Here is a 57671-nt window from a genome sequence, read left to right on the forward strand (position 1 = left end):
AGGCCGGAGGCGGCGGCGACCACCGCGCCCAGCAATTCGTCGGTGTGCAGGCTGCCCTTCATGAGCGCCGCGCATTCCCCCGAGGCAGCCAGCGCCGCGCCGCGCACGGCGGCGGCGTGGCTGTGCTCCACCGCCTCGATGCGCAGCCCCGCGAGCGAGATGCCGGCCTTCTCCGCGACCGCGCGAATCTTGTGCTCGGGGCCGATCAGGATGGGATCGATCAACCCCTCGTCGCGCGCCTCGATGGCGGCCTGGAGCGCCTCGACGCTGCAGGGATGCACCACGCCCACGCGCATGGGCGGCAGGGAACGGGCGCGCTGGACGAATTCGGAATAACGCTCGCCGCCGCGCAACAGCACCTCGGGCACGGCGATGCGCGGCAAGGCGAGCTTTTCAGACGGCGCGATCACGGTCGCGGTACCGGTCAGCACATCGACGCCGGTCTGGTTCACGCAGCGCGTGTCGAGCAGCACGATGCGCTTCTCGGGCTTCTTCTCCAGCACCGTGACGGTGGCGGTGATGGTGTCGCCGGGCGCCACGGGCTTCCTGAAATGCAGGTCCTGCGCGAGATAGATGGTGCCCGGCCCCGGCAATTCGGTGCCGAGCAGGGTGGAGATCAGCCCGCCGGTCCACATGCCGTGGATCACCACATGGCCGAAGATGTCGGTGGCGGCATAGGCCTTGTCGAGATGGGCCGGATTGACGTCGCCGGAGACGGCGGCGAACAATTCGATGTCTTCATTCCTGACCACCCGCGTCAGCGAGGCGGAATCGCCGACGTTCAGCTCGTCGAACGTGCGGTTCAGCAGCAAAGGCGCGTTCATGATGGATCTCACGCTTGCAGGACATAGGTGCCGGGCGCGTCGTCGAGCGGGGGATAGCCCGCGCCCGGCGCGCCCATGGGCGGGGGAGAGACAAGGCCCTGGGACGAGCGCTGCGCCAGCCAGCCCTGCCAGGCCGGCCACCAGGAGCCCGGCTGCGCGGGCGTCGCCGCGAACCATTCGCTGGGCCCGAGGCAAGGGTCCATGGCACCCTTCTCGCGCAGGCGGAACTGGCGGTGCGGATGGCCCGGCTCGCTGACGATGCCGGCATTGTGCCCGCCGCTGGTCAGCACGAACGTCACATCGGTGTCGGTGAGATAGTGGATCTTATAGACCGAGCGCCACGGCGCGATGTGGTCGCGCTCGGTGCCCACGGTGAAGATCGGCACGCGGATGTCCTGGATCGCGATCGGATGCCCGTTCACCACATAGCGGCCCGAGGCGAGATCATTGTCCAGGAACAGCTTGCGCAGATAATCCGAATGCATCTTGTAGGGCATGCGGGTGGCGTCGGCGTTCCAGGCCATCAGATCGTTCATGGGATAGCGCTCGCCCATGAGATAATCATGCACCATGCGCGACCAGACCAGATCGTTGGACTTCAGCAGCTGGAAAGCGCCGGCCATCTGGCTGGAATCCAGATAGCCGCGATCCCACATCATGTCCTCCAGCAGGCTCACCTGGCTGTGGTCGATGAACAATTCCAGCTCGCCCGGCTCGGTGAAATCGGTCTGCGCCGCGAACAGGGTCATGGAGGCGAGGCGCGTGTCCCCGGCGTCCGCCATGGCCGCCGCCGCCACCGTGAGCAGCGTGCCGCCGAGGCAATAGCCCACCGCGTGGATCTTCTCGCCCGGCACCACCGCGCTGACGACATCGAGCGCGGCCGCGACGCCGAGATGGCGGTAATCCTCGAAGCTGAGATCGCGATCCTCGGCGGTCACATTGCGCCAGGAGACCGCGAACACCGTGTGCCCCTGCCCTACCAGATAGCGGATCAGCGAATTGTGGGGGGACAAATCGAGGATGTAATATTTCATGATCCAGGCGGGCACGATCAGCACCGGCTCGCGATACACGCCCGGCGTCGACGGGCTGTATTGGATCAGCTCCACCAGCCGGTTGCGATAGACCACCTTGCCCGGCGTCGCGGCGACATCGCGGCCCACCTTGAACGCCTCCGCGCCGAGCGGCGGCTTGTGGGCGCGCTTGCGGGCGAGGTCTTCCATCAGGTTCTTGGCGCCCGCCACATAATTCGCCCCGCCGCTGGCCACCGATTTCTGCACCACCTCGGGATTGGCGAACGGCAGGTTGGCGGGCGAGGCCATGTCGAGCAATTGACGCGCCGTGAAGGACACCACGTCGGCATGATGCGGCGCCATGCCGGGCACGTTGCACGTGGCTTCGTGCCACCATTGCTGGGTCCGCAGAAAGCCTTCGCGCCAGATGGAATAGGGCCAGCGGCTCCAGCCCGGGTTGCGGAACCGCTCGTCGCCGGTGACCGGGCCTTCGGCCTCGAACGCGGTCGGCGCGGCGGGATTGAGCATGTGGGCGGCGAATTCGCGCGCGCCGAACATGGCCTTCAATGCCAGTTCCGTGCGCTTGCCGGGGGCGGAGGCCAGATGCAGGGCCCAATCGGTATAAGCGAGCGCGAGCGCCGCCGGCGAGAGGCCGCCGGTCATCTCCGCGATGGCGGCACCGACGCGCCGGTCGAACAGGCGCAGGCCCTCGTGATCGACATCCCCGCACGCGGCCGGCAGCTGGAGCGGAATTTCATGCGCCGGAGCGGGCACGGCGGACGCAGGTGCCGGCAGCGGAGCCGGGGCGGGCGCGTTCGTGTCGCTGACAAGCTTCAGGACCGTCTCTGCCATTTTCGTGTCGCCTTTGATCTCTCAGCTGAACGATAGCATCGGACCCGCACCGCCAGGGCATCGACCCGCAGGACCGCGCCGAACGACGTCCGCGTCACACGGTCCGCGCCCTGCCGAAACGGCCGAAACGCGGCAGCGGATCCCCGGTCGGCCGATCCTTCGCAGCCGCCGCAACCTAGCCGCGGCGCGTGCACTGCAACAGCCTCGGAAACTACGTAAGCGGGCTTGACATGCCGGCTAAGTATTTGCCGATACAGGGCCGCCGCCCCGCGCGACGGTGACTTGAGGACAGCTCACAAATGGGCGAACGCCGCCAGCGCTGCCCCACGGCGGGCACCATCGCGCCAAAAATCCCGCTGCCGCTGCGGGAGAAGAGACCGGCGCGGGGAACTTGGCCGTAGTTTCCGGCTTGATACCTCTTGGCGGCATGACACATGGATGTGCAAGAATGCGGCGATACAGACTTTGAACCCGGGCGCCCCACATCCGCTCCGCCCGTCCTCCGCCGGAAACGCGCGCCCCCACGTCCGGGAGACACGGCCGGCGCACCGCCTTCCCCACGCGAGGCCCGGCTCGGCCGCGCCTCAGTTCCCAGGAGCTGTCCCATGAGTGACACCAAGTCCCAGGCGCCGAAATCCAAGAAGGCCAAAACCGAACCCAAGGCCGAAGCCAAGACCGAGGGAAAGCTCGACGCCGCAAAATCGCGCGCCGCCGCCGCCTTGCAGACCCGCGCCAATTATTCCTCCAACGCGGTGCAGGACATCGCCGGCGCGCTGAACGGCCTGCTCGCCGACGTGTTCGTGCTCTATCTGAAGACCAAGAACTTCCACTGGCACATGTCCGGCCCGCATTTCCGCGATTATCACCTGTTGCTGGACGAGCAGAGCGACCAGATCTTCGCCATGACCGATCCGATCGCCGAGCGCGTGCGCAAGATCGGCGGCACCACGATCAAGTCCATCGGCCAGATCGCCCGCCAGCAGCGGCTGCTGGACAATGACGCCGAATATGTCACTCCGCAGGACATGCTGAGCGAGCTGCGCGACGACAATGTGCAGCTCGTCGTTTCCATGCGTGAGGTGCATGACCTGTGTGACGAGAACCAGGATGTCGCCACCGCCAGCCTGCTGGAAAACTGGATCGACGAGACCGAGCGCCGCGCCTGGTTCCTGTTCGAGACCACCCGCCGCGAAGCCTGATCACGCATTGCCAAACAGGTTCGAGGGCCGGCCCCGCCCGCCCTCGAGCCGATGCGCGCCGCGCTCGATGTGTCCCTTCCCTCGCCCTTCACCCTTCCCTTGCCCGCATCACGTCTGGGGACACCTTATGAAGCCCGGCCTGCCCGCGATTCTCAGCCTGAACGGCGGCTATGTGGATACGGCCGGCTTCCTCGCGCTCCAGGGCCTGTTCACCGCCCATGTCACGGGCAACTTCGTCACCTTCGGCGCCGCCATGGTGCATGGAACCTCCGGCGCCTGGGCCAAGCTGCTGGCGCTGCCGGTGTTCTGCGTCGTGGTGATGCTGGTGCGCCTGCTGGGCTACGGGCTCGAAGCGCGCGGCCTGCCGCAGATGCGCACCCTGCTTGGCCTGAAGTTCGCCCTGCTCACGGCCGCCGCAATCATGGCCGTGACGTTTGGCCCGTTCGCCGATTCCGATGCCTGGCGCGCGATGCTCACGGGCATGACCCTGGTGTCCGCCATGGCGATCCAGAACGCCATCCACCGCATCCACCTCGCCAGCGCGCCGCCCACCACGCTGATGACCGGCACCACCACCCAGGTGATGATCGACCTCGTGGATCTGGCGCGCGGCCTGCCGCCGGACCAGGCGGCGACCGCGCGCGGGCGGCTCGGGCGCATGTCCGGCGCGGTCGCGGCCTTCGCGCTCGGCTGCGGGCTCGCGGCGCTGCTGTATGTGTTCATCGGCATGTGGTGCTTCGCGGTGCCGCCTTTGCTCGCGCTCCTCGCCGCCTTCGCCGGTGCGCAGGCCACGGGCGTGCAGGCGGCGGGCACGCAGGCGAAGGTCCGCTGATCCGCGCTTTCTGGCGCGGCGGCGCGCGGCGCACCAGACGAAAGCGCGCCCATGCACCGAGGGCGTTGTCCCGATTCCCGGAACCGGGACAACGCCCTATGCCTCTATGAGATCGGCCCGCGCGGCCGGGGAGCGATGATGGACCGGATCGATGCCATGCGGGTGTTCGTGACCGCGCTCGACGAAGGCAGCCTTGCCGGAGCCGGGCGCCGGCTCGGCCATTCGCCGGCCGCCGTCACCCGCGCCATCGCCTTCCTGGAGGCCCATGTGGGGGTCCAGCTGCTGCACCGGACCACGCGCGCGCTGCGCCTGAGCGAGGCCGGCGAGCGCTATGCCGCCGCCTGCCGGCGCATGCTGACCGATCTTGAGGAAGCCGACATGCTGGCCGCGGGCGAGCGGGCGGCACCGCGCGGCACGCTCACCCTCACCGCGCCGCTGGTGAGCGGCGCCAAGGTGCTGCGCCCCATTCTCGATGCCTATCTCGACGCCCAGCCGGCGGTGCGCGCGCGCCTGCTGCTGCTCGACCGGTCGGTGAACCTGATGGACGAGGGCGTGGACGTGGCCTTGCGCATCGCCCATCTGCCGGATTCCAGCCTGATCGCGGTCAAGATCGGCGAGGTGCGGCGGGTGCTGTGCGCGGCCCCCGCCTATCTGGCGGAGCGGCCGGCGATCCTCCTCCCGTCGGATCTTACGGACCATCGGTGCATCGCCATGACCAGCTTCGGGCACGAGGCCTGGGCCTTCGCCGGCGGCACCGGCACGGGCGGCCAGGCGGTGCAGATCGCCCCGCGCCTGATCGTCAACAGCGTCGAGGCCGCGATCGGCTCGGCGCTGGAGGGACATGGGGTCACGCGCGTCCTGTCCTATCAGGTGGCGGAGCATGTGCGCGCCGGGCGGCTGTCGATTGTGCTGGCGCCGCACGAGCCGCCGCCGCTCCCGGTCCACCTCATCATGCCCGAAGGCCGCCTCTCGGTGCCCAAGGTGCGGGCGTTCGTGGATTTCGCCGTGCCGCGCCTGAAGGCCGCGTTCGCGCACCTCGCCCTGCCGGCCTGAGCGGCCAGAGCCGGATCTGACCATAGTGAATCCGCCTCTATTCAATAAGTTAGAGGGCGATTCACCGCCCCTATGGAACCAACAAGGGGTTCCATAGGGGCGGATCGCGCTCTATCCGCGCCGCGCCAGCCGGAACAGGGCGCCCACTTCGGCGCGCTGCGGCACCTCCACAAGGGCGCTGACGGCGCGGGCATAATCGAGCACCAGCCCGGGCGTCCAGGCCATGGCCGCTGCGCGATGGCGCAGCATGCCGGCGACCCACAGCTCCACGCTGAACACCAGCCGCAGGACGAACAGGAACGAGCGCGCGCGGTCCTCGAACACCCCGTCGAGCCCCGCATCCAGCGCTTTGGCCACGACGCTGGAGCAATTGCGATTGGTGAGATTATAGGTGAGGTCCAGGCGATACTGCGCCCAGAACGCCCGCACCGCCGTGGTGTTGAGCCCCACGAGGCGCACCTCGGACGTGGACGGGCACCAGTCCGCGCTTTCCTCGACATAGCTCGGCTGGAACACGCCCGGCGCGTCGTTTTCCGCCGTCGCGCGCAGCACCCGCGAGAAATCGCTCGGCGAGCGGTCGATCTCCTGGCCCGGATAATGGCTGATATAGACATCCGGCGGCAGCTCCAGCGCCGCATGGCCGGTGGAGATGACGCCCTTCGCGTCACGCGCCGCGATGTAGCGGCTGACGCCGTGGTTGAGCGAAACCATGTGCCCGGTGGGCGTCCACACATGGACGATCACCACGTCCCGCTCCGCTTCCTCCGCCGGCTCCTCCTCGGTGGCGGCGCCGGAGCGCAGCGCCTTGCTCCAATCCATGCGCGGCCAGCCGCGGCTGAGGATGGCCGAGATCGGGGTGTCCTCCGGCAGGTGGCGGATGCGGAACGCGAGCGCGCAGATGCCGAAGCCCGAGACCATGAGCAATTGCCCGACGTCCGCCCCCACTTCCGCCTGCCACTGGGTGGGCCAGGGCACGAGCGACCATACGCCCAGCAGGAATTCCACGCCGGCCGCGAGCAGCGACATGCGCCAGCCGGCAAACCGCACGATATAGCCGCTTACCGCGCGCAGCGTCGCGTCGGTGACGAGGAAGCCGCCGACGATGAAGCCGATGATCATGTCGCTGTGCCAGGGCGAATCGATGATCAGCAGGCCAATCGCCAGGAACACCAGCCCCTTCGCCAGCCGCAGCGGCCGCGTGCCGCCGACCCGGCCGAAGAAGGTGACGACCGAGAGCATGCCGTCCAGCAGCAGGGGAATGGCGAACACGGTCGGGGGAATACGGATCTCGTCGATGAAGGCATCGGCGAAGAACAGCAGCCCCAGCACCAGCCAGAGCGCGCCCGCGAGCGCCAGAACCCACCAGCGGCGCCGCAGCAGCCGCGCGCCCAGAAGGAGAAGAAGGAGTTGAATCAAGGACCCGGGCTCCGATCACGCACGGCCGGAAATACTCAATCTGCTTTATTTCAAGCTTCGCCCGTCCTGTCGAGCGCGGTGCCGTTAAAAGATACCTCCGCACATCATTCGAACGCGATCCGCCGGATTCAGCCGGTCCCGCTTAAGCTCTTGCCGGACAGTGAATCTTTTTCGACCCGGTGCGATCTCGGCGGGGCCGCGCTATGGTGGGGCACAGTGCGTGATGCGAGGTTCGATGTTCCGTTTTCCTTCGTTCCTGCCGGGACCGCCTGCCGCCGTCGAAAGTCCATGGCGTCGCCTGCCGGGCGGGACTCGACGCATGGGGCGCGGCAGGGGCGGGAATGCCGGCCGGGATGTCGGGTCATGAAGCCCGGCCCCAATTCCGAGCGCGCGCTCATTCTGTGCCCGGATGCGCGCGAAGGCACGCTGCTCGCCCGGCTGCTGGCCGATGCCCAGATGCCGCACGCCGTGTGCGACGACCTGCCCGCGCTCGCGGGTGAGTTGACGGCCGGGGCCGGGCTCGCTTTGATCGCCGATCAGGCGCTGGTGGACACCGATCTCTCCACGCTGCGCGACTGGATCGCCGGCCAGTCGTCCTGGTCGGATTTTCCCTTCATCATCCTCACCGACCGGGCGGAAACCGACCGTAACCCGCTCACCGTCCATCTGTCGGACATCCTCGGCAACGTCTCGTTCGTGGAGCGGCCGTTCCAGCCGACCTCGCTGCTCAGCCTCGCGCGCACCGCCGTGCGCGGGCGGCGGCGGCAATATGAGGCGCGGGCGCGGATGGAGGAATTGCGCAACGGCCAGGAGCGCCTGCGCTTCGCCCAGGAAGCGGGCCGCATCGGCACGTTCGAGCTGATGGCGGAAACCGGCATGGTCAACGTCTCGGAGGCCTTCTGCCGCCTCTGGGGCCTGGACGTGCGCAGCACCTTCGCCCTGAGCGAACTCTACGAACTGGTGGTGCCGCAGGACCGCCCGCGCATCAAGACCCTCGCCAATGCCCTGCCGGGCGATGCCCTCGCCTATACCGAATATCGCATCCGCCGCCCCGATACCGGCGAGGTGCGCTGGATCGCGCGGCAGGGCGAGCCGGTGTCCGACACCGCCACCGGCGCGCACCGCTATTTCGGCGTCACCTATGACATCACCGCGCAGAAGCGCGCGGAAGCCGACCTGCGCGAAAGCCGCGACCAGCTCGCCAATGAAAGCGAAGTCCTGGAACTGCTCAATCGCACCACCAGCGCGCTCGCCGCCGAGCTCGATCCGGACAAGCTGGTAAAGCAGGTGGTGGAGGCCGGCGTCGCGCTCACGCAGGCGGCCTATGGCGCGTTTTTCTACAAGGCGCGGGGGGCGACGGACGACAGCTTCACCCTGGTGTCGCTGGCGGGCGCGGATGCCGCCGCCTTCACGGTTCTCGGGGCGCCGCGCATCACGCCCATGTTCGAACCGACCTTCCGGGGGCTGAGTGTCGTGCGCTCCGCCGATATCGCCACCGACCCGCGCTATGGCGGCAATGCTCCGCATCTCGGCCTGCCGCCCGGCCATCTGCCGGTGCGCTCCTATCTGGCGGTGCCTGTGGTCTCGCGTTCCGGCGACGGGGTCGGCGCGCTGCTGTTCGGCCATCCCGAGCCGGACATGTTCAGCGCACGCTCCGAGCGGGTGATGTCCGGCCTCGCCGCCCAGGCCGCCATCGCCATCGACAATGCCAATCTGTTCAAGAGCGTCCAGGCCGCGCGCGAAACCCTGGAGCAGCGGGTGGAGGAGCGCACCCGCGAGCGCGACCGCATGTGGCGCCTTTCGGGCGACCTGCTCAACGTGTTCGACGCCGAGGGGCGGCTGATCGCCGTCAACCGCGCCTGGACCAGCGTGCTCGGCTGGAGCGAAGCGGAACTGCTCTCCGCCCGGGTGCCGGACCTCGTCCATCCCGACGATGCCGACGCCGCGCGCGAGAAGATCGCGCTCCTGGACGGCGGCACCGCCACGCTGCGCTATGAAAACCGCTATCGCACCCGCGACGGGGGATATCGCCGCATCTCCTGGACCGCGTCCCCGGAAGCCGGCCTGTTCTATGCCATCGGCCGCGACATCACCGAGCAGCGCGACATGGAAGAGCAGCTGCGCCAATCCCAGAAGATGGAGGCCGTGGGCCAGCTCACCGGCGGCATCGCGCATGATTTCAACAATCTGCTGCAAGGCATCACCGGCTCGCTGGACATCGTGCAGCGGCGCATTGCCCAGGGCCGCATGAGCGAGCTGGAGCGCTTCATCTCCGGCGCCATGACCTCGGCCAATCGCGCCGCCGCCCTCACCCACCGCCTGCTCGCCTTCTCGCGCCGCCAGCCGCTGGACCCGAAGCCGGTGAAGGCCAATCCGCTGGTCGCCTCCATGGAAGACCTGCTGCGCCGCACCCTCGGCGAGCGGATCGCGCTCGAACTCGTGCTGGCGGGCGGGCTGTGGCAGACCCTGTGCGATCCCAACCAGCTTGAGAACGCCATTCTCAACCTGTGCATCAACGCCCGCGACGCCATGGCCGACGGCGGGCAGCTCACCATCGAGACCTGTAACGCCCATCTGGACGGCGCCTATGCCGCGAGCGTGCGCGACGTGCGGCCGGGGCAATATATCTGCATCTGCGTCACCGATACCGGCGCCGGCATGTCACCGGAGGTGATGAGCCGCGCCTTCGATCCGTTCTTCACCACCAAGCCCATCGGCCAGGGCACCGGGCTCGGCCTGTCCATGATCTATGGCTTCGCCCGCCAGTCGGAGGGCTATGCCAAGATCTATAGCGAGGCCGGCAAGGGCACGACGGTGAAGCTCTATCTCCCGCGCTATCGCGGCGTGGCGGCGGCGGAGGAAGAGGTCGGCACGCCCGCCGTCCTGCCACGCCCGGAGCAGGACGAGACCGTGCTGGTGGTGGAGGACGAACCGGTGGTGCGCGGCCTCATCATCGAGGTGCTGCACGAATTGGGCTATCACGCCCTGGAGGCGGGCGACGGGCCGGAGGGCCTGAAAATCCTGCAATCGGACGCGCGCATCGACCTGCTGGTGACCGATATCGGCCTCCCGGGTCTCAACGGCCGCCAGATCGCCGATGCCGCGCGGGTGGCGCGACCCGACCTGCGGGTGCTGTTCATGACCGGCTATGCCGAAAACGCCGCCATGGCCAACGGATTTCTCGAACCGGGCATGGAGATGATCACCAAGCCCTTCCCCCTTGACGCGCTCGCCCTGCGCCTGCGGGAGATGATGGAGCGCGCGGAGATTCACTGACCGGCTGCGCATCACGAAAAGGTGACGGGCCGCGCGGGGCGTCGAAACTGCTCCCGCAGCGGCGAATTGCGGCGCAAATACAGCGAAAAGACGGCGCGCCGCCGGTGGGAAAGCCGGATGGCGATATTTCCGCACGAGCCCCATGATGCTAGCGAGGAGGATCGCCCCCGCTCAATGAGGGGCGCGGGGAGCGGGCGGCCCGATCGTGTCACGGATGCGCACAACACAGACATGGCTGCGCCCGGGGTTCGCCCTGGCGATGGCCTATGTGTTCGTACTCCAGACCGTGCTGGCGCTGAGCCTGTCCACCGCCCACACCACCCGCGCCGCGCTCGCCGCCGATCCGACGCAGATCCTCTGCCTTGCCAGCCACGACGACGGCAGCGATTCAGGCGGCACTGCGGGGGGCGAGCACCCCACCTCCGGCAAGACCGTTCCGGTCGCATCCTGCGCCCTGTGCGCCTTTGCCGGCACCGGCTTCACCCCGCCCGCCCTGGCCGATTTCGTGCCGCTGGACCGCGCCTTCCTGCGTGTGACGAACGCCACGGAGCGGGCATTCGCCCTGCGCAGCCCGGCGCCCACCCCCCGCCTCTCCCAGGGACCACCCAGGACCGCGTGATCCGCACCGGCCGCGCGCCGATCCGCACGTTCATTCCTGGAGTTGTCCCATGTCCCGCCTGTTCCGCGCGGCCGGCGCCGCAGCGATGCTTGCCGCATCGTGCACGGCCGCCTTCGGCCAAACCATCGATCTGCCGGAAGTCACCGTAAACACAGACCAGAAGCCCGCCTCCGACGTTCCCCCCGCCAAGCAGAAGTTCCAGCTGCCCCAGACCAGCGCCAGCGTCACGGCCAAGCAGGTGGAGCAGACGATCAACATCGTCGACACCGAGGATGCGGTGAAATATCTGCCCAGCCTGTTCGTGCGTAAGCGCAACAATGGCGACACCCAGCCGGTGCTGGCGACGCGGACCTGGGGGGTGAATTCCTCCGCCCGCAGCCTCGTCTATGCCGATGATCTTCTGCTGTCGGCCCTGATCGCCAACAATAATTCCATCGGCGCGCCGCGCTGGGGGCTCGTGACGCCCGACGAGATCGAGCGGGTGGATTTCCTCTACGGCCCGTTCGCCGCCGCCTATCCCGGCAATTCCATCGGCGGCGTGCTGCTGATCACCACCAAGATGCCCGAGAAATTCGAGGCCAGCATCAAGCAGACCGAAGCCCTCCAGACCTTCTCCCGCTACGACACCAACGGCAATTATCGTACCGACCAGACCAACCTCTCCACCGGCAACAGAAACGAGAATTTCTCCTTCCTCATCACCGGCAATTACCAGAACAGCTACAGCCAGCCGCTGTCCTGGATCACCACGCCGGGCGTGCCCGCCAAGACCACCGGCCTCATCCCCCAGCTCAACAAGACCGGGCAAGTCGCCAATGTCGCCGGCGCGGGCGGGCTGCTGCACACGGAAATGACCAATCTCAACGGCAAGTTCGCCTGGGACATCACGCCCTGGCTGCAGGCGAAATACATGATCGGCCTGTGGGCGAACGACGGGGAGTCCACCGTCCAGACCTATCTGCGCACGCTCGGCGGAGTGCCCACCTTCGGCGGCATCGCGGGCTTTGCCAATTCCAACTACACCATCAACCAGCAGCATCTCGCCAATGCCTTCACGCTGAAGAGCGACACCGGCGGCCTGTTCGATTTCGACCTCGCCCTCTCGCGCTATGATTATCTCGAAGACATCCAACGCAGCCCCTATGGCGTGAGTTCAACCGGGCCGTTCTTCACCACCAACGGCAAGATCGCCCGGCTCGACGGCACCAATTGGATGAATGGCGACGCGAAATTCATCTGGCGGCCCAACGAGGCCCATGAGGTGAGCTTCGGCCTCCACGCCAACCGCTATTATCTCAACAACCCCACCTATGCCTCGACGATCTGGAATTCCGGCCCGGATGCCACGTCGAAAATGTATACCGACAGCATCGGCGCCACGACCACCGCGGCGCTGTGGGGCCAGGATGCCTGGCGCTTCGCCCCCGATTTCAAGCTGACGCTCGGCGGGCGGCTGGAGAATTGGCAGGCGACCCAGGGCTTCAATCTCGCCACCACGTCCAATTCCGCGGGCACCATCACCGGCACCACGATCCAGAACCAGCCGGAGCAGGACGCGACCCGCTTCTCGCCCAAGGCCTCGCTGAGCTGGAAGCCGAACGAATGGCAGGTCACCGCCTCGTTCGGGCAGGCCTATCGCTTCCCGACCGTGACCGAACTGTACCAGATCGTGCAGACCGGCTCGGTCTATGCGGTGCCGAACCCGAATCTCGCCCCCGAAAACGCGCTCAGCGAGGAGCTGGCCATCGAGCGCAGCTTCGACGGCGGCAAGATCCGGCTTTCGGTGTTCAACGAGCATGTGGACGACGCGCTGATCCAGCAGACCGCGTTCCTGGCCAATTATCCGGTGCCGGTGAACTATGTCACCAACGTGCAGGCGATCCGCAACACCGGCATCGAGATCGCCGCCTCGAAGAAGGACGTGTTCATCGCCGGGCTGGAGATGTTCGGCAGCGTGACCTATGTGGATTCGCGCATTCTCGCCGATCCCACCTGGGCCAGCGCGACCGGCACCAGCGTTGTCGGCAAGCACGTGCCCTATGTGCCGGACTGGCGCGCCACCATCGGCGCCACCTATACGCCGGACCAATATTGGGCCTATACCGTCGCCGCGCGCTATAGCGGCAAGCAATATTCGACGCTGGACAATACCGACATCATCCCCAACGTCTATGGCGCCTTCGATAAATTCTTCGTCGTGGACGTGAAGGCCCGCTACAAATTCAACGAGCAGGCCTCCATCAGCCTCGGCATCGACAATATCGGCAATGAATCCTACACGCTGTTCCATCCTTTCCCGCAGCGCACCTTCATCGCCGATGCGAAGATCACCTTCTGAGGCGCGCCGGGCGGGAGGTCACACTCGGGCGGAAGGTCATTTCCCTTTCCGCCCGGCGGTTTTTCCCGCCTCCAGGCGCTTGATCGCGGGGGCGAGCGGCTTTGCGGCGGTCTGATAGTCCGCCCAGGGCCGGCGCGCCTCCAGCAAGGCGGGCGCGGTGCGCACGGTGAAGCGCTTGGGATCGAGGCCCGCCTTCACCTCCTCCCACAGCAAGGGCATGGAGACGGTGGCGCCGGGCCGCGCGCGCGGCGAGAGCGGGGCCACCGCCGTCGCCATGCGGTCGTTGCGCAGATAATCGAGGAAGATGCGGCCCGTGCGCAGCTTCTTCGCCATGTTCACCAGATAGCGGTCGGGCGCGTCGCGGGCCATGCGCGCGCACACCGCGCGGGCGAACGCTTTCGCCTGCGCCCAGTCCGGCCCGCCGGATTTCGGCGCCGCGAGCGGCACCACCACATGCAGGCCCTTGCCGCCCGTGGTCTTGCAGAAAGTCCGAAGGCCGAGCGCCTCCAGCTCCGCGCGCAGGTCCAGGGCCGCCGTGACCACGGCGGAGAAATCCACCTCCGGCCCCGGATCGAGATCGAACACCAGCCGCCCCGGCACCTCGGGACGGCCGGGCGCGCAATTCCACGGGTGCAGCTCCAGCCCCGCCACCTGCGCCACCGCCGCGAGGCCCTCCACGCGGTCGATCTGGAGATAGGGCTTGCGATCGCCGGAGACGGTGACGAGGGTCAGCAGGTTCGACGTGCCTTTCATGGCGTGGCGCTGAAAGAAGGTTTCCGCGTCGATGCCATCCGGCGCGCGCACGATGGAGCAGGGCCGCCCCTGGATATGGGGCAGCATCCAGGCGCCCACGGCTTCGAAATAGCGGGCAAGATCCAGCTTGGTCACCGGAGCGCCGTCGCCCGCATCGGGCCAGAGCGCCTTTGCGGGATTGGAGAGCAGAACCCCCATCACCAGCGGCTTGCCGGACGGCACGGGCGCCGCAGAGGCTTTGGCGGCGGGCGGAGCCGGGTCCTTCGCCGTCCCGGTTTTCGCCTTGCCGGCCTTCGCCCCCGGCGCGGGAAGCGGGATCTGCGTCTCCTCCACCGGTGCCGGCAGCTCTGCTTCCACCTCGGCGGCCGGCTTGTCCTCGCGCAGCGCCTTGAATGCGGCCTGTCGCACCAGGCCGGATGTGGTCCAGCCGGCAAATTCCACCTCCGCCACCAGTTCGGGCCGGGTCCAGTGCACGCCCGCCTCCTTGCGCGGCGCGTTGGCGCCGGTGAAGGGCGACACCTTCGCCTCCACCGCCTGCAGGCGCGGCAAGAGCGTGCGCACCTTGGCGGCGCCATATCCCGTGCCGACGCGGCCGAGATAGACGAAATGATCCGCGCGATGCACGCCCACCAGCAGCGAGCGGAATTGGCCGTTTGTGGTCGACCAGCCGCCGATCACCACCTCATGGCCGGCGCGGCACTTGGCCTTGGTCCAGTCGCCGCTGCGGCCCGAGGCATAAGGCGCGTCCCGCCGCTTGGAGACGATGCCCTCCAGATCGAGCTGGCATGCGGAGCGCAGCACCGCATCGCCGCTGTTCTCCAGATGCTCCACATAGCGGATGCGCAGCCCGTCGCCATGCGCCGCCAGCAACGCCTGGAGGCGCTGCTTGCGGGCGTCCAGGGGAAGGGCGCGCAGATCCTCGCCCGCCTCGAACAGCAGGTCGAAGGCGAAATAGACCAGGTCCTTTGTGCGTCCTTCCGACAGCGCCACCTGGAGCGCGGGAAAATCCGGCGCGCCATGGGCATTCAGCGCCACCACCTCGCCGTCGATCAGCGCATCGGGAAGGGCACCCGCCGCCTGCGCGATGGCGGAAAAGCGCGCGGTCCAATCGAGCCCGGTGCGCGTGCGCAGGGCAGCTTTTCCGCCCTCCACCCGCATCTGGATGCGATAGCCGTCGAGCTTGATTTCATGCACCCACTCCTTGCCGACCGGCGGGCGCTCCAGCGACGTGCAGAGCTGGGGCGGGACGAAATCCGGCATCGCGGCGGCCCCAGCGGGCGCGCTTTTGCCGGACGCGACCTTGCCGGCGCGGGTCCGTGCCGGCGCCGCCGCGCGCTCCGATCGCACCACGGCGGACCCGGCGGCGCTGGCGCCTTTCGCCTTCGCGCGTTTCTCGGCGGCGAGCCCGGCGCGGGAGTCCCACACCGCATCGGCGGCGATCGTTCCGTCGCGCGCGGTCATGAAGGGGGTGGGCGCCGGGCCTTCGCCGGCGGCAATCTCCTCCATGGCGCGGCCCGAAGCGACCGAGCGATCCTGCTTCAGCAAGGCATCCGTGTCGCCGGGATGGGCGTCTGCGTCGCGATGCTTGATCAGCAGCCAATTGGTGCGCTTGCCGCCGGTGCGGTCGCTCTTCATGCGCACCAGAACATAGCTGCCGTGCAGCTTTTCCCCATGGAGGGTGAATTTCAAATCCCCCTTGGCCAGCGCCTCTTCGGCCGAGAGATCGCCTTCCACCTCCCAGGTGCCGCGATCCCACAGCATCACCGTGCCGCCGCCATATTGGCCCTTGGGAATGGTGCCTTCGAAATCGCCATAATCGAGCGGATGGTCCTCCACCTCCACGGCGAGGCGCTTGTCGGCGGGGTCGAGGGAGGGCCCGCGCGTGACCGCCCAGGATTTGAACACGCCGTCCAGCTCCAGGCGGAAATCATAATGCAGGCGCGTCGCGTCGTGCTTCTGCACCACGAAGCGCGGCGCGTTCGCGGGCGCCACGTCGTGCGCGCCGCTGGGCTCGGCCGTCTGCTGGAAATCCCGCTTGGCGTGATACTTGGAGAGCTTGTTCGTCTGTGCCACGCTCACCTCCGTCCGATGCAAGGGGAACTCGGCTTGAGCCTAAGGGTTCATTGCCCGAGCGCACAATTCCGCCGGAGCAACGACGATGGCCAATCCGTCCTTCTGGAAGGGCTTTCTCAAGCTCTCCCTCGTCACCTGCCCGGTGGCCATGATGCCGGCGACCACCCAGGCGGAGAAAATCCGCTTCCACACTCTCAACCGCGAAACCGGCCATCGGGTCCGCGCGCAATATGTGGACAGCGAAAGCCAGGAGCCCGTCGCCGACGACGACCAGGTGATGGGCTATGCCCGCGACGGGGAAAGCTACGTCACCTTCGAGGACGAGGAACTGGACGCGGTGGCGCTGGAGAGCACGCGCACCATCGACATCGAGACCTTCGTTGAAGACGGCTCCATCGGCTGGCTCTGGTACGACACGCCGCATTATCTGTTCCCCAACGATCCCGTGGGGGAGGAAGCCTTCGCCGTCATCCGCGACGCCATGCGCGCGACCCGGACCGCCGGCATCGCCCGCCTGGTGCTCTATCGGCGCGAACGCGCGGTGCTGGTGAAGCCGGACGGCAAGGGCATGGTGGTGTGGACCTTGCGCTATGGCAACGAGGTACGCCCGCCGGACGAGGTGTTCGCCGCGCTCGACGCCACCAAGCCCGAGGCCCCGCTGATGAAGCTGGTGCAATCCCTCATCGCCGAGCGCGCGCAGCCCTGGAGCGCGGAGCTGGTGAAGGATCCCGTTCAGGCCGAACTGAAGGCCATCATCGCCGCCAAGAAGAAGGGCCGCGCCCGCGCCAAGCCGAAGGCCTCGGCCGAGGCGCCCAGCAATGTGGTGAACATCATGGACGCCCTGAAGCGCAGCCTGAAAGCCGAGGAGGGCCGGGGCAAGCGCGGCAAGTGAAGGCGGCGGGAAGAGCGGCAAGTGCGGGGCCTGTGTGCGCACGGATCCGGCCCGAGGCCCAATCGACATTCAGGGTCCCGCACAATTGAAGCAAAGCATCGTCATGCACGGGCTCGACCCGTGCATCCACGCGGCACCGCTGGCACCGGCTTTTCAAAGCCCGCGCGGTCGGCGAGGCGTGGATGGCCGGGACACGCCCGGCCATGACCGCTGAAAGACGAGGGGCAAGAAAGGAATAAAGGAAAAGGAATAAGGGAATGGCCGCGCCCGCCCAAAGGCCTTTGCTTCAGCCGGCCTTGCGAGCCGGCCCCGCCTTTGTCGATCCTGTCTTTGTCGATCCTGTCTTTGTCGGTCCTGCCTTGGACGCCTTCGTCTTGGCCGAGGATTTGGCGCCGCCCTTGGCGGGGTCCGCTGACTTGGGCAAAGCCTTCACGCCCGCTTTGGCCCCGTCCTTCGTGCCCCCTTTGGCCCCATCCCTCGCCCCGCCGCCTCCCCCGGCGCTCGCGCGCAGGGCATCCAGCAGATTGACCACGTTGGATTTCGCCGCCGCCTTCGGCCGGGCGATCTTGCGGCCCTCCAGCTTGGCGCGCACCAGATCCACCACCGCCGCCTCATAGCGGTCCTCGAAGGCGTGCGGATCAAAGCTGCCGGCCTTGGTGGCGATGATGTGCTTGGCGAGGTCCAGCATCTCGCCCTTCACCTTAAAGGCCGGCACCTGCGAAAACGCCTCGGCGGCGGCGCGGACCTCATAATCGAAGTTGAGCGTGGTCGCGATCATGCCGGCCTCGTAGGGCCGCAGCAGCACCGTGCGCACGCGGCGGAACAGCACCGTGCGCGCCACCGCCGCCACTTTCTTCGCCTCCATCCCGGCGCGGATCAGCGCGAACACCTTCGCCGCGACATCGTCCGTCGGCGCAAGGTAATAAGGCCGGTCGAAATAGACGAGGTCGATGTCGGCGCAGGCGATGAAGGCCGAGATATCCAGCGTCTTGTCGCTGTCCGGGACGGCGGCGGCGATCTCCTCGGGCTCCAGCACGACATAATCGCCGTTGCCGGTCTCATAGCCCTTCACCTGCTGGTCGCGCGGCACCTCCTCGCCGGTCTCCTCGTCCACGAACAGGCGGTTCAGCCGGTGGCCGCTGGTGCGGCTGACGGTGTGGAACGACACGCGCTCGGACTGGGAGACGGCGGAATAAAGCCCGACCGCGCAGCTCAGCTCCGCGATTTTGAGGAAACCCTTCCAATTGGCGCGAGGTGACACGGGCAGCTCCAATGCGCAGATCGAAGGTCAACGCGCCGGCATCGCCCGCGTTCCGCGCCCACCTCGCGAAGAGCTGCATTGACCCGCGCGCCGTGCGATTTTACTCAAGGAGTATAAGAATGGCCCGCATCGAACGCGGCCGCATTTCGGGAGAAGGACGCGCCGTGCGTGTCATGCCGGGAGAGGTGACGTGCTCGCCCATAATCCTTGGCTGGTGGCCCTGTCGCTGCTGATCGCGGCCCAGGGCAGCTATGTGAGCCTGCTGCTGGCGGACCAGGTGGACCGCAGCGCGGGCGTGCGCCGGCGCCTCGCGCTCGCGGCGGCGGCGGTGACGCTGGCGGTCAGCATCTGGTCCATGCATTTCGTCGGCATGCTGGCGGCGCAATTTCCCGTCGGCGTGGATTTCCTGGTCCTGCCAACGCTGGTCTCGTTTCTCATCTGCGTGCTGATGGTCGGCGCCGGGGTGCTGATCGTGCACACCTCCCACCCGCGCCCGCTGCGCATCGCCGGCGGGGCGCTCGCCATGGGGGCGGGGGTGATCGCGATGCATTATGTGGGCATGTCGGCCATCGACATGCCGGGCCACATGCACCATGCCCCGCGTTATGTGCTGGCGGCCGGATTGGTGGCGGTGGCCGCGAGCGCGCTCGCCTTGTGGCAGATGGAGCGGCCGTTCGTCAGCGCCTCGCGCATGGCCTCGGCGGTGCTGCTGGGGCTCGCCATTTCCGGCATGCATTATACCGCCATGGCCGGCATGAGCGTGATGGCCGACCACGGCGCCCCGCTCGCCGCCGCCGTGACGCCGAGCCTGTCGCACGATCTGATGGCGATGATCGTGGCGGTGGTGTCGTTCCTCATCTCCGGCGGGTTCCTGCTCTCTCTGATGCCGGAGCGCGAACCCGCGCCGACTGACGCGGGCTCTGCCGCTACAATCCCGCGCCCAGCACCCGCGCGCCCCACGTTTGCAGGCGCCACGTTTGCCGGCCCCGCGACCGCAGGCCCTGCCACCGGCCGGCCGGCGGGGCTCGGAGCGACGGGGCTCGGCGCGGCCGATACGGGTCCGTTCGATGCCGCCCCCTTCGCTCCCCCCCTACGGACGCCGATCGAAACCCAGCCGGCCGATGCCGTTGCGGCCGAGCGCGCCGGCTTCATGGACGACGCCATCCCTGCGCCGCTCCCCGCACCCGCCGGGAACGGAGCCTCCGGGCGCTTCGCCCGCGAGATCGAGGTGGAGAAGGACGGCCACCGCCGCGCCCTGCCGGTGGGGGAGATCGTGTTCGTGCGGGCCAATGCCCGCTACACCTATATCTCCGACGGCGCCCACGAATTCTTCTGCCAGCACACCATCGGCGAGGTGGACAGCCTGCTCGATCCCGCCGTCTTCATGCGGGTGCACCGCAGCTATATCGTCGCGCTCGCCCATATCGAGGCGGTGCGGCGGGTGGGGGATGCGGGCGCGGCGGAAATCGACGCGGTCCTGCAACGCAGCATTCCTGTTGCACGTGCGCGCTTCTCCACGCTGAAGCAGCGGGTGAGCGCCGCCAAGGCCTGAAAGGGTCAGCAGCACGGCCGCACTTCATGCAGAAGCGTCAGCAGTGCTGGCGCATTTCGTGCGCCAACAGCCGCGCTTCATGACCGTGCGAAGCCGTTGATTCCTTTGCTCTTGTTGCTGCGGCGCGAGAGCAGCGAGCCTCTTTGGAACAAGACCAAGTCGATTGACCTGTCTGTCCAGAGGGGAAGACGCCATGATTCCCGGTCGCTTCGAATATCACCGGCCGAAAAGCCTGCCGGAGGCGGTCGCGCTGCTGGCGCGGCTCGGCGAGGATGCCCGCCCACTGGCCGGTGGCCACAGCCTGATCCCCATGATGAAGCTGCGCATGGCGACGCCGGAGCATCTGGTGGACCTCGCCGGCATCGCCGACCTGAAGGGCATCCGCCACGAGGGCGGGCGCGTGCTCATCGGCGCCATGACCACCCAGGCCGAGCTGATCGCCTCCCCCGACCTTTCCACCGCCCTGCCGATCCTCAAGGAAACCGCGCTGCTGATCGCCGATCCGCAGGTGCGCTATGTGGGCACGCTCGGCGGGAATGTCGCCAATGGCGATCCCGGCAACGACATGCCGGCGGTGATGATGGCGCTCGACGCCACCTATCAGCTGGCGGGAGAGAAAGGCGCGCGCGAGGTCGCCGCCCGCGCATTCTATCAGGGCGCCTATTTCACCGCCCTTGAGCCGGGCGAGATGCTCGCCGCAATCTCCATTCCCGTGCCGCCGCAAGGCCATGGCGCGGCCTATGAGAAGCTGAAGCGCAAGATCGGCGATTATGCTACCGCCGCGGCGGCCGTGGTCCTGACCAGGGCGGACGGGCGCGTCGCGACCTGCGCCATCGCGCTCACAAACGTAGGCGATACCCCGCTGCTGGCGGAAGAAGCCGCGCACATCCTCACCGGCACCAGCGCGGACGCGGCGAGCATCGCCCGCGCCATCGCCGCCGCCGAGGCCATCACCGAACCGGCGACCGACGGACGCGGCACCGCCGCCTACCGCACCAAGATGGCCGGCATCATGCTCGAACGCGCCCTGGCGCGGGCGCTCGCCCGCGCTGCCGGCTGATCCCTCAAGTCCGCGAGGAAACCAAAAATGGCGAAGGTTCACGTCTCCATGACGGTGAACGGCGATGCGGTCGAAGGGCTCGTCGAGCCGCGCACGCTGCTCATCCATTTCATCCGCGAAAATCTCCTGCTCACCGGCGCCCATATCGGCTGCGACACCTCCCATTGCGGGGCCTGCACGGTGGATCTCGACGGCATGTCGGTGAAAAGCTGCACCCTGTTCGCGGTCCAGGCCGAAGGCGCCAGCATCACCACCATCGAGGGCATGGCGGCGCCCGACGGCACGCTGCACGCCTTGCAGGAAGGCTTCCGCATGATGCACGGGCTGCAATGCGGCTTCTGCACCCCCGGCATGATCCTGCGCGCCCATCGCCTGCTGCTGGAAAATCCGGACCCGAGCGAAGAAGAAATCCGCTTCGGCATCGCCGGCAACATGTGCCGCTGCACCGGCTACCAGAACATCGTCAAGGCGATCCAATACGCCGCCGCCAAGATCAATGGCGTGCCGTTCCAGGAGGCTGCGGAATGAACGACCAGACCCCCACCAAGGCGGAGCGCGAGGCGCGCCTCCAGGGCATGGGCTGCAAGCGCAAGCGGGTGGAGGACATTCGCTTCACGCAAGGCCGCGGCAATTATGTCGACGACATCAAATTGCCGGGCATGCTGTTCGGCGATTTCTACCGCTCGCCTTATCCCCACGCCCGAATCAAGAAACTCGACACCTCCCGCGCCAAAGCCCTGCCCGGCGTGCGCGCGGTGCTCACCGCCGCCGATCTCAAGCCGCTGAACCTGCATTACATGCCGACGCTGGCGGGCGACGTGCAGGCCGTGCTGGCGGACGAGAAGGTGCTGTTCCAGAACCAGGAAGTCGCCTTCGTCATCGCCGACGACCGCTATATCGCCGCCGACGCCATCGAGCTGATCGACTGCGAATATGAGGAACTGCCGGTCCTGGTGGACCCGTCCAAGGCCCTGCTGCCCGACGCGCCCATCCTGCGCGAGGACATTCAAGACAAAATGGTGGGCGCCCACGGGCCGCGCCGCCATGCGAACCACATCTTCAACTGGCAGGTGGGCGAGAAGGACGGCACGGACGAAGCCTTCGCCTCGGCGCCGGTGACGGTGAAGGAGACCTTCTATTATCACCGCACCCATCCTTCGCCCCTGGAAACCTGCCAGGCGCTCGCCTCCATGGACAAGATCAAGGGCGAGCTGACGCTCTACGGCACCTTCCAGGCGCCGCACGTCATCCGCACCGTGGTGTCGCTCATCTCGGGCCTGCCGGAGCACAAGATCCACGTGATCGCGCCCGACATCGGCGGCGGCTTCGGCAATAAGGTCGGCGCCTATGCCGGCTATGTCTGCGCGGTGGTGGGCTCCATCGTGCTCGGCAAGCCGGTAAAATGGGTCGAGGACCGGATGGAGAATCTCTCCACCACCTCGTTCGCCCGCGACTATCACATGACCACGGAACTTGCCGCGACGCAGGACGGCAAGATCCTCGCCATGCGCTGCTATGTGCTGGCCGACCATGGCGCGTTCGACGCCTGCGCCGACCCGTCCAAATGGCCAGCGGGCTTCATGAACATCTGCACCGGCTCCTATGACATCCCGGTGGCGCATCTGGAGGTGGACGGGGTCTATACCAACAAGGCGTCGGGCGGGGTGGCCTATCGCTGCTCGTTCCGGGTGACGGAAGCGGTCTATGCCATCGAGCGGGCGGTGGAAGTGCTGGCGCAGAAGCTCGGCATGGACAGCGCCGACCTGCGGGTGAAGAACTTCATCCGCCGCGATCAATTCCCGTATCACGCCGCGCTCGGCTGGGAATATGATTCCGGCGATTACCATTTCGCCATGGAAAAGGCGATGAACGCGGTGGATTATCGCGGCCTGCGCACAGAACAGGCGGCGAAGCGCGAAGCGTTCAAGCGCGGGGAAACCCGCGAGATCATGGGCATCGGCGTCTCCTTCTTCACCGAAATCGTCGGCGCCGGACCGTCCAAGAATTGCGACATCCTCGGCATCGGCATGTTCGACAGTTGCGAGATCCGCATTCACCCCACCGGCTCGGTGATCGCCCGCATGGGCACCAAGAGCCAGGGCCAGGGGCATGAGACCACGTATGCCCAGATCCTCGCGACCGAACTCGGCATCCCCGCCGACGACATCATGATCGAGGAGGGCAATACCGATACCGCGCCCTACGGCCTCGGCACGTACGGCTCGCGCTCCACCCCCACGGCGGGCGCCGCCACGGCCATGGCCGCACGCAAGATCCGGGCGAAGGCGCAGATGATCGCCGCGCACCTTCTGGAAGTGCATCACAACGATCTCGAATGGGACGTGGATGCTTTCCAGGTCAAGGGCCTGCCGGAGAAGCGCAAGAGCATGAAGGAGATCGCCTGGGCCTCCTACAACCAGCCGATCCCCAATCTGGAACCGGGGCTGGAGGCGGTGAATTATTACGATCCGCCCAACATGACCTATCCGTTCGGCGCCTATTTCTGCGTCATGGACATCGACGTGGACACCGGCGTGTTCAAGGTGCGCCGCTTCTACGCCCTGGATGATTGCGGCACGCGCATCAATCCCATGATCATCGAGGGGCAGGTCCATGGCGGGCTCACCGAGGCGTTCGCGGTCTCCATGGGCCAGGAGATCCGCTACGATGCCATGGGCAATGTGATGGGGGCGTCCTTCATGGACTTCTTCCTGCCCACGGCGGTGGAAACGCCCCATTGGGAGACCGATTTTACCGAGACCCCCTCGCCGCATCATCCCATCGGCGCGAAGGGCGTGGGCGAGAGCCCGCATGTGGGCGGCGTGCCGTGCTTCTCCAATGCGGTGAACGACGCTTTCTCCTTCCTCGGCACCACCCATATCAACATGCCGCACGATGCCTGGCGCATGTGGGAAACCGCGGAAAAGCTCGGCCTGCACGCGCGCCCCGCCGCCGCCGCCGCCGCCTGATTCCTCCAGGGAGGGCGCCTGTGCGCCCTCCCTTCTTTTTCAATGGCGAAGCAAATATGAGCGACCGGGACATCATCGCGCAGCGCCTCGCCGAGGCCGGCTATCTCGCCGACCGCGACCTTGCGACCGCGCTCTACCTGATGGACCTGCTGCACCGTCCGCTGCTGCTGGAAGGCGCGGCCGGGGTGGGCAAGACGGCGGTGGCGCAGGCGCTCGCAAAAGTGCACGGCGCGCCGCTGATCCGCCTGCAATGCTATGAGGGCCTGGACCAGAACGCCGCCCTCTATGAATGGAACTACCAGCGCCAGATCCTCGCGCTGAAAGCCCGCGAGGGCAGCGGCGAGAGCCCGCGCGCGGTGGAGGCGGAGATTTTCTCGCAGGACTATCTGCTGGAGCGCCCGCTGCTCGCGGCGATCCGCTCCATCACGCCCGCCGTCCTGCTGATCGACGAGGTGGACCGGGCGGACGAGGAGTTCGAAGCCTTCCTGCTGGAAATCCTCTCCGATTTCCAGGTGACCATTCCCGAACTCGGCACCGTGACGGCGCGTTCCATTCCGCGCGTGGTGCTCACCTCCAACGGCACGCGCGAACTCTCCGACGCGCTGCGCCGCCGCTGCCTCTATCATTTCGTGGATTTCCCGGAAGTGGACCGCGAAGCCGCCATCCTGAAAGCCCGCGTGGCGGACATCGACGCGGCGCTGGCGCTCCAGGTGGCGCGCTTCGTGCGCGATGTGCGGCGGGAAGACCTGCGCAAGGTGCCGGGCGTCGCCGAGAGCCTGGATTTTGCCGCCGCCCTCACCGGTATCGGGCTGAAAGACCTGCGGCACGATCCGGAAAGCGTCTACGACCTGCTCATCACCTTGCTGAAGACCCACGAAGACCGCTGCGCTTTACCGCGCGAAGTGGTCTCGCGCCTGCTGGAACAGGTGGCCTGATGCCCGCGCCCGCCCCGTCTTTCCGTCCCGAGCCGAACCCGGCGGGCGAGAGCGTGCGCGCGCGGCTCGCCGGGTTCGTGCGGGCGCTGCGCGACAACGGCTTCGCCACCGGCCTTGCGGAAAGCGCCGATGCGCTGCGCGTGCTGGCCGCGCCCGGCCTTGCCGACAAGACACGGCTGCGCGCCGCATTGCGCGCCCTGTTCGCCTCGCGCCGCTCGGATTGGGAGAAATTCGACGCTCTGTTCGACGCCTTCTGGTTCGAGAAGCATTTGCGGGCGAGCGTGCGCCTGGCGGACCAGCGCCGCACCCCCACCGCCTTGCCGCTGCGCCCCGGCGCGGATGCACCCGAAGCCGGCGGAACCGGGCCGGTGAGCCGGGTGGACCGCGTGCCGGGGAGCGATACGGGCGCGGACGAAGGCGCCGCGCAACGCCGCGCCGGCGCTTCGCGGGCCGAGCGGCTGGAGACCACCGACTTCCGCCACGTCGCCGACCCGCAGGAGCTAGAGCGCGCCTATGCGCTGGCCCAGCGCCTCGCCAAGGCCATGCGGGCCCGCCTCACCCGCCGCGCCCGCGCCGCCCGCACCGGCGCCCGGCTGGATTTGCGGCGCACGCTCCATCGCTCGGTCGCGCGGGGTGGCGTGCCGGTTGAACTGGTGCATCGCCGCCGCCGCACGAAGCCACTGAAGCTGGTGATCCTGCTGGATGCTTCCGGCTCCATGAGCCCCTATGTGGCGGTGTTCGTGCGCTTCATCCACGGCGCGCTGGAGAGCTTCCGCCAGGCCGCCGCCTTCGTGTTCCACACCCGCCTGATCGACGTGACCGACGCGGTGAAGGAGAAGGACCCGCAGCGCGCCATGGACCGGCTCGGCCTCATGGCCCAGGGGGTGGGCGGCGGCACGCGCATCGGCGAGAGCCTCGCCACCTTCAACCGCTGGCACGCCGCGCGCACGCTCCATTCGCGCACCGCCGTGCTGATTGTCTCCGACGGCTACGACACCGGCGAACCCGCGCTGCTGGCGCGCGAGATGGCGGCGCTGCATCGCCGCTGCCGCCGCATCGTATGGCTTAATCCCATGATCGGCTGGCGCGATTATGCCCCGGAGGCCGCCGGGATGAAGGCGGCGCTGCCGTTCGTGGACCTGTTCGCGCCGGCCCACAATCTGGAGAGCCTGGAAGCTCTCGAACCCTATCTTGCCCGGCTATGACGGGAGGAGGCGCCATGACCAGTCCCATCGACATGTTCGCGCTCATGGACGGCATGAAGCAGAAGGAACAGCCGTTCGCCCTCGCCACCGTGGTGCGCACGGTCTCCGTCACCGCCGCCAAGGCGGGGGCGAAGGCGCTGATTTTGCCCGACGGCACGGTGCTCGCCGGCTGGATCGGCGGCGGCTGCGCGCGCGGGGCAACGCTGAAGGCCGCCCGCGAGGCGCTCGCCGACGGCCAACCGCGTTTGGTCTCGATCCAGCCGGAAGACCTGCTGGAAGATCTCGGCGTGCACGCCGGGGAGACCCGCGAGGGGGTGCGCTACGTCTCCAACATGTGCCCGTCGAAGGGCACCATGGACATTTTCGTGGAACCCGTGCTGCCGCGCCCGGAACTGGTGGTGATGGGGGCATCTCCGGTGGCGGTGGCGCTGGTGGCGCTGGCGCCGCAGTTCGGCTTCAGCGTCACCGCCGCCGCGCCGGCCGCGGACCATGCGAAATTCGCCGGCGCCGACCATATGACAGACGGCTTTATGCCGCCGCCGGCCAGCGGGGCGCGCTTCGTCGTGGTCTCCACCCAGGGCGCGGGCGATCTTGCCGCCCTCACCGCCGCGCTCGGCCTGGAGGCGCGCCATGTGGCCTTCGTGGGCTCGCGGCGCAAGGCGCAGACGCTCAGCGAGAAATTGCGCGACGCCGGCATTCCGCAAGCCCGGCTCGACGCCCTGAAAGCCCCGGCGGGCCTCGATCTCGGCGCCATCACGCCGGAGGAGATCGCGCTCTCCATCCTCGCCGAACTGGTGCTCGTGCGCAGGCGCGACCAGCGCGGCGCCGTTTCCTAGAAAAAGAGAGACCATCGCCATGGATATGAACGGCTCACAGCGCATCGAAGCCAGCCCGGCGGCCGTCTGGGCGGCGCTGAACGATCCGCAGGTGCTGAAGCAATGCATTCCCGGCTGCGAGAGTATCGAGAAGACCTCGGACACGCAGATGGAAGCCGTGGTGGTGCTGCGGGTGGGGCCGGTGAAGGCCTCGTTCAAGGGCGCCGTCACCTTGTCGGACATCATGCCGGAACAGGGCTACACCATCACCGGCGAAGGCTCCGGCGGGCTTGCCGGCTATGCCAAGGGCAGCGCCAAGGTGCGCCTGGAGCCGGAAGGCGACGCCACGCTGCTGCATTATGAGGTGAAGGCGGATGTGGGCGGCAAGCTGGCCCAGCTCGGCGCGCGGCTGATCGACGCCACGGCGAAGAAGCTGGCGGGCGAATTCTTCACCAATTTCGGCGCCGCGGTCGCCCCGCCGCCGGCCGCCGAACCCGCGCTCGCGGACGCGACGCCGGAGCCGGACGCGGCGGCGCCCGCCGAAGGCGTGGAAAAATCCGGCAAGGGCTGGCTCGGCGGCCTGTTCGGCAAGGCGACGGCGGGCGCGCTGGTGGCGGGATTTTTGCTCGTGCCGCCCTGCTGCCTCAACGGCACCCATGCTCACGCGGCTGGGGAATTCGCCTTCCCCATCTGCCACGGCAAAGGCTGACGGGCGCTCCCATAAAGCGATCCGGGTGTTTTTCAGAGCGATACCGCCCGGATTTCAATTGTGTCTGTGGCTTGACGAGCCGCTGATGCAAAAGGGTGGCGGGTGCGAAGGGGAGGCGGATCGCGTCGCCGTTTCATCATCCCGACCCCTGCTTTTTCATCTGGCTCATATCCATGAACCCCCCTCCTCTCCAGTCAGCCCGCGAATTACCCATGGTCGTTCCCCCCACCTCACGCTCTTCCAGGAAGCCTGACGTTGAGACCGATAAAAGGAAGAAGATAAACGCGTCGACAACACAGGTATGCGTGAAATTATAACCGTATCTCAGCGCGATCGGCAGCCATGTTCCAATTTCGTTTCTTGCGTCATCCATGACTCCCTTTTGCGTTTTTTTCATAGTACTTAGAATTTTCTCTCGGGCTGCATGATATTCTCGTCGGCGCGCCGCCTCATCCGGGACCGGCAGGAAAGCCGGCTGGGTGGGCTCGGCCTCATCCTCATCCTCATCCTCATCCTCATGACCGCGCCTGGTCCCGACGCTGGAAAATCTCTCGTCCGCCTGCACGCGAAGTAAATTCCGGATGGCGGGGGCGTTTCTCACGGCTACCGCCTGGGTTGCGATATTCTGCAAATTCGCCGCAGCTTGCACCAGCGCACCCGTAGCTGTGCGGGACTCTCCGTCAAGGATGTTTCTGACCATAGCCACCCTCTCTCGCCGTTTAAAAACGTCGCTTTTCGTCCAGGATCGTCCAAGTTACGGATAAACACTGGGATCAGCCGGTAGTTTTGTGCTTCAGCTCGTTTGAGGCTTTCACCTTTACGTTATCCATGCGTGGCCCCCGGCGGCTCGAATCCGGCCTTGCCGGGCCTGCGCACATCTCACCGGCCGGGCATCTCACCGACCGATTGAATTCAAGATCCCCGCCCGACCGGTGGCCCAAGCGTCCGTTTCGCCATCGGATCGCCCGTCCCCTCGCCTTCGGGCGCCGCGGCTTCCCAGAACGAACGGCATTGGCCGCCCTTTCCGCCGCCGTCTCAGCCCATACGTGACGTTACGACATTGTACTATCTCGCTTAGTTTCCTCTGCCAGGGCGCATAAAAGCGGCGCCGGAAGGCCCTCAAAGGTTGACTCCCCCGTCGTTTCAGCCACGATCTGAACACTGAATTCCGAATTCAGTGAAGGCTCGCCAAAGCCGAAATGAAAACATCGCGGGAGAAAACCTTATGATCGCATCACGCCTCGTGATCGCAGCCTTATGCGCCGCAATGGCCGGGCCTGCCCTCGCCCAGACCGTGCCGCCCATCAAGATCGGCGTGCTGAACGACCGCACCGGCATCTATGCGGATTTCGCCGGCCAGGGCTCGGTTGTCGGCGCCCAGATGGCGGTGGAGGATTTCCAGAAGACCCATCCCGACATCAAGGTGGAGATCCTCGCCGCCGACCATCAGAACAAGGCCGACGTGGGCTCCGCCATCGCGCGCAAATGGTATGACGAGGACGGTGTCGACATGATCGTGGACGTGCCGAATTCGGCCGTCGCCCTCGCGGTCAACGAGGTCTCGCGCGAGAAGAACAAGGTCCTGATCGTCTCGGGCGGCGGCACATCCGACCTCACCGGGCCGAAATGCGCGCCCAATACCATTCACTGGACGTTCGATACCTGGTCGCTGGCCCACGGCACCGGCAGCGCCATGGTGAAGCGGGGCGGCGATACCTGGTTCTTCATCACGGCGGATTATGCCTTCGGCCACGCGCTGGAGCGCGATACGGCGAAAGTGGTGACGGAATCCGGCGGCAAGGTGCTCGGCAGCGCGCGCGCGCCCATGGGCGGCTCGGATTTCGGCTCCTTCCTGCTCCAGGCGCAAAGCTCCAAGGCCAAGGTGATCGGCCTTGCCAATGCGGCGGCGGACACCACCAACACCATCAAGCAGGCCTCTGAATTCGGCATCACCCAGGGCGGGCAGAAACTCGCCGGGCTTTTGATCTTCCTCACCGATGTGCATTCCCTCGGCTTGAAGGTGGCGCAGGGCCTGGTGCTGACCGAGGCTTTCTATTGGGACCAGAACGAGGGCACCCGCGCTTTCTCCAAGCGCTTCGGCGCACGCATGGGCGGCACCATGCCCACCATGGTGCATGCCGGCGTCTATTCGGCCGTGACCCATTATCTGAAGGCGGTCGTGGCGGCGAAATCCAAAGACTCCGACAAGGTGGTGGCGCAGATGAAGGCGATTCCCACCGACGATCCGCTGTTCGGCAAGGGCCAGGTGCGCGCCGACGGCCGCCACATCCACAATATGTACCTGTTCGAGGTGAAGACCCCGGCGGAGTCCAAGGGCGAGTGGGACATCTACAACACCCTCGCCACCATCCCCGCCGCCGACGCCTTCCGCCCCCTCAGCGAAGGCCATTGCCCGCTCGTGAAGAGCTGAGCGCGGCGCAAGAGAGCCCCTTCCCGTCTCGGGAGGGGGCTTTTGAATTCAAAGACGCGGAGGCCCAGACGCTGACTCTAAGTCGGCCCGCCCAGAAGCCGGGACCCGCCGAGGGGACAGGCGGAGCGCCCGTCCTCCAGCAGGATGAAGGCGCCCACCTGCGTCGGCCCCGTGAGCTTCACATGCCCGCGCCAGCCCACTTCCTGCCGCGTCACCGGGGGGATCGACGCCACAATATCGGGCCGCAGCCCGTCGGTGAGGCCGTAGCCGACGATGGTTCCGGCGGCATCGACCAGGAGGATTTTTTCAGGCGCCCCCGCGCGGGCCGGATCCCAGGCCCAGCCGGTCACCCGGAAGGCGGTTCCCGGCGGATTGTCCGGCACCGCCTGCGCGCCCTCGAACGCGCCGAGACAGGCGGAGGCGGGGCGGAGCGTGGCATGCGCCATAAGCGGCGTTCCGAGCCAGCCCGCCCAGGGGGTCGCGAACAGCGCGAGCCGCTGCCGGCGCAAGAGGTCCGCCCGCGCGGCGACGACGTTCGGATCGAGGAAGATCTTGGCGAATTCCTTATCGTCCCGCACGTTCGCAAGCAGCGCGGTGGCGGCGCCGTCCCGGGTGAGGCGCATGGCATGCACCACATCGTCCACATGGCGGCCATAGCCGGCCATGAGCATTAGCGCGCACACCGCCGAAGCCGGCGCGAGCAAGCGGAACCGGCCCGGCAGCAGGCTCCACCACAGGAAGGTGAGCGCGAGCCAGAAGGTCAGGCTCGGCGTCAGATAGCGGCTGGCCAGCGCCTGCCCCACGCCGAACGTCAGCCGCCCGAGCGAGGTCAAGGCGGCGGAGGCGGCGATGAAGAGGATGACATAAAGCAGCACCAGCCGCGCCGGGGTCGCGAAGGAGGGGCGGGCCACCAGCACGGCGCCGCCGAAAATGCCCAGGCCGACCCCGATTCCCCCCATCACGATGGCGATCAGATGGCGATGGCCCTGCACGGCGGCGATCTGCACCCGGAGCAGTTCTTCCAGCGGCTGGCCGAGATAGGCGAGCGTATAGCGCAGCGAAGTCAGCGGCCGGAGCAGCGCGGCGAACGGGGTCAAGTCCGGATCGGGGGATTGATAGCCGGCGAGATAGAGCGCGATCAGCCCCGCCGCCACGCCCGCGAGCACGGCGGTTTCGCGCCGGGGTCGCCCCAGCCAGATGGCGAGCGGCGGCAGGAGGAGGCAGACCAGGACGCCGTTGGACAGGGACCCCACGGCCAGCGCCGCGCAGAGCGAAGCGGCGCCCACCCCGGCCCATCCCCGCACCGCCGCGATGGCCGCGAATGCGAGCGTGCCCGCGAGAAAGACCGCGAAGAACTGCGTCTGGAAGCTATAGAGAAAGTTTTCCCACTGCCCGCCCCAGAACATATATCCAAGCGAGATCGCACCCGCCAAAATGACATTCGCCGCACCCCGCACCCCGGCCCAATAGACGAGGGCCGCGAACGTGACGGCGTGGACCACCTGCATCGCAAGACTTGCGTAAAAATTTACCAGATATGTCCCGCTCGACAAGAGCTGATCGAGCATCGACAACAAGCGAAAAACAACGATGCGATGCTCATTATGCTGGCTGAAAAGCTGATCGATGCAATCCTGAAGGGAAAGAACCGCCCATTGATCCATGAAGGGAAGCGGGAGGTAAGCATCATACATCGCCCGCAAGGTGGTCAGAACCACCGACGCCGCGCAGAGGAGAGCGATGAACGTGAGAACATAAAGCAAGACGCGAGACATCATGACCCGGCCCCCACCGGTCAAGGATGCAGTCTTCTCGAACGCCATCGGCCCCCCGATAATGTCGCATATTCGTAATATTACGTGAGCCCCGCACGCTTTTAGTGCTCACGATCGCGCCGCAGTGCCAGCTTTATTCCGGCGCCTGGGGGGATGCAACGCCTCGTCGGGCGGCGGACGCGGAAGGCTTCGGATTCGGGCGCGTGAAGGTCCGTGCCATCGCGGGACGGCAGCTGTCTCGCAGCGAACAGGCGGGCGAACAGGGGGCGAACGGATCGGGCGCGAATCGGCGCGCGGCGGCGGATCGCGCTTTGTTCCAAGGCTCCAACGCCGCGATGTCGCGCTGTTGCGCTGTTGCGCTGTCGCGATATGGCGAGCGGCGCCACGCGCAGCCCACTGGCGCGGGCCGCCTGACATGCAGCAGGAAGGCGCGCCGGAAAGCGCGCCGGGCGTAAGCCCGCCTCAGTCCAGCGCCGTCCCCGCCGAGAGGCTCAGCGACCGGTCGAAGCGCGGTTCGGGGCGGCCGGCGTCGCGATTGGCCGCGCGGGCGAGCAAGGCGAGGAGATCGCCCAGCCGGTTGACATAGGCGATGCCGGCGCTGCCGGGCGCGGGCGGGTCGATCTCGGCCTGGGACACCAGCCGCCGCTCGGCCCGCCGGCACACCGCGCGGGCAACCGCCGCATGGGCCGCCGGGAGCGAGCCGCCGGGGATGAGCGTCGCGGCCACCACCGGAAGATCCGCCTCCAGCCGCCCGATGAGGCCGTCGAGCCGGCGCACATAGGCCATGGACAAGTGCGGCGCGCCGGGCGCGGCAACCTGTTGAAGCAGCTCGTGCACGTCGTTCTGGGCGATGGCGAGCGCCTGCCCGGCCTCACCGGCCGCGCCGCCTTCCGCCAGCACCGCGAGCCAGCCGGCCAATTCCTCCACCGCGCCGATCAGTTCGACCGTGGGGCTGTCCTTTTCAACGCGAGCGCCGGTGGCGAGGCGGGTGATGCCGCCATCGCCGGCGGAGGTGCTCCAGCTTGCAAGACTGCTCATGTCGTTTCTCCGTCGGCTTGCGCCAGGCGGCCGCCCTGTGCCGGGCGGTCCGCCGTCCCGCGCCGGGCGCCATGCCCGCCGCGCGTCCCTCTCGAAGACCTTGTCTAAGACGCCGTCTAAAACTCGGGCTCAGGCCGGCACCGATCTCAACGCGTTCTGGCTGGCCAGGAAGCCGGCCGTGTATTCGCAATAAGTGCCGATGATCCAGGGGATCATGGCGCGCTTGCGCTCATCCATGGGCGAAATCTTGCGGGCGGGGCTGCCGCCCCAGAGCCAGCCGCTCTCCAGCACCTGCCCCGGCTCGGTGCGCGCGCCCGCCGCCAGCAACACGTCGGGCTCGAACACCGTGCCCGCCACCACATGGCTGCCCATGCCGACCAGGACGCCTGTGCCGATGGTGCAATTCTCAAGCATCACATTGTGGCCGATGACCGCATCCGCCGCCATGACGAACGGCCCGTTCACGCAGCGGATGATGGTGTTGTCCTGGATGTTGGAATTCGCGCCGAGCACGATTTCGCTGTCGCCGGCATCCAGCTCGCAGGAAAACAGCACGCTGGAATGCGCGTCCGCGCGGAAGGTTCCGGCCACGGTGGAGGTGGCGGCGATGAAGGTTGTGGGGTCGATCTCCAGCTTTGCCGGGGCGCGGGTGGGGGCGAGCACCGCGTCGGGCACCGCGCGCAGTCGCGCCGCGCGGCGCGCGATCTCGCCCGGCTCCACCGCGCGCACCGGCTTTGCCGGAATGCCGGCATAGACCATGTTCGCTTCCAGCTTGGAGCGCGGGAAGGCGACCGCGCCGGCTTCCAGGATCACCCCGTCTTCCACCACCGAGCCGTCGAGGATGACGGCATTTTCCTCGATCACGCAGTCGCTGCCCACCGTGCAGGCATGCACCACGCCGTTGCGGCCCACGGTGACGCGATCCCCCACCAGGGCCGGATACAATTCATGCGCGATATGCACCGTGCCGCGATCGCCGATGAAGAAATCGGCGCCGATTTCCACCACATGCCCGTCCGCCCGCAGCAGAGCGAGCGCGCCGATGGAGGCGCGCGGTCCGAGCGTCACCCGGCCGATCACGGCGGAACGCGCGCCGGCATGGCGCAGGTCCGGCATCACGGGAAGGATGCCGTGATAGGGCAGGATGAAGGGCGGGGTGGAAAGAAGATCACTCATGCGGCGCTCCCGTGCAGACCATTTTGCAGGCGATCCGCCAGTACCACGGCATCACGGGCCATGGCTTTGAGTTCGTCCTGCGCCAGCCGCGCAGCGACTTGGCCGCAGAAGGGCTCGAACTCGGCGAGATCGCTTGCCCCCAGCATCCGCGCGAAGAAATAGCGACGCAAGGCCAGCCGTTCATGGCCGCACGCCACGCTATGCGCCAGGAGCAGGCGCGCCGCCCCCACATCGCCGCCGCGCGCCCGCATGCGCGCAGCTTTCACATCGTCCCGCTTCAGCCGCATGGTCAGAACACCGGGGTTTCGCGATACACGCCCCACACGGTTTTCAGCTTCTCCACGATATCGCCCATGGTCGCGCCTTCGCGCACGAGATCGATGGTGACGGGCATGATGTTCTGCGTGTCGTCTTTCGCCACCTCCACCAGGCGCTCCAGCAAGGCGTTCACCTTCACATTGTCGCGCTCGCGGCGGATGCGCTGGGTGCGCGAGACCTGCCGCTCGGCGGTGGTCTGGTCGTAAGGATGGGTCTCGATGTCGTGGACCTCCTCCTTTTCCACCAAGGTGTTGACGCCGATCACCGGCTTTTCGCCCGATTGCTTGCGCAAGGCGGTCTCATAGGCGAAATCGGCGACGCGCTTCTGGAACCAGCCTTCCTGGATCAGCTTGATGGTGCCGCCGCGCTCATCCACCTCGGCGAGGATGTCCATGATGCGCTTTTCATATTCGCTGGTCAGCGCCTCCACATAATAAGAGCCGCCGAGCGGGTCGATCACCTGGGTGACGTTGCTTTCCTCGGCGATCACCTGCTGGGTGCGCAGGGCCATGCGCATGGCTTCCTCGGTGGGGATGGCGAAAGCTTCGTCGAAGCCGTTGGTGTGCAGCGACTGGCAGCCGCCCAGCACCGCCGAGAGCGCCTGGAGCGCGGTGCGCACCACATTGACCATATATTGCGGCTTGGTGAGCGAGGCCGCCGCCGTCTGGCAATGGAAGCGCAGGCGCATGCTTTCTGGGTTCTTGGCGCCGAAACGTTCCTTCATGATCTTGGCATAGCAGCGCCGCACGGCGCGGAACTTCGCCACTTCCTCGAAGAAATCGGCCTGACAGACGAAGAAAAAGGCGAGGCGCGGGGCGAACTCGTCCACATGCATGCCGGTCTTCGTCACCTCCTCTACATAGACGATGAGGTTGGCGAGGGTGAAGGCTACTTCGTCCACCGGCGAAGAGCCGGCTTCCGAGATGTGATAGCCCGAGATATTGATCGGGTTGTAGCGCTTCATGGTCTTGGCGCAATGGGTGATGCAATCGCGCACGATGCGGACCGAGGGCGCGATGGGATAGATATATTCCTTCTGCGCCATGTATTCTTTGAGAATATCCGCCTGGACGGTTCCCGAAAGCTTGTTGAGATCGTAGCCGCGCTTTTCCGCCAGCACGATGTACATGGCGAGCAGGATCCAGGCGGAAGGATTGATGGTCATGGAGACCGAGATCTTCTCAAGGTCGATGCCCTCGAACAGAGCTTCCATGTCCTCCAGCGTGTCGATGGCGACGCCCTCGCGCCCCACCTCGCCCTCGCTCATGGGATGGTCGCTGTCGTAGCCCATGAGGGTCGGCATATCGAAATCGGTGGAGATGCCGGTCTGGCCCTGGGCGATCAGATATTTGAAGCGCTTGTTCGTGTCCTCGCCGGTGCCGAAGCCGGCGATCTGGCGCATGGTCCAGTTGCGGGAACGGTACATGGTGGGATAGGGGCCGCGCGTGAACGGATAGCGGCCCGGCAGGCCGATATCCTCCGGCGGGGTTTCCGCGAGATCGGCGGCGGTATAGGTGCGCTTCACCGGGAAATCGCCGAGCGTGAAGAATTGCTCCTTGCGTTCGGCCTGTTTCTTCAGGAAGGCGGCGACTTCATTTTCTTCCCAGTCGCGCACATCATCGCTGAGCTTGGCCAGGGTGCGGGTCTCAAGCATGCTCATCTGCGAGTTCCTTCTGGGCGGACGAGAGCAGCATCTCGTTGGCAAGGGTGTAGGGATCGCTCTCGCGGCGCTGGAGGCGCGCGGAAAGCTTCGGGGCAAGGCGCTCCGCCGCAGCGGTGAAGCGCTCGATCAGGAGATTTTCCGCCGTCTTCACGAGGCGGAAGCGGGCGATGCGGGCGAGCCGCGCGAGGCCGGTCTCGGTCTCGAAGGCGACGCGGCGGTGGGCGTTGATCTTGGCGCGCAATTGCTCGAACCCCTCCCCGCTGATGGCGGAAACGCCGACCACCGGCACCGCCCATTCCCCCCGCGCGGAGGTGAGGGCGCCCAGCGTGAGCATGCTCTTGAGGTCGGTCAGCGTGCGGTTGGCATCGCTCCGGTCGCATTTCGACACCACATGGATGTCGGCAATCTCCAAGATCCCGGCCTTGATGGCCTGGATCTCGTCGCCGAGGCCGGGGGCCGAGACCACCACCGTGGTGTGGGAGGCGCGGGCGATCTCCACCTCGTCCTGGCCCACGCCGACGGTCTCGATGATCACCGTGTCGAAGCCGCCGACGTCGAGGATATCCACCGCGTCCAGCGCCGCGCGGGCCATGCCGCCCATGGCGCCACGGGTCGCCATGGAGCGGATATAGATGCCGGGATCGGTGGCGAGTTCCGTCATGCGCACCCGGTCGCCGAGGATCGAGCCGCCAGAAAATGGGCTGGAGGGGTCCACCGCCACGATGCCCACCTTCAGCCCCTGGTCGCGCAGGAGCTTGGCGAAATGGGCGACGAGGGTGGATTTGCCCGAGCCGGGCACGCCGGTAATCCCGATCACATGGGCCTTGCCGGCGCGGCGATAGATGGTGGCGAGCGCTTCGCGCGCCTCCGGCGTGCCGGATTCCGCGCGCGAGATGAGCCGGCCGATGGCGCCCATCTCCCCGGCTTCCACGCGTGGGATCAGTTCCAGCGAGGGAACATAGCGGCCCATCAGGCACCCCCCGCTTTAAGCTGGGCATGCATGTCGCGGAACACGGCGCGGTCGTCCACCACCCGGCGGGCCTTGAAGTCCGTGCGCGGCAGCGTGCCGCCTTCCACGATCTCCACCACGGTGCGCAGACCGAGCAGCTTCTGCATGGATCTGGCGATGTCGCCTCGGAATTTTTCCATATGGTCGCGGCCAAGGGCGAGCGTCATCGCGTCGGCTTCAACCCGCAGCACCAGTTCGTCCATGGTGGCTTCGCGGGTGATGACGATCTGGTGCTCGCCGCCATAGCCGGCGGTCTGGTTGAGCACGGAATCGATCTCGCTCGGATAGACGTTCTCGCCACGGATGGTGAACATGTCGTCGATACGCCCGAAAATCCCGAGCGGCAGGCGCGGATAAGTGCGCCCACAGGGCGAGGGCTCGTCACTCCACAGCGTGAGATCGCCCGAGGCAAGGCGGATCATGGGCTGGGAGGTGCGCTCCAGATGGGTGTAGACCGGGGTTCCCCGCTCGCCATAGGGCACGCGGCGGAAGGTGCGGGGGTCACAGACCTGCGTATAGACCACATCCTGCCAGCACAGCATGCCCGGCGTCTCGGCCGAGCCGCCCACATGCATCCAGGGCGTCATCTCGGCCATGGAGCCGCTGTCGAACACCTTGGCGCCGTAGAGATCCTCAATGCGGTCGCGCACGCCGGGAATGGAGGCACCGGGCTCGCCGGAGAAGAACATGACGCGCAGGCCGAAATCGCGCGGGTTCAGCCCCTCCTTGATCGCGGTTTCCGCCAGATGCAGCGCATAGGTGGGGGTGCCGTAGAAGCCGGCCGGCTTCATGGCGGCGAGCCATTGGGCGCAGCGCACGCTCATGCCCGGCGCACCGGCGCCGAACGGAAACGCCTTGGCGCCGAGCCGCTCGGCCCCCGCGAGCGCACCCCAGGAGCCCATATAGAGGCTGAAGATGGCGGCGACGCACACCATGTCGCCGGGGCGCAGGCCCATGGCCCACATGATGCGGGCATGGGCATTGGCGATGGCGCGCCAATCATTGCGGCCGATGGCGAAGGCGGTGGGCCGCCCGGTGGTGCCCGACGTGCCGTGCACGTGGAACACTTCCGCATCCGGCACGCAGAGATAATCGCCGAACGGGGCGTGCGCCGCCTGGCTGGCCCGAAGGTCCGCCTTGGTGATCACGGGGATCTTGTCCTCGAAATCTTCCAGCGACTTCAGGTGCGAGGGGTGGAAGCCCGCTTCGTCCCATTTGCGCCGGTAGAAGGGCGCGGTTTCATAGGCATAGGCGCAGACCTGCTGGAGGCGGGCGAGGATCGCCGCGTCGCGGTCTGAGGGGTGCATGGTTTCGCGCTTTTGAAACCAATAGCGCGCGTCCGACGGCGGCAGATAGGTTTCGTCATAGCGCGGTGGGAAGGACCAGTCTTCCATGGGAAATCCTCCCGCGCTCAGCGCGCGCCGCGCTCGGTGACGAGGCGTTCCAGCGTGGCGACGATGGCGGCGGGCGGGGTGTCCTGGAGCAGGACTTCCTTCACGCCCATCTCCTTCAAGGCGACCACGTCCTCGTCCGGCATGACGCCGCCGGCGACCACGATCAGATCGTCCACGCCCTTTTCGCTCAAGAGCTTGAAGATCTTGGGAAACACCGTGAGTTGCACGCCCGACAGCAGGCTGACGCCGAGCACGTCCACGTCCTCCTGGATCGCGGCGGTGACCACTTCTTCCGGCGTGCGGTGCAGGCCGGAATAGATCACGTCCATGCCGGCATCGCGCAAAGTGCGCGCCACCACCTTCACGCCGCGATCGTGACCGTCGAGTCCCACCTTGGCGAGCAGCACACGAATGGGTTGAGCCATTTCCATCCCTCGTTCATTATTGAATTCTGAATTCCGAGTTCAACAAACGGTCGCAGGTTCCCGCGAGATGGTCAAGATGGAAAACGGCGGGCGCACGCGATATGCAGACTTCATGGAAACTCTGGCCGCACCGAAACGCCTGGTCGAACAGACCTACGAGGTCATCCTCGACGCCATCTGCGACGGCACCCTCAAGCCGGGGGAACGCCTGACGCAGGAGGACATCGCCGCGCGCCTCAATGTTTCGCGCCAGCCGGTGACCCATGCGCTGGTGATCCTGCGGTCCCAGGGCTTCGTTATCGAATCGGGCAAGCGCGGGGTTTCGGTCGCCCCGGTTCAGCCGGAATTATTGAAGGCGATCTACGAATTCCGCTCCGCCGTGGAGCCCCTGGCAGCCGAGTTGGCCACCGCCAATCTCAAGCCGGAACACATCCGCAAGGGGCGGGACCTGGTGGTGCACGGGCGCAACCTGGTGCTCGCCAACGACCAGAAGGGCGTGGTCCATGCGGACATGGAGTTCCACTCCTTCATCTATGATCTCTCGGCCAACCCGCTGGTGATCGATACGATGCGCCTCAATTGGCAGCATCTGCGCCGCGCCATGGGGGAAATCCTCTCCTTCCCCGGCCTCTCGATCCGGGTGTGGCGCGAGCACGAGGAGATTTTGGAAGCCATGATCCGCGGCGAGGCGAAGGTCGCGGCCGATCTCATGCGCAACCATCTGGTGGGCGCCTATCGCCGCGTGATGATGGGCGAGAAGGACTTGACCTAAGAGGGCGCACGCGGCGCCTAAAAGGGAGGCATGTGCCCCCTTTTACGCGTGTTCGAATGCGGTTGCGCGGAGGCGGGTGAACCGGCCCCGGCCGTCATGGCCGGGACAAGGGCGGGCACGCCGATTGCATGCATCGGCGCAAACCGATCCGACCCCAACGGAAGTTTGACATGGCGAATTTGACGATCGACGGCGACCGCCTCTGGGCCGCGCTGATGGAAACCGCCCGTTTCGGCGGCACGGAAAAAGGCGGCATCAACCGCCTCACCCTGACCGAGGAAGACCGCCAGGTCCGCGACTGGTTCAAGGACGCCTGCATCGCCGCCGGCTGCACCGTTTCCGTGGATGAGGCCGGCAATATGTTCGCCCGCCGCCCCGGCCGCGACAATGCGCTTCCGCCCATCTGCATCGGCTCGCATCTCGATACCCAGCCGACCGGCGGCAAGTTCGACGGCGTGCTGGGCGTGCTGGCGGGCCTGGAAGTGCTGCGCGCGCTCCAGGCCAGCGGCTATGAGACCCTGGCGCCCATCGAGGTGATCAATTGGACCAATGAGGAAGGCTCCCGCTTCGCCCCCGCCATGCTGGCGTCCGGGGGCTTTTCCGGAGTGTTCGAGAAAGACTATGTGATGGACCAGCGCGACCGCGAGGGCATCCGCTTCGGCGATGCGCTGGACGCCATCGGCTATCGCGGCGAGAAGCCGCTCGGCGGCCATCCCATGTCGGCCATGTTCGAACTGCACATCGAGCAGGGGCCGATCCTGGAGGCCGAGGGCAAGACCATCGGCGTCGTCACCGGGGTGCAGGGCATCCGCTGGTACGAGGCGACGATCACCGGGGTCGATTCCCACGCCGGCACCACGCCCATGTCCCGCCGCAAGGATGCGCTGCTGGGCGCCGCCAAGGTGGTGGAGATCGTCAATGACGTCGGCCTCGCCCATCCCCCGCTCGCGGTGGCGACGGTCGGGCTGATGGAGGTGAAGCCCAATTCGCGCAATGTCATTCCCGGCGAAGTCTTCCTCACCATCGAGATGCGCCATCCCGACCAAGGGGCGCTCGACACCATGCATGAGGAATTGTGCGCGCAGATCGAGGCGGCGATTTCCGCGCTCGGCCTGACCCTCCAGCTCGACTGCATCCTGAATGCCCCGCCGGTGCATTTCGACGCGACCCTGGTCTCCACCATCCGCGCGGCGGCGGAGACGCTCGGCTACGGGCATCGCGACATCGTCTCGGGCGCCGGGCACGACGCCGCCTATGTGGCCCGCGTCGCCCCCACCACCATGGTGTTCGTGCCCTGCAAGGACGGCATCAGCCACAATGAGGCGGAAGACACCTCCCCGGCCGATTGCGCCGCCGGCGCGGCGGTGCTGCTGAACGCGGTGCTCGCCTTCGACGCCCGGCTGGAGGTGCAGGCGAAGGGATAGGCGGAGCGCGCCAGCTGGTCCGCAAGGCGAAATTCGTCCGTCGCCGAAGTCTGCAGCGAATTCGGCGACGAAATTCGCGTCAATCGAAAGTCATTGCCGGTTTCGTTCTCACGAAACCTGTGTTCGTCCGTGGTCCGGGATGTTTCACGTGAAACATCCCGGACGCGAAACCTTTGCAATCCCTTGCTTTCGTCAGGCCGCGGTGAGCGAAAAGATGCTCGCCCCGGTATCCGCCGTCCCAACCGCATTTCGGAACGGGGCAAACAATTCCCGGCCCACATTCACGTGGGAGTCGGAAAGATCCTCCTGCGCCGGTGCGCGGGCGGCCCATTCCTCCGCATCCACCAGCACGGTGAGATGCCCGGCGACGCCGTCGAGCCGCACCAGATCGCCATCGCGGATCTTGCCGATCGGCCCCCCGGCGGCGGCTTCCGGCGTCACATGGATCGCCGATGGCACTTTGCCCGAGGCGCCGGACATGCGCCCGTCGGTGACCAACGCCACCTTCTGCCCGCGATCCTGCAAAACACCCAGCGGCGGCAGCAGCTTGTGCAATTCCGGCATGCCATTGGCCTTGGGCCCCTGGAACCGCACCACGGCCACGAAATCCCCCGTGAGGCTGCCGGCCTTGAACGCCGCCTGCAACGCCTCCTGGGAATGGAACACCCGCGCCGGCGCCTCGATGATGTGCCGCTCCGGCGCCACCGCCGAGGTCTTGATGACCGCGCGGCCGAGATTGCCGTCCAACACCTTCAGGCCTCCGGTGGGTTGGAAGGCGCGGGAGACCGGGCGAAGCACCGCCTCGTCGCCGCTCGCCGCCGAGGCGTCGCGCCAGACCAAAGCGCCGTTTTCGTCCAGGCCCGGTTCGGCCGTATAGCCGGAAAGCCCGGTGCCCCACACGGTTTCCACATCCTCGTGCAGCAGCCCGGCGGAGAGCAGTTCGCGGATCGCGAAGCCCATGCCGCCGGCGGCGTGGAAATGGTTCACGTCCGCCTTCCCATTGGGATAGACGCGGGTGAGCAGCGGCACCACGTCCGCGAGGTCCGAGAAGTCGTTCCAGGTCAGCACGATGCCCGCCGCCGCCGCCATGGCGACGATATGGAGCGTGTGGTTGGTGGAGCCGCCGGTGGCGTGCAGGCCGACCACGCCGTTCACGAACGCCTTCTCGTCCAGCATCCGCCCGAGCGGGGTGTAATGATTGCCGAGCGCGCTATTGGCCAGCGCCCGCTTGGTGCCCTCGCGGGTGAGCGCATCGCGCAGCGGCGTGTTGGGATTGACGAAGGAGGCGCCGGGCAGATGCACGCCCATGATCTCCATCATCATCTGGTTGGTGTTGGCGGTGCCGTAAAAGGTGCAGGTGCCGGGGCCGTGGTAGGATTTGGACTCGGCCTCCAGCAGCGCGTCGCGGCCGATCTTGCCTTCGGCGAACAATTGGCGGATGCGGGATTTCTCGTCGTTCGGCAGGCCCGAGGTCATGGGGCCGCTCGGGATGAACACCGCCGGCAGATGGCCGAACGAGAGCGCGCCGATGATCAGGCCGGGCACGATCTTGTCGCAGATGCCGAGGAACACGGCGGCATCGAAGGTCTGGTGGGAGAGCGCCACCGCCGTGGAAAGCGCGATCACCTCGCGAGAGAACAGCGACAGCTCCATACCCGCTTCCCCTTGCGTGACGCCGTCGCACATGGCCGGCACCCCGCCCGCCACCTGCGCCACCCCGCCCACGTCGCGGGCGGCTTCGCGGATCAGTTCGGGGAAGCGCTCATAGGGCTGGTGGGCGCTGAGCATGTCGTTATAGGCGGTCACAATCGCGAGATTTCCGCCCTCCCCGGTGCGCAGCTCGGCCTTGTCGCCGGGCAGGCAGGCGGCAAATCCATGGGCCTGGTTGGCGCATCCGAGCGCGCGGCGGCGCGGGCCGGCCTCTCCGGCGGCGGCGATGCGGTCCAGATAACGCGCGCGGCTGTCGTGGCTGCGTTCAGCAATGCGCTGCGTCACCTCGCCGATGCGGGCATTGAGACTGGCTTGGGCGGTCATTGGGACCTCCTGGCTGGCGGGTGGGGAAGGGGCGGAAAACCGCGACGGTCCCGGCGCGATCCGATTCAAGGACAGAGATTGCCATTTTAGCCTCGAAGCCGGATCAAGGGCATCCGCAACACATGCGCCCGATAGCGAGCATTTCAATGACAGAACCCGCCCCCGCCCGCGTCGCCGTCCTCGACGATTACCAGAACGTGGCCGCCGCCATGGCCGATTGGGGCACGCTGAAGCCCGGCGCCGAGACGGTCTTCTTCCACGATCACGTGGACGACCCGGACCGTCTCGCTGCCCGCCTCAACCCGTTCGACGCGCTGGTCCTCACGCGCGAGCGCACGCCGGTGGACGCGGCGCTGATCGCCCGGCTGCCGAATCTCAAGCTCATCACCACCATCGGCCTGTGGAATGCTTCCATCGATATCGCGGCGGCGCAGGCGCGCGGCATCGTCGTGAGCGGGACCGCCGGCGGCGAGCCCCATGCGACCCCCGCGCTCACCTGGGCGCTGGTGCTGGCGGTGACGCGCGGCCTGCATCTTGAGGCTGCCTCCGTGCGCGCCGGCGGCTGGCAAGTCGGCCTCGGCACGGACATCGCCGGCAAGACGCTGGGCGTGCTCGGGCTCGGGCGCATCGGCGCCGAGGTGGCGAAGTTCGGCCAGGCCTTCGGCATGAAGGTCATCGCCTGGAGCCAGAATCTCACCGCCGAGCGGGCGGCCGAATGCGGCGTGGAACGGGTGGAAAAGGATCAGCTGTTCGCCCGCGCCGACGTGCTCACCATCCACCTCAAGCTTGGCGCCCGCACGCAGGATCTCGTCAGCGCGGCGGAACTCGGGCAGATGAAGCCAACGGCCTTCCTGGTGAACACCTCGCGCGGGCCGATCGTCTCCGAGCCGGCCCTGGTGGAGGCCCTGATGCAGCGGCGGATCGCCGGGGCGGCGCTCGACGTGTTCGACACCGAACCGCTGGCGATGGATCATCCGTTCCGATTTTTGCCCAATGTGCTGGCGACGCCGCATATCGGCTATGTTACGGAAAACACCTATCGCACGGCCTTCCCGCAGATCGTCGAAGACATCGCCGCCTGGCAGCGCGGCGCGCCGATCCGCGTGCTAGAGCGCTGAATCGCGCTCTAACTTATTGAATAGAAGCGGATTCACTGCCCATATTGCGTCGCCTTGGGCGATTCAATATGGGCAGATCCGGCTCTAGCGCCCTGAGGCACGCCATCAGCCGGCGGGACACACCGCCGGGAAAAACACGGGCGCCCTGCGCAGCCCGGACTTGCGGGAGGAAAAGAGCATCATGCTCTATGATTTCATCATCATCGGAGGCGGCATCGTCGGCCTCTCGACGGCGCGGGAAATCCTGCGCCGCCAGCCCGGCGCGGGCGTTCTGCTGCTGGAGAAGGAGGGCGGGCTCGCGCGCCATCAGACCGGACACAACAGCGGCGTCATCCATGCCGGCATCTATTATGCCCCCGGCAGCTTCAAGGCCGAGCTCTGCCGCAAAGGCGCCCAGGCGACCAAGGACTTCTGCCGCGCCCACAACATCGCCTTTGAAACCTGCGGCAAGCTGCTGGTGGCCACCGACGCGGAGGAACTGGCGCGCATGGATGCGCTCTACCAGCGCGCCGCCTCAAACGGCGTGGAGGTGGAGCGGCTGGACGGCGCCGAGCTGCGGCGGCGCGAACCCAACATCACCGGCATCGGCGCCCTGCTCGTGCCGTCCACAGGCATCGTCGACTACAAGCAGGTCTGCGCGGCCCTCGCCCGCGAGATCGAGGCCGCCGGCGGCACCATCCTGCTCGGCGCGAAGGTGGATGCGATCCGCGAGGGGGCTGAAGACGTGGAGGTGCGCAGCGGCGGCGTCGCCCATCGCGGCAAGACGCTGGTGGCCTGCGCCGGCCTGCAATCGGACCGCATCGCGCGCCTCGCCGGGCTGAAGGTCACCCACCGCATCGTGCCGTTCCGGGGCGAATATTATCGCCTGCCGCCGAGCCGCAATTCCATCGTCAAGCACCTGATCTATCCCGTGCCGGACCCCGCCTTGCCGTTCCTCGGCATCCACCTCACCCGCATGATCGACGGCTCGGTGACGGTCGGCCCCAATGCGGTGCTGGGCATGGCGCGCGAGGGCTATCCCAAGCTCTCGGTGAACGCGGCCGATCTCGCCGATACGCTCAGCTTCCCCGGCTTCTGGCGCACGCTCGCCAACAATCCGCGCGCGGCGATCAAAGAGCTGAAGAATTCCCTCCTGCCCGCCGGCTATCTGGAGCAATGCCGCAAATATTGCCCGGACCTGACCATGGCGGACCTCCAGCCCTATGAAGCCGGCATCCGCGCCCAGGCGGTGCTGGCGAACGGCACGCTGGTGCACGACTTCCTGTTCGAGCAGACGCCGCGCTCACTGCATGTGTGCAACGCACCCTCCCCCGCCGCCACCGCCGCTTTGCCCATCGGCGAGATGATCGCCGACAAGCTCATGGGCGCGCGGGCCGCCTGAACTCAGCGGCCGCGCTGGTGCAGGATGCGGCCGATGAGATTGAGCAGGATCTGGGCGGCGAGGATGGCGGTGACGCCGGCCGGATCATATTCGCGCGCCACCTCCACCAGGTCCACGCCGACGATGGTGCCCCGCTTGGCGAGGCCGTCCAGCAGCTCCAGCACCTCGTAATAGGTGAAGCCGCCATGGCTGGGCGTGCCGGTGCCCGGCGCGATGGAGGGGTCGAAGCCGTCGATGTCGATGCTGACATAATAGCGCGCCCCGGCGGGAATGCGCGCCAGCACCGCTTCGGTGCCAAGCTTGCGGATCTGCCGCACGCTCAGGATGTCGCTGCCCATGCGGCGGGCGTCCTCATAGCCCTCGCGGGCGGTGGAGGAGACGTTGCGGATGCCGAGCTGGGTCAGGCCAGTCACATGAGACTGCTCGGCGGCACGGCGCATGGGGCTGCCGTGGCCGTTGCGCACGCCGTGCCGCTCATCGACGAAATCCAGATGCGCGTCGAACTGCACCAGATGCACCGGCGCTTCGTCGGAAAAGGCGGCGACGCAGGGAATGTTGATGGAATGATCGCCGCCGAGCACCACCGGCAGCGCGCCGGCCTTGAGGATCGCGCGCACCCCGGCTTCGATATTGGCGTGGCTGCGGGCGGTGTCGGTGTGGATCATGTCCGCATCGCCCATGTCCACGATGCGCGCCGCCCCGGCGGGCAGATAGACCACGTCGTCCTCATGGTCATAGGCGCCGGAATGGCCGAAGGCGAACAAGGTCGACGCGTCGCGGATCGCGCGCGGACCCGAGCGGGCGCCGGAGCGCCATTGGGTGCCAAGGTCGAACGGCGCGCCGAGGATGGCGACGTCGGCCTCCAGCTTGTCCCAATCCAGGCACAGCGGATACTTGCCAAACGTGCAGATGCCGACGAAGGGCAGATCGAGCCGCCCGCTTTCATATCCATGGGCCATGGGGTTTTCCTTAAAGGGCGACCGGCGCGCCGCGCCGTTCGGCGAACGCTGTGGCCAGCACGCACAAAAGCTCGAACATGATGCTCGCGCCCGTCAGCGCCGTGAGGCCGGACGGGTCGAACGGCGGCGACACCTCCACGAGGTCCGCGCCGATCAGATTCAGCCCCGCCAGCGCCCGCACCATGTGCTGCGCCTCGCGGGTGGTGAAGCCGCCGATCTCCGGCGTGCCGGTGCCCGGCGCGAAGGAGGGGTCGAGGCTGTCGATGTCGAAGGTCACATAGGCCGGTTTTTCGCCCAGGATGGCATGGACCTCGTCCATCACGTCCTGCGGCCCGCGCGTGATGAACTCCTCCATGAAGATCATGCGGATGCCGCACGCCTTCGCGAAATCGAAGTTCGAGGCATCCGAGATCGCCCCGCGCAGGCCGATCTGCACGAAACGCTTGGGGTCGATCAGCCCTTCCTCGATGGCGCGGCGGAACGGCGTGCCGTGGTTGTAGGGATTGCCGCCGAAAAAGCCGTCATAGGTGTCGGAATGGGCATCAAACTGCACCACGCCCACGGGTCCCTCGTGCACCAGCCCGCGCAGGATCGGCAGCGTCATCAGGTGATCGCCGCCGGCCGAGAGCGGCACCGCGCCCGCCGTGCGCACGCCGGCATAGAAATCGCCGACGAGCTTGAGGGTTTTCATCAAATCCAGCGGATCGACCGGCGCATCGCCGCAATCGGCGACCCGCGCCAGGTCATAGGGGGAGATGCCGGTGACATGGTGCACCCGGCGCGTCAGGCTGGACTGGTTGCGCAATTCGCGCGGACCATGGCGCGTGCCGGCGCGGTTGGTCACCCCGCCGTCGAACGGCACGCCGAGCAAGGCGATGTCCACCTCGGCGGGCTCGGCCTGGGGCAGGCGCATGAAGGTGGCGATGCCCGCGAAGCGCGGGATGCTGCCGGAATCCGCCGGCTCGAACTTTCCAACCATTGAAGAACCTGCCATCTGGCTCAAGCGGGCCGCGCCCGCGCTATCAGAGATTGAATTCCTTGCGCACCGCCGCGGTGATGCCGGCGACATAATCGTCCATCAGCCACTGGCCCTTTTCGGCGGTCGAGCCATTCGCCACCGCCAACACGCCGGACGCCGGAACGAAGCCTTTCGGCACCGGGTGCATGTCATAGGTGGGGAATTGCGCCGGCCCGTCGGACGGCACCTTCTCCATCTCCACCAGTTCCGGACGCACCAGGAGCATGAGCGAGGTTTCCAACAGGCTCGCATGCTCCAGGTCGATGCCGGGGAAGCCATCGGGGAACAGGCGGTCCAGCGTTTCGCGCCGGGCGAAATCCCAATATTCCAGGCGCATCAGCTGCATGCCGGTGATGCCGTCGCGGCGCAGCTCGCGCAGGCCGAGGTCGACGCCCTCGACGCCGGGCCACATGTTCTCGTAATGGCCGTTCACCACCACGATGCGCCGCACGCCATCGGCGCCGAGGGCGCGGATCACATCGCGCAGCACCAGGGCGACGGTGTAGGCATCGAGGCTCGTGGTGCCGGGAAACGCTTCGCCGCCGCCGGAGCGGGGCTGGGACTTGTAGCCATAGGGGATCGCCGGCGCGACGATGCCGCCGATCTGCGCCGCCACCCGCGCGCAGACGGCGGTGGGCAGCACCACGTCCACGTTCAGCGGCAGATGGGGGCCGTGCTGCTCGGTGGTGCCGAGGGGAATGAACACCGTCGCCCCGGCGGCGATCTTGGCCTGATATTGCGGCCAGCTCAGTTCGGCCATGTAGACGCTATCGACCATCTTATGTCCCCTCAGTGCATGGCCGCGCCGCCATCGACGCTGATGCATTGGCCGGTGATGAAATTCGTATGGCGGGAGGCGAGGAAGGCGACCGCCTCGGCCACCTCCTCCGGCCGGCCGATGCGGCGCAGCGGATTGTTGGTTTCCAGCGCCTGCTGGGCCGCATCCATGCCGGCGAAATTGAGCAAGGGCGTATCCACCGGCCCCGGTGCCACCGCATTCACCAGGATGCGCGGCGCAAGCTCCCGCGCCCAAGAGCGGGTCAGCGCCAGGATCGCGCCCTTGGTGGCGCAATAGCCCGAGGCGCCCTGCCGGCCGAGATAGCCGAGCTCGGACGCGATATTGATGATGCGCCCCTGTTCGCCGAACAGCCGTGCGGCTTCGCGCGCCATCAGGATGGTGCCGCGCACGTTCACCGCCAGCATCTTCTCGAAGGCGGCGAAATCGAAGGCGCAGAGCGGACTCTCCAGGTCCAGCCCGGCGCTGTTCACGATCACGTCGAGCCCGCCGAGGTGCGCCGCCGCCGCATCCATCGCCGCGACCACCGCCGCCTCGTCGGTGAGATCGACCGTGACGGGATGCCAGGCGGACGCCTCCATGGCTTGGATGTCGAACCCCGCCACATGGGCGCCGGCGCGCGCCAGCCGATCGGCGCAAGCGCGGCCGATGCCGCTCGCAGCGCCGGTGACGACGATGCGCAGGCCCTGGTGCGGCGAGGTCTCAGATGGGTTCACCACGGTGCTTCTCCACGATCGACCCCGAGGCTCTGGCCGGTGATGTTGGCGGCGAGGTCGGAAGCCAGAAACAGATAGGTGCCGGCCACATCGTCCGGATCCATGAAGCCCGGCAGCGCCTGCACCGCCACGATCTCGCGCAGCAGATCGTCCTCCGGCCGGCCGGTGCGCTCGGCCATGGCGCGCAGGGAGCGCAGCGAAGCGTCGGTGCGCACCCATCCCGGACACACCGCGTTCACGGTGATGCCGCGCGGGCCGAGTTCCTTCGCGAAGGTCTTGGTCAGGCCGATCACCGCATGCTTGGAGGCGACATAGGCGCCGAACAAGGGCTCGGCGGTGCGCGACCAGATGGAGGCGGTATTGATGATGCGCCCGCCATGGGAGAGCTTCGGCGCAAAAGCACGGGTGGCGAGGAACGTGCCCGTCACATTGATCTCCACCACGCGGCGGAACCGAAGCTCGTTTTCCGCGCTCGGATCATCCAACGGCGTGACCAGCTCCAGCCCGGCATTGTTCACCAGCACGTCGAGATGGGCGAACTCCCGCGCCACGGCTTCAAGATCGGCGGTGCGGGTGATGTCGGCCTTGTGGCCGCGCGCGCCGAGCCGTTCGGCGGCTTCAAAGATGCCGTCATCCTCCGCCAGCATATGCAGATCGGCGCCCGCCGCCGCGAAGGCCCGGGCGATGCCATGGCCGATGCCGCGGCTCGATCCCGTCACCAGAACCGCGCGCCCCGCGAGGCCGCCTAGCAATCCGCCCGCCATCATGGCTCTTCTCCCGCGCTCGCCCGCACGAGGCGCAGCATCTCGTTGCGCAGGGCGAAGAAGTCCGCCCCGTCGCGCATCTCCAGCGTGCGGTCCTCGCCGAGGCGCGCGCGCACGTCGATTTCCGCCATGATCCGCGCCGGGCGCTTGGAAAAGACAATCACCCGGTCGGCGAGGAAGGCGGCTTCCTCCACATCGTGGGTCACGAACACCACGGTCTTCGCGTCGCGCCGCTGGATGCGCCGCAATTCGCCCTGCAATTGCTCGCGCCGCTGGGCATCGAGCGCACCGAACGGCTCGTCCATCAGCAGCACGTCGGACCCGGCCGCGAGCGTGCGGGCGATGGCGATGCGCTGGCGCATGCCGCCGGAGACGCGGTTGGGATAGGTGTCGGAGAATTCGTAGAGGCCCACCAGATCGAGATAATGATCCCGCCGGCCCAGCTTCTCCTCCTCCGAAAGATCGGTGCGGTAGCGCATGCCGAAGGCGACGTTTTCCGCCACCGTCAGCCAGGGAAAGGAAGAATAGGATTGGAACACCATGCCGCGCCGCCAGTCCGGCCCGCCCACGGGTGCGCCATCGAGGAGGATGTCCCCGGTGCTCGGCGTGTCGAGCCCGCCGATCATGCGCATCAAGGTGGTCTTGCCGCAGCCCGAGGGCCCGAGGAACACCACGAATTCGTTGCGGGCAATGGCGAGGTTGAACGGCGTCGCCACCACCTCGACCTTGCCGAAATGCTTGGTGACATTGGTGAATGTGAGATGTGCCGTCATCCGTGCGCCCTCACAGATAGCGGAAGGCGCGGCGGTGGGCGGCGCGCAGCAATTGGTCGGTGAGAAGGCCGATGATGCCGATGAGGAACACCCCCGCCATCACTTCCGGCGTCTTCATGTAGCGCCGTGCCGCCCAGATGACGAAGCCGAGGCCACTGTCGGCCGCGACGATCTCGGCGATGATCAGATAGGTCCAGCACCAGCCGAGCGTAATGCGCAGATTATCCACCAGCCCCGGCAGCATGGCGCGGAAGGCCACATCCTTCAGCACCTGCCCCGGCTTGGCGCCGACCGTATAGGCGATCTCGATATATTCCTGCGGCACCCGCCGCATGTCGTCGGAAACCAGCAGCACCAATTGGAAGAAGGTGCCGAGCCAGAGCAGGAAGATCTTCGTCTCCTCCCCCACCCCGAACCAGATGATGGAGAGCGGCACCAGTGCCGGCACGGGCAGGTAGCGGATGAAATCCACGATGGGTTCGAGCGCGGCGCCGATGGCGCGATAGGCGCTCATCATCATGCCGATGGGAATGGCCATCACCGCCGCCAGCAGGAACGCGCTCCACACCCGAAGGATCGAGACCCAGGCATTCCAGGCGAGATGCTGGTCCACGAACATGCGCCCCATGGCCGAAATCACGGCGCTCGGCGCGGGAAAGAACAGCGGGTTCGTAAGCCCGAGCCGCGCCACCCCTTCCCAAACCGCCAGAACGAGCGCGCTGGCGGCGAGCGCGATCACCGCGCTGACGGTGCGCGGCAGGGGCGCGCGCAGGCGGAACAGGTCGCGCAGCGCGAAGGCGCCGCCCACCGCCGGCACGCCGCCCGAGGGCAAGCCCGATGCCGCGGACTCACCGCCGGCCTGCGCCGGCGGTGAAGAGGATGCGGCAGGCTCGCTCACTTCGTCCCCGTGATTGCGGAAACCACCGAGGGGTCGATCTGCTGGGCGGGGTCGAGCTTGGTGTCGGCGGCACCATTCTCCAGGTTCAGCTCCATCACCGTGTTGAAGATGCCATAGAGCGTGCCGGGCTTGCCGGCGGTGCCGATATAGGTCTCGGCATCGGCAAGCGAGGTATAAGCAAGGGAGGTGTCGAGAATGTCCTTCACCTCGGCCTCGCTCAAATTGAAGTGCGGCGCGGCGAGCTTGATGAATTCCGCCGGATTTTTCTTGTAGAGATCCACCGCCTCATAAATCCCCTTCAGGAAGGCCTGGTATTTCTTCGGATTGGCCTTCAGATCGTCCTGCCGCGCCGCGATAATATCGACGATGATATCGCTGTCCTTGGAAGAGATCAGCACCTTGCCCTTGCGGTTGGCATTGGCGGTGATCGCCTGCGACAGGACCGGCTCATAGGTGGCGATCGCAACGATCGAGGGATCGGCGAACACCGCGACCGTATCGGCGGTCGCTATCTCCTTCATCTTCAGATCCTTGAGGGTGAGCCCCTCCTTCTTCAGCGCCAGTTGCAGCAACAGGCGGCCGGGAATGTTGACCTCGGAGGCCACGGTCTTGCCCTTCAGCGCCGCGACGGACGAGATCGACCCGTCCGCGATCACGCCGTCGCCACCCACCGACTTGTCGATGGTGCCGATGATGATGCCGGGGGTGGAGGCATCGCGCGGGCGGCCCTGGTGCTCGCCCACCGTGCGCATGTCGACCTCGATGTCGCCGCGCGCCATGGCGGCCATGACGTTCGAGCGGTCGTCCTCGAATCGCATGTCGACGTCGAGGCCGAGGGATTTGAAATAGCCCTTGTCCATGGCCACGAAGACCGGCGCGAAGCCGGGCCAGGTGGGCGCCAGAACGCGGATTTTGTCGGCGGCGGAAGCCGGCGCCGAAAGGGCCAGAAGGCCCAGGACGGCGAAAGCAGCAATGCGATCTCTATGCCTCATGGCGGTCGCTCCTTGGAAGGTGGGCTCATGCTCCGGCATATTCACATCCGGAAAAATCGTTTTTATTGAAACCTCACATCGAGAATTCTAGATGTGAGGTGAAAGGCGGAGGGAAAGCCATGCGGCGCCTGGATAATATCGACCTGCGCCTGCTGCGGGTGTTCGTGGCCTTGACCGAGGCGGGCGGCTTTGCCGACGCGCAAATCACCCTCAACCTCTCCCAATCCACCCTTTCCACCCATCTGGCGGCGCTGGAGCGCAAGCTTGGCGGGCAATTGTGCGAACGCGGGCGCGCCGGCTTCCGCCTCACCCCGTTCGGCGAATCCACCTTCGCCGCCGCCAAGCAATTATTCGCCGATATCGACGCATTCCACGGCCGCATCGGCCGCGACCAGCGCACCCTCGTCGGGCGGCTGCGGCTCGGCATCGTGGACGGGGTGGTGACCAATCCCAAGCTCGGCCTTCAGACCGCCCTTGCGCGCTATATGGACTATGCCTCCGAAGTCTTCGTGGACCTCGAACTGGGCACGCCGCTGGTGCTGGAACAGGAATTGATGGACGGCGCCCGCGATATCGTGGTTGGGCCGTTCTCGCAGAAGGCGCCGGGCGTCACCTATATTCCCCTGCATCGCGAACCCCATGCGCTCTATTGCGGCAAGGGACACGCACTGTTCGATGTGCCGCAACGACAGGTGCAGCACGCGCAAATCGAGGCGGCGCTGTTCTCCGTGCGGCGCTATCGCCACCTCGACGACCTCTACCGGGTCAACCACCCGCGCGCGAGCGCCTCCATCATGCATATGGAGGCGCAGGTGATGATGATCCTCTCGGGCCATTTCATCGGCTACCTGCCGCGCCACATCGGCGACGACTGGGCGCGGCGCGGCGAGATGCGGGCCTTGAAGCCAGAGAGCTACGGCTTTGAATCCGCGCATTTCGTCGCGACACGACGGCTGAAGGGCGAGCAGCCGCTGGTGGACGCCTTCATCAAGGAACTGAAGGCGCAGGTCAGCGAAACCGCCCGCCCCGCTTAAGTTCAGCGGGTCAGGTTCACCGTGATGTTCTTGCTCTGAGTAAAGCTGTCCAGCATGGCGGAGAGAGAAAATTCCCGGCCAAGCCCGCTTTGCTTGTATCCGCCATAGGAATGCCCCGGCAATTGCCCGGCGCCCTGGTTGATCTGCACCCATCCGGCTTCCACATCGCGGGCGGTGCGCAGCGCCTTGCCTATGTCGTGGGTCCAGATATAGGCGGCAAGGCCGTAATGGCTGTCGTTGGCCATCTTGACGACCTCGGCCTCGTCCTCCCACGGGATGGCGACAAGCACCGGCCCGAAGATTTCCTCACGCGCCAGCCGCCAGTCGTTTTCCGCCTGGGCGAAGGCAGTGGGGCGCATGTAATAGCCTTCGCTCAGCGGCCCCTCGGTATCCGGCAGCCCGCCCATGACAAGGCGCGAGCCCTTCTGGCGCAAGCCTTCCTCCACATAGCCGCGCACCTTGGTGAACTGCTTTTCATTGATGATGGCGCCGATGTCGGTCTCCTCCGCCAGAGGGTCGCCGAGGCGCAGCTTCGAAGCCTTGTCGGCCAGGCGTTCGAGAAAACCGTCATAGATGGAGCGATGCAGGAACAGCCGCGAACCGGCGGTGCAGGACTGGCTCTGCCGGGTGAAGCGCATGGCGGCGATGATGCCGTCCACCACCCAATCCTCGTCCGCATCGGGGAAGACGATGGACGGGCTCTTCCCCCCAAGCTCCAGGGAAACCGGAAGAATCCGCTTCGCGGCGGCCTCCATCACCAGCTTGCCGACGGCGGTGGAGCCGGTGAAGGAGAGCTTCGCCACGAGGGGATGGTTGATCAGCGGCGCGCCGCATTCGGCACCCGTGCCGGTGAGCATGTTGACCACGCCGGGCGGCAGATGCTCGGCGCAGATTTCGGCCAGCATCAGCACCGCCAGCGGGGCGTCCTCGGCGGTCTTCATGACCATGGTATTGCCCGCGCAAAGCGCCGGGGCAATCTTCACCGCGGCCAGCAAAAACGGGGCATTCCAAGGGATTACGGCGGCAACGACGCCGAGCGGCTCGTGCTGTGTGTAGCTGAGCAAATCGTCGGAGAAGGGCAAGGTCTCGCCCTTCAGCTCGCCCGAAAGTCCGCCGAAATAGCGGAACATCTCGGCCGCCGCCTTGGTCTCCGGCCGAGCCTGGGTGCGCAAGGCGTTGCCGGTCTCGGTGGCGATGGCGATGGCGATTTCCTCGTGCCTGGCATCGATGCCGTCGGCGATCTTGATCAGCATCCGGCCCCGCTCACGCGGCGGGACCTTGCGCCAGGATGCGAATGATTCCAATGCCTTGGCGACCGCGAGATCGACGTCGGCGGCGCCGCCCCGGGGCACTTCGGCGAAGATTTCGCGCCGGGCGGGGTTCTCAACGGTGAGGGTCTGGCCCGATTTTGCCCAGACCCAATCGCCGCCGATCAGCATGGGGTGGCGCTGAAGCTGCGCGCCGGTGAGGGTCTTTTCGCCCGTATTCATATGGTCCTCCCTTGAATTGCGAAGCTTGCGCCCCGCTCCGACGTGACGCCGGATTTCCACGGTTTTACAAAGCCTTGGCGCTCAACCCGGTTCCCACGCGCGGGGCATCTGAGCGACGAGATCGGCGAACACACGCCCGCCGGTGGTAATATGCTCATGCATCACGCGATTGGCGGTGGCGCCGTCGCCGCGCAGGATGGCGTCCACGATCTGCGCGTGATCGGCATGGGATTGTTCGATGCGGCCCGGTTTCTGGAATGGATAGCGGCGGTATACGCGCAGCCGCGCACGCATATCCTTGATGTTGAACTCAAGGTATTCGTTGCATGTTCCGCGGTAAATTCGTTCATGTAACCGGGTATTCGCCAGATCGTATGCGGATGAATCTCCGTTCGCTACGAATTCGGCGCTTTCCGCATGAATTTCGGCGAGCACCCTGCGATCCTCGGGCGGCATCCGGCTCGCCGCCAGCTTGGCGGCCATGCCCTCCATCTCGGTCATGACCTCGAACATGGAGACCACCTGCTCGACGCTCAGCACGGTGACGGTAGCGCCGCGCCGCTGGCGCAGATCGACCAGGCCGAGGGAGGCGAGCTGGATCAGCGCCTCACGCACCGGGGTCTTCGACACGCCGAACCGCTCCGAGAGGGGCCGCTCCTCCAGCCGCGCGCCGGGAGGCAGGGCACCGGACTCGATCTCGCCCCGAATCCATTTCGCGATCTCGCCGGTCCGGTTGATCTTCTGCACTGCGGGTTCGCCCCTCACGTCGCGTCGTCCTTGCGTGTTGTCTCGCCCGCCCCGCTTCGATGCAAGGCGGATATTCCAGAGAGCAACCTACATATTTTTTTTAGATTGACTGATATTTTTTTTGAAATCAAAAATGAGGCAATGACCGACACCAACGGGCAACGACCCGCCTCCCCTCTTCCCGGCCACAGTGACGACGGCAGCCCGCCGCGCCTCTCCATTTCGGGGGCGAAAGCGTGCATCCACCTCAATCGTCCGCGCCAGCACAATCGCTTCCAAAGCGAGGATCTTGCCCATCTGGCCGCGCTGCTGGATGCGGTGGAGCAGGACCCGCGGGTTCGGGTGCTGCTGTTCACTGCCGGCGGGCCGAGCTTCAGCGCCGGCTTCGACATCGGCGGCTTCGAGGCCGGCGGTGCCTCCCGGCCCGACGCCTTCGGCGAGCTGTGCGACCGGGTGGAGGCGGTGCGGATCCCGACCATCTGCGCGGTGAACGGAGGCATCTATGGCGGCGCCACGGATTTTGCCCTGGCATGCGACATCCGCATCGCGGTGGAGGGCGCGCGCATGATGATGCCGCCCGCGCGGCTGGGCATCGAATATTATTACGGCGGCCTGCGCCGCTATGTGGAGCGGCTCGGCCCAGCCGCGGCCAAGCTGCTGATCCTCACCGGCGAACCCATCGACGCGCAGGCGATGTTGCGCATCGGCTTCGTGCAGGAGCTGGTGACGCCAGACGCCCTGATGGCGCGGGCGGATGCGCTCGCCACCGCCTGCGCGGACCGTGCGCCCGGCGCGCTGCGGGGCCTGAAGGCCTCGCTCGACGCACTGGCGCAGGGCAAGGCCGATCCGGCCCAGATCCAGGCCCGCTTCGAGGCGAGCCTGTCCTCGGCCGAAGCGCGGGAGGGCCTGCGCGCCTGGGCGGAAAAGCGCCCGCCCCACTTCGCGGATGTGGCGCCCGCGACCTCGGACTGACCGGGGCGCTACGACAACGGAACACGCCGCGCGGTCCGCAAGAGACCGGCCGGCAAAGGGTGGAAACGAAACGGGCGGACCCTCGTCACGCTCGAAAAACTGGGAGGATGAACCATGCGCCTTGGATTGATCGCCGGGCTCGCAGCGACGTCGCTGCTTGCCCTCACCGCGGCCCAGGCCGCCGACGGCCCGGTCCGCATCGGCGTGCTGAACGACCAGTCGGGTCTCTACAGCGAGTTCGGCGGCGTCGGCTCTGTTGAGGCCGCGAAGATGGCGGTCGAGGATTTCGGCGGCAAGGTCCTCGGACGGCCGATCGAAATTCTCTCCGCCGACCATCAGAACAAGACCGACGTCGGGGCCGCCACGGCCCGCAAATGGTTCGACGAGGAGAATGTCCTCGCCATCGCCGATCTGACCAATTCGGCGGTCGCGCTGGCGGTGCAGGGCATGGCCAAGGAGCGCGGCAGGATCACGCTCGCCTCCGGCCCCGCCACCACGCGCCTCACCAATGAGGATTGCTCCCCCACCGGCTTCCACTGGCCGTGGGACACCTATTCCCAGGCCGTGGGCACGGCGCGCGCGGTGCTCCAGGATGGCGGCAAGAGCTGGTATCTCGTTGTGGTGGATTATGCGTTCGGCCACCAGATGTCGGCCGACATTTCAAAGACCGTCGCCGCCGGCGGCGGCACGGTGGTGGGCCAGGTGCGCTATCCCACCGGGGCGGCGGATTTCTCCTCCTTCCTGCTCCAGGCGCAGGGTTCCAAGGCGCAGATCATCGGCCTCGCAAACGGCGGCATGGACACCATCAATTCCATCAAGCAAGCGGCGGAATTCGGCATCACCGACGGCGGCCAGCGCCTGGTGGGCCTCGCCATCATGATCAGCGACGTGAACGCCCTCGGCCTCAA

Annotated in this window: 48 protein-coding genes (2 of these 48 cut by a window edge); 23 read left to right on the forward strand and 25 right to left on the reverse strand. The window is 66.9% G+C overall.

Going from position 1 to position 57671, the window contains the following annotated elements; translation table 11 throughout:
* Positions 1 to 824: the 5' portion of a bifunctional enoyl-CoA hydratase/phosphate acetyltransferase gene (locus V5G24_RS20640; RefSeq protein ID WP_394083755.1), read on the reverse strand. 583 nt of this gene lie to the left of the window's left edge; the window shows 824 of its 1407 coding nt (coding positions 1–824); the start codon lies at positions 822 to 824; its stop codon lies beyond the left edge, outside the window.
* An 8-nt stretch (positions 825 to 832) separates the two neighbouring features.
* Positions 833 to 2689, reverse strand: coding sequence for a PHA/PHB synthase family protein (locus tag V5G24_RS20645; RefSeq protein WP_394083753.1), 1857 nt, complete (start codon positions 2687 to 2689; stop codon positions 833 to 835).
* A 605-nt stretch (positions 2690 to 3294) separates the two neighbouring features.
* Between V5G24_RS20645 and V5G24_RS20650 the strand changes: the two genes are divergently transcribed.
* The 3 genes from V5G24_RS20650 (at position 3295) to V5G24_RS20660 (ending at position 5773) form a co-directional block, all read left to right on the forward strand.
* Positions 3295 to 3888, forward strand: coding sequence for a Dps family protein (locus tag V5G24_RS20650; protein ID WP_394083751.1), 594 nt, complete (start codon positions 3295 to 3297; stop codon positions 3886 to 3888).
* A 127-nt stretch (positions 3889 to 4015) separates the two neighbouring features.
* A complete protein-coding gene (locus V5G24_RS20655) occupies positions 4016 to 4720 on the forward strand; it encodes a YoaK family protein (protein ID WP_394083749.1) in 705 nt (234 codons plus the stop codon).
* Between the two features lie 138 nt (positions 4721 to 4858).
* Positions 4859 to 5773: a LysR family transcriptional regulator gene (locus V5G24_RS20660; protein WP_394083747.1), complete on the forward strand. Its 915-nt coding sequence runs from the start codon at positions 4859 to 4861 to the stop codon at positions 5771 to 5773.
* 111 nt (positions 5774 to 5884) lie between these two features.
* Here V5G24_RS20660 and V5G24_RS20665 read toward each other — a convergent pair whose 3' ends face one another.
* Positions 5885 to 7189 (reverse strand): HdeD family acid-resistance protein, encoded by a 1305-nt coding sequence (locus V5G24_RS20665; protein ID WP_394083745.1) that lies wholly within the window; start codon positions 7187 to 7189, stop codon positions 5885 to 5887.
* A gap of 363 nt (positions 7190 to 7552) precedes the next feature.
* Between V5G24_RS20665 and V5G24_RS20670 the strand changes: the two genes are divergently transcribed.
* From V5G24_RS20670 to V5G24_RS20680, 3 genes are all read left to right on the forward strand, one after another.
* Positions 7553 to 10465, forward strand: coding sequence for a GAF domain-containing hybrid sensor histidine kinase/response regulator (locus tag V5G24_RS20670; protein WP_394083743.1), 2913 nt, complete (start codon positions 7553 to 7555; stop codon positions 10463 to 10465).
* A gap of 214 nt (positions 10466 to 10679) precedes the next feature.
* The gene (locus tag V5G24_RS20675; RefSeq protein WP_394083741.1) at positions 10680 to 11084 is read left to right on the forward strand and encodes a hypothetical protein; all 405 of its coding nucleotides are present in this window, start codon (positions 10680 to 10682) and stop codon (positions 11082 to 11084) included.
* A 49-nt stretch (positions 11085 to 11133) separates the two neighbouring features.
* Positions 11134 to 13422: a TonB-dependent receptor gene (locus V5G24_RS20680; RefSeq protein WP_394083739.1), complete on the forward strand. Its 2289-nt coding sequence runs from the start codon at positions 11134 to 11136 to the stop codon at positions 13420 to 13422.
* 36 nt (positions 13423 to 13458) lie between these two features.
* Here V5G24_RS20680 and ligD read toward each other — a convergent pair whose 3' ends face one another.
* Positions 13459 to 16248 (reverse strand): DNA ligase D, encoded by a 2790-nt coding sequence (gene ligD, locus V5G24_RS20685; RefSeq protein WP_394083737.1) that lies wholly within the window; start codon positions 16246 to 16248, stop codon positions 13459 to 13461.
* An 85-nt stretch (positions 16249 to 16333) separates the two neighbouring features.
* Between ligD and ku (V5G24_RS20690) the strand changes: the two genes are divergently transcribed.
* Positions 16334 to 17140 (forward strand): non-homologous end joining protein Ku, encoded by an 807-nt coding sequence (ku, locus tag V5G24_RS20690; protein WP_394083735.1) that lies wholly within the window; start codon positions 16334 to 16336, stop codon positions 17138 to 17140.
* A gap of 286 nt (positions 17141 to 17426) precedes the next feature.
* Here the strand turns inward: ku (V5G24_RS20690) and ku (V5G24_RS20695) are convergent, their stop codons facing one another.
* Positions 17427 to 18401, reverse strand: coding sequence for a non-homologous end joining protein Ku (gene ku, locus V5G24_RS20695; protein ID WP_394083733.1), 975 nt, complete (start codon positions 18399 to 18401; stop codon positions 17427 to 17429).
* 190 nt (positions 18402 to 18591) lie between these two features.
* Between ku (V5G24_RS20695) and V5G24_RS20700 the strand changes: the two genes are divergently transcribed.
* The 8 genes from V5G24_RS20700 to V5G24_RS20735 all read left to right on the forward strand — a co-directional run bounded on the left by V5G24_RS20700 (position 18592) and on the right by V5G24_RS20735 (position 27646).
* Positions 18592 to 19953, forward strand: a complete 1362-nt coding sequence (locus tag V5G24_RS20700; RefSeq protein ID WP_394083731.1) for an MHYT domain-containing protein — start codon at positions 18592 to 18594, stop codon at positions 19951 to 19953.
* Positions 19954 to 20146: 193 nt separating this feature from the next.
* Positions 20147 to 21013 carry an FAD binding domain-containing protein gene (locus V5G24_RS20705; RefSeq protein WP_394083729.1) on the forward strand — a complete coding sequence of 289 codons (867 nt, stop codon included), beginning with the start codon at positions 20147 to 20149 and terminating at the stop codon, positions 21011 to 21013.
* A gap of 27 nt (positions 21014 to 21040) precedes the next feature.
* Entirely contained in the window at positions 21041 to 21541 is a 501-nt protein-coding gene (locus V5G24_RS20710; RefSeq protein ID WP_394083727.1) for a 2Fe-2S iron-sulfur cluster-binding protein, read from the forward strand.
* Positions 21538 to 23982, forward strand: coding sequence for an aerobic carbon-monoxide dehydrogenase large subunit (locus tag V5G24_RS20715; protein ID WP_394083725.1), 2445 nt, complete (start codon positions 21538 to 21540; stop codon positions 23980 to 23982). Before V5G24_RS20710 ends, V5G24_RS20715 begins: the two co-directional genes overlap by 4 nt.
* Positions 23983 to 24038: 56 nt before the next feature.
* Positions 24039 to 24917, forward strand: a complete 879-nt coding sequence (locus tag V5G24_RS20720) for an AAA family ATPase (protein ID WP_394083723.1) — start codon at positions 24039 to 24041, stop codon at positions 24915 to 24917.
* Complete coding sequence (locus V5G24_RS20725) at positions 24917 to 26122, forward strand: vWA domain-containing protein (RefSeq protein ID WP_394083721.1); 1206 nt, start codon at positions 24917 to 24919, stop codon at positions 26120 to 26122. The genes V5G24_RS20720 and V5G24_RS20725 overlap by 1 nt, the downstream gene beginning before the upstream one ends.
* Before the next feature lie 14 nt (positions 26123 to 26136).
* Complete coding sequence (locus tag V5G24_RS20730) at positions 26137 to 26958, forward strand: XdhC family protein (RefSeq protein WP_394083719.1); 822 nt, start codon at positions 26137 to 26139, stop codon at positions 26956 to 26958.
* Positions 26959 to 26977: 19 nt separating this feature from the next.
* A complete protein-coding gene (locus V5G24_RS20735; protein WP_394083717.1) occupies positions 26978 to 27646 on the forward strand; it encodes an SRPBCC family protein in 669 nt (222 codons plus the stop codon).
* Between the two features lie 136 nt (positions 27647 to 27782).
* Here the strand turns inward: V5G24_RS20735 and V5G24_RS20740 are convergent, their stop codons facing one another.
* The gene (locus tag V5G24_RS20740) at positions 27783 to 28346 is read right to left on the reverse strand and encodes a hypothetical protein (protein ID WP_394083715.1); all 564 of its coding nucleotides are present in this window, start codon (positions 28344 to 28346) and stop codon (positions 27783 to 27785) included.
* Positions 28347 to 28871: 525 nt separating this feature from the next.
* Between V5G24_RS20740 and V5G24_RS20745 the strand changes: the two genes are divergently transcribed.
* A complete protein-coding gene (locus V5G24_RS20745; RefSeq protein ID WP_394083713.1) occupies positions 28872 to 30077 on the forward strand; it encodes an ABC transporter substrate-binding protein in 1206 nt (401 codons plus the stop codon).
* Positions 30078 to 30154: 77 nt separating this feature from the next.
* On the opposite strand, the gene V5G24_RS20750 is transcribed toward V5G24_RS20745, so the two are convergent.
* The 8 genes from V5G24_RS20750 to V5G24_RS20785 form a co-directional block, all read right to left on the reverse strand.
* Positions 30155 to 31855, reverse strand: a complete 1701-nt coding sequence (locus V5G24_RS20750; protein WP_394083711.1) for a hypothetical protein — start codon at positions 31853 to 31855, stop codon at positions 30155 to 30157.
* 459 nt (positions 31856 to 32314) lie between these two features.
* Positions 32315 to 32890, reverse strand: a complete 576-nt coding sequence (locus V5G24_RS20755) for a cob(I)yrinic acid a,c-diamide adenosyltransferase (RefSeq protein ID WP_394083709.1) — start codon at positions 32888 to 32890, stop codon at positions 32315 to 32317.
* Between the two features lie 129 nt (positions 32891 to 33019).
* Positions 33020 to 34066, reverse strand: a complete 1047-nt coding sequence (locus tag V5G24_RS20760) for a gamma carbonic anhydrase family protein (RefSeq protein WP_394083707.1) — start codon at positions 34064 to 34066, stop codon at positions 33020 to 33022.
* A complete protein-coding gene (locus V5G24_RS20765) occupies positions 34063 to 34353 on the reverse strand; it encodes a hypothetical protein (protein WP_394083705.1) in 291 nt (96 codons plus the stop codon). The genes V5G24_RS20760 and V5G24_RS20765 overlap by 4 nt, the downstream gene beginning before the upstream one ends.
* A gap of 2 nt (positions 34354 to 34355) precedes the next feature.
* Positions 34356 to 36044 (reverse strand): methylmalonyl-CoA mutase family protein, encoded by a 1689-nt coding sequence (locus tag V5G24_RS20770; protein ID WP_394083703.1) that lies wholly within the window; start codon positions 36042 to 36044, stop codon positions 34356 to 34358.
* The gene (gene meaB, locus V5G24_RS20775) at positions 36031 to 37017 is read right to left on the reverse strand and encodes a methylmalonyl Co-A mutase-associated GTPase MeaB (RefSeq protein WP_394083701.1); all 987 of its coding nucleotides are present in this window, start codon (positions 37015 to 37017) and stop codon (positions 36031 to 36033) included. Before meaB ends, V5G24_RS20770 begins: the two co-directional genes overlap by 14 nt.
* Positions 37017 to 38450, reverse strand: coding sequence for a phenylacetate--CoA ligase family protein (locus V5G24_RS20780; RefSeq protein WP_394083699.1), 1434 nt, complete (start codon positions 38448 to 38450; stop codon positions 37017 to 37019). The genes meaB and V5G24_RS20780 overlap by 1 nt, the downstream gene beginning before the upstream one ends.
* 17 nt (positions 38451 to 38467) lie before the next feature.
* Complete coding sequence (locus V5G24_RS20785) at positions 38468 to 38875, reverse strand: cobalamin B12-binding domain-containing protein (protein ID WP_394083697.1); 408 nt, start codon at positions 38873 to 38875, stop codon at positions 38468 to 38470.
* A gap of 112 nt (positions 38876 to 38987) precedes the next feature.
* On the opposite strand from V5G24_RS20785, the gene V5G24_RS20790 reads away from it, so the two are divergent.
* Both V5G24_RS20790 and V5G24_RS20795 read left to right on the forward strand, forming a co-directional pair.
* Complete coding sequence (locus V5G24_RS20790) at positions 38988 to 39647, forward strand: GntR family transcriptional regulator (protein WP_394083695.1); 660 nt, start codon at positions 38988 to 38990, stop codon at positions 39645 to 39647.
* A gap of 170 nt (positions 39648 to 39817) precedes the next feature.
* Complete coding sequence (locus V5G24_RS20795) at positions 39818 to 41071, forward strand: Zn-dependent hydrolase (protein ID WP_394083693.1); 1254 nt, start codon at positions 39818 to 39820, stop codon at positions 41069 to 41071.
* A 192-nt stretch (positions 41072 to 41263) separates the two neighbouring features.
* Here the strand turns inward: V5G24_RS20795 and edd are convergent, their stop codons facing one another.
* A complete protein-coding gene (gene edd, locus V5G24_RS20800) occupies positions 41264 to 43105 on the reverse strand; it encodes a phosphogluconate dehydratase (protein ID WP_394083691.1) in 1842 nt (613 codons plus the stop codon).
* Between the two features lie 146 nt (positions 43106 to 43251).
* Here edd and V5G24_RS20805 point away from each other — a divergent pair, with 146 nt between their 5' ends.
* Together V5G24_RS20805 and lhgD are read left to right on the forward strand one after the other, a co-directional pair.
* Complete coding sequence (locus tag V5G24_RS20805; RefSeq protein WP_394083689.1) at positions 43252 to 44223, forward strand: D-2-hydroxyacid dehydrogenase family protein; 972 nt, start codon at positions 43252 to 43254, stop codon at positions 44221 to 44223.
* A 181-nt stretch (positions 44224 to 44404) separates the two neighbouring features.
* Complete coding sequence (gene lhgD, locus V5G24_RS20810) at positions 44405 to 45604, forward strand: L-2-hydroxyglutarate dehydrogenase (RefSeq protein ID WP_394083687.1); 1200 nt, start codon at positions 44405 to 44407, stop codon at positions 45602 to 45604.
* 2 nt (positions 45605 to 45606) lie between these two features.
* Here lhgD and speB (V5G24_RS20815) read toward each other — a convergent pair whose 3' ends face one another.
* From speB (V5G24_RS20815) to V5G24_RS20850, 8 genes are read right to left on the reverse strand one after another with little or no spacing between them, the layout of a single operon-like run.
* On the reverse strand, positions 45607 to 46563 hold the full coding sequence (gene speB / locus V5G24_RS20815) for an agmatinase (protein WP_394083685.1): 957 nt from the start codon (positions 46561 to 46563) through the stop codon (positions 45607 to 45609).
* 10 nt (positions 46564 to 46573) lie between these two features.
* Positions 46574 to 47557, reverse strand: coding sequence for an agmatinase (gene speB / locus V5G24_RS20820; RefSeq protein WP_394083683.1), 984 nt, complete (start codon positions 47555 to 47557; stop codon positions 46574 to 46576).
* Between the two features lie 28 nt (positions 47558 to 47585).
* A complete protein-coding gene (locus V5G24_RS20825; protein ID WP_394083681.1) occupies positions 47586 to 48359 on the reverse strand; it encodes a creatininase in 774 nt (257 codons plus the stop codon).
* Positions 48360 to 48370: 11 nt separating this feature from the next.
* Positions 48371 to 49096 carry an SDR family NAD(P)-dependent oxidoreductase gene (locus V5G24_RS20830; RefSeq protein ID WP_394083679.1) on the reverse strand — a complete coding sequence of 242 codons (726 nt, stop codon included), beginning with the start codon at positions 49094 to 49096 and terminating at the stop codon, positions 48371 to 48373.
* Positions 49090 to 49860, reverse strand: a complete 771-nt coding sequence (locus tag V5G24_RS20835; protein ID WP_394083677.1) for an SDR family NAD(P)-dependent oxidoreductase — start codon at positions 49858 to 49860, stop codon at positions 49090 to 49092. Before V5G24_RS20835 ends, V5G24_RS20830 begins: the two co-directional genes overlap by 7 nt.
* Positions 49857 to 50630, reverse strand: coding sequence for an ABC transporter ATP-binding protein (locus tag V5G24_RS20840; RefSeq protein WP_394083675.1), 774 nt, complete (start codon positions 50628 to 50630; stop codon positions 49857 to 49859). The genes V5G24_RS20835 and V5G24_RS20840 overlap by 4 nt, the downstream gene beginning before the upstream one ends.
* Before the next feature lie 10 nt (positions 50631 to 50640).
* The gene (locus V5G24_RS20845) at positions 50641 to 51528 is read right to left on the reverse strand and encodes an ABC transporter permease (protein ID WP_394083673.1); all 888 of its coding nucleotides are present in this window, start codon (positions 51526 to 51528) and stop codon (positions 50641 to 50643) included.
* Positions 51525 to 52520: an ABC transporter substrate-binding protein gene (locus tag V5G24_RS20850; protein ID WP_394083671.1), complete on the reverse strand. Its 996-nt coding sequence runs from the start codon at positions 52518 to 52520 to the stop codon at positions 51525 to 51527. Before V5G24_RS20850 ends, V5G24_RS20845 begins: the two co-directional genes overlap by 4 nt.
* Before the next feature lie 119 nt (positions 52521 to 52639).
* Between V5G24_RS20850 and V5G24_RS20855 the strand changes: the two genes are divergently transcribed.
* Positions 52640 to 53554, forward strand: a complete 915-nt coding sequence (locus V5G24_RS20855; RefSeq protein ID WP_394083669.1) for a LysR family transcriptional regulator — start codon at positions 52640 to 52642, stop codon at positions 53552 to 53554.
* Between the two features lie 2 nt (positions 53555 to 53556).
* Here the strand turns inward: V5G24_RS20855 and V5G24_RS20860 are convergent, their stop codons facing one another.
* Both V5G24_RS20860 and V5G24_RS20865 read right to left on the reverse strand, forming a co-directional pair.
* Positions 53557 to 55044 carry an aldehyde dehydrogenase family protein gene (locus tag V5G24_RS20860; RefSeq protein ID WP_394083667.1) on the reverse strand — a complete coding sequence of 496 codons (1488 nt, stop codon included), beginning with the start codon at positions 55042 to 55044 and terminating at the stop codon, positions 53557 to 53559.
* Positions 55045 to 55125: 81 nt separating this feature from the next.
* Positions 55126 to 55791, reverse strand: coding sequence for a GntR family transcriptional regulator (locus V5G24_RS20865; RefSeq protein ID WP_394083665.1), 666 nt, complete (start codon positions 55789 to 55791; stop codon positions 55126 to 55128).
* A 141-nt stretch (positions 55792 to 55932) separates the two neighbouring features.
* Here V5G24_RS20865 and V5G24_RS20870 point away from each other — a divergent pair, with 141 nt between their 5' ends.
* Both V5G24_RS20870 and V5G24_RS20875 read left to right on the forward strand, forming a co-directional pair.
* Positions 55933 to 56763 (forward strand): enoyl-CoA hydratase/isomerase family protein, encoded by an 831-nt coding sequence (locus V5G24_RS20870; protein ID WP_394083663.1) that lies wholly within the window; start codon positions 55933 to 55935, stop codon positions 56761 to 56763.
* 114 nt (positions 56764 to 56877) lie between these two features.
* Positions 56878 to 57671 carry the 5' portion of an ABC transporter substrate-binding protein gene (locus V5G24_RS20875; RefSeq protein WP_394083661.1) on the forward strand. 409 nt of this gene lie beyond the right edge of the window, so the window shows 794 of its 1203 coding nt (coding positions 1–794); it begins with the start codon at positions 56878 to 56880; its stop codon lies off the right edge, out of view.

The organism is Roseixanthobacter finlandensis, from assembly GCF_043195105.2.
Classification (GTDB): Bacteria; Pseudomonadota; Alphaproteobacteria; order Rhizobiales; family Xanthobacteraceae; genus NCEH01.

Coding starts and splice junctions, on each gene's coding strand:
- V5G24_RS20760 (WP_394083707.1), bottom strand. CDS start 34,066: ATGAGTGATCTTCTTTCCACCCCGCCCTTCATCCTGCCCTATCACGGC.
- lhgD (WP_394083687.1), top strand. CDS start 44,405: ATGCTCTATGATTTCATCATCATCGGAGGCGGCATCGTCGGCCTCTCG.
- V5G24_RS20840 (WP_394083675.1), bottom strand. CDS start 50,630: ATGACGGCACATCTCACATTCACCAATGTCACCAAGCATTTCGGCAAG.
- V5G24_RS20725 (WP_394083721.1), top strand. CDS start 24,917: ATGCCCGCGCCCGCCCCGTCTTTCCGTCCCGAGCCGAACCCGGCGGGC.
- V5G24_RS20750 (WP_394083711.1), bottom strand. CDS start 31,855: ATGATGTCTCGCGTCTTGCTTTATGTTCTCACGTTCATCGCTCTCCTC.
- V5G24_RS20850 (WP_394083671.1), bottom strand. CDS start 52,520: ATGAGGCATAGAGATCGCATTGCTGCTTTCGCCGTCCTGGGCCTTCTG.
- V5G24_RS20655 (WP_394083749.1), top strand. CDS start 4,016: ATGAAGCCCGGCCTGCCCGCGATTCTCAGCCTGAACGGCGGCTATGTG.
- V5G24_RS20755 (WP_394083709.1), bottom strand. CDS start 32,890: ATGAGCAGTCTTGCAAGCTGGAGCACCTCCGCCGGCGATGGCGGCATC.
- V5G24_RS20770 (WP_394083703.1), bottom strand. CDS start 36,044: ATGAGCATGCTTGAGACCCGCACCCTGGCCAAGCTCAGCGATGATGTG.
- V5G24_RS20780 (WP_394083699.1), bottom strand. CDS start 38,450: ATGGAAGACTGGTCCTTCCCACCGCGCTATGACGAAACCTATCTGCCG.
- V5G24_RS20735 (WP_394083717.1), top strand. CDS start 26,978: ATGGATATGAACGGCTCACAGCGCATCGAAGCCAGCCCGGCGGCCGTC.
- V5G24_RS20825 (WP_394083681.1), bottom strand. CDS start 48,359: ATGGTCGATAGCGTCTACATGGCCGAACTGAGCTGGCCGCAATATCAG.
- edd (WP_394083691.1), bottom strand. CDS start 43,105: ATGACCGCCCAAGCCAGTCTCAATGCCCGCATCGGCGAGGTGACGCAG.
- V5G24_RS20645 (WP_394083753.1), bottom strand. CDS start 2,689: ATGGCAGAGACGGTCCTGAAGCTTGTCAGCGACACGAACGCGCCCGCC.
- V5G24_RS20730 (WP_394083719.1), top strand. CDS start 26,137: ATGACCAGTCCCATCGACATGTTCGCGCTCATGGACGGCATGAAGCAG.
- speB (WP_394083685.1), bottom strand. CDS start 46,563: ATGGCCCATGGATATGAAAGCGGGCGGCTCGATCTGCCCTTCGTCGGC.
- V5G24_RS20860 (WP_394083667.1), bottom strand. CDS start 55,044: ATGAATACGGGCGAAAAGACCCTCACCGGCGCGCAGCTTCAGCGCCAC.
- V5G24_RS20805 (WP_394083689.1), top strand. CDS start 43,252: ATGACAGAACCCGCCCCCGCCCGCGTCGCCGTCCTCGACGATTACCAG.
- V5G24_RS20790 (WP_394083695.1), top strand. CDS start 38,988: ATGGAAACTCTGGCCGCACCGAAACGCCTGGTCGAACAGACCTACGAG.
- V5G24_RS20675 (WP_394083741.1), top strand. CDS start 10,680: ATGCGCACAACACAGACATGGCTGCGCCCGGGGTTCGCCCTGGCGATG.
- V5G24_RS20870 (WP_394083663.1), top strand. CDS start 55,933: ATGACCGACACCAACGGGCAACGACCCGCCTCCCCTCTTCCCGGCCAC.
- V5G24_RS20705 (WP_394083729.1), top strand. CDS start 20,147: ATGATTCCCGGTCGCTTCGAATATCACCGGCCGAAAAGCCTGCCGGAG.
- V5G24_RS20745 (WP_394083713.1), top strand. CDS start 28,872: ATGATCGCATCACGCCTCGTGATCGCAGCCTTATGCGCCGCAATGGCC.
- V5G24_RS20670 (WP_394083743.1), top strand. CDS start 7,553: ATGAAGCCCGGCCCCAATTCCGAGCGCGCGCTCATTCTGTGCCCGGAT.
- V5G24_RS20720 (WP_394083723.1), top strand. CDS start 24,039: ATGAGCGACCGGGACATCATCGCGCAGCGCCTCGCCGAGGCCGGCTAT.
- V5G24_RS20765 (WP_394083705.1), bottom strand. CDS start 34,353: ATGCGGCTGAAGCGGGACGATGTGAAAGCTGCGCGCATGCGGGCGCGC.
- V5G24_RS20740 (WP_394083715.1), bottom strand. CDS start 28,346: ATGGTCAGAAACATCCTTGACGGAGAGTCCCGCACAGCTACGGGTGCG.
- V5G24_RS20680 (WP_394083739.1), top strand. CDS start 11,134: ATGTCCCGCCTGTTCCGCGCGGCCGGCGCCGCAGCGATGCTTGCCGCA.
- V5G24_RS20855 (WP_394083669.1), top strand. CDS start 52,640: ATGCGGCGCCTGGATAATATCGACCTGCGCCTGCTGCGGGTGTTCGTG.
- V5G24_RS20795 (WP_394083693.1), top strand. CDS start 39,818: ATGGCGAATTTGACGATCGACGGCGACCGCCTCTGGGCCGCGCTGATG.
- V5G24_RS20710 (WP_394083727.1), top strand. CDS start 21,041: ATGGCGAAGGTTCACGTCTCCATGACGGTGAACGGCGATGCGGTCGAA.
- speB (WP_394083683.1), bottom strand. CDS start 47,557: ATGGCAGGTTCTTCAATGGTTGGAAAGTTCGAGCCGGCGGATTCCGGC.
- meaB (WP_394083701.1), bottom strand. CDS start 37,017: ATGGGCCGCTATGTTCCCTCGCTGGAACTGATCCCACGCGTGGAAGCC.
- V5G24_RS20650 (WP_394083751.1), top strand. CDS start 3,295: ATGAGTGACACCAAGTCCCAGGCGCCGAAATCCAAGAAGGCCAAAACC.
- V5G24_RS20835 (WP_394083677.1), bottom strand. CDS start 49,860: ATGATGGCGGGCGGATTGCTAGGCGGCCTCGCGGGGCGCGCGGTTCTG.
- V5G24_RS20660 (WP_394083747.1), top strand. CDS start 4,859: ATGGACCGGATCGATGCCATGCGGGTGTTCGTGACCGCGCTCGACGAA.
- ku (WP_394083735.1), top strand. CDS start 16,334: ATGGCCAATCCGTCCTTCTGGAAGGGCTTTCTCAAGCTCTCCCTCGTC.
- V5G24_RS20715 (WP_394083725.1), top strand. CDS start 21,538: ATGAACGACCAGACCCCCACCAAGGCGGAGCGCGAGGCGCGCCTCCAG.
- V5G24_RS20785 (WP_394083697.1), bottom strand. CDS start 38,875: ATGGCTCAACCCATTCGTGTGCTGCTCGCCAAGGTGGGACTCGACGGT.